A 57,671-nucleotide genomic window follows, 5' to 3' on the forward strand; every position below is an offset into this window, starting at 1 on the left:
GGCGCGGGCACGGGCGCGGGCGCGGACCGCCACAGCTGTTCCGCTTCGGTGCCCACCCTGCGCTCCCCCGCCCGTAAGACTGCCGCCCGTAAGACTGCCGCCGCCGGCCTCTCGACTGCCCTGCGGGGCGGGCCGGTTGCCGTCGCGCCCGGCCTCCCCGCGCTGTGCGTTGGCCGTGATGATCCACGGCGCGCGTCACTCTACGGGGCACGCCGTCCCGGAGGCCATCCGCAGGCGTCCCCGGCATCCCCACTCCTCCACCCACACCCCTACCCAGCGGTAATCCGCTCTGGCAAGCTGCCCGCCATGACGCCCGTCTTCGCGCACGCCACCGGCGCCTTCACCGACCGGGTCCGCTACGACCGGGCCACCGCGCACCTCGACGCGCCGCTGGCCGTGGTCGACCTGCGGGCGTTCGACGCCAACGCGGCGGATCTCGTGCGGCGGGCGCGGGGCAAGCCGGTCCGGGTGGCCACCAAGTCGGTTCGCTGCCGGGCCCTGTTGGAACGGGTACTGGAACACGACGGGTTCGCCGGGGTGATGAGCCACACGCTCGCCGAGTCGCTGTGGCTGGCCCGTTCGGGCGTGGCCGACGTGCTGCTCGCCTACCCGTCCGCGGACCGGGCCGCGTTCGCCGAGCTGACGTCCGACGCCCGGCTCGCCCGCGCGGTCACGGTGACGGTGGACGACCCGGCGCAGCTGGCGCTGATCGACGCGGCCCGGACGGGACGCGAGGAGATACGGGTGTGCCTCGAACTGGACACCTCCCTCCGCCTGTTGGCCGGCCGCCTCCGCGTGGGCGCCCTGCGTTCGCCGCTGCACGACCCGGCCCGGCTGGCCGCGCTGGCCCGCGCCGTCGTCCGCCGCCCCGGCTTCCGGCTGGTGGGCCTGATGGCGTACGAGGCGCAGGTGGCGGGGGTGGGGGACGCGGTGGCGGGCCGGCCGCTGCGCTCCCGGGCGGTCCGGCTGCTCCAGTCGGTCTCCCGGCGAGAGCTGGCGGCACGCCGGGCGGAGGCCGTCCGGGCGGTCCGGGCCGTCGCGGACCTGGAGTTCGTCAACGGCGGCGGGACGGGCAGCGTCCACCACACGGCGGCCGAGGCGGCGGTGACGGAGGTGGCGGCGGGTTCCGGGCTGTACCAACCCCGCCTGTTCGACCACTACACCGGCTTCACGGGCCGCCCGGCCGCCCTCTTCGCGCTGCCGGTGGTCCGCCGGCCGGGCCCCGGCGTCGTCACCGCCCTGGGCGGCGGCCTCCCGGCCTCCGGCCCGTCCGGCCCCGACCGCCTGCCCGTTCCCCACCTCCCGGCGGGCCTGCGCCTGTCCCGCCAGGAGGCCGCAGGCGAGGTCCAGACCCCGCTGCTCGGTCCCCCGGCGGACGACCTGCTGATCGGCGACAAGGTCTGGTTCCGCCACGCCAAGGCCGGCGAACTCTGCGAACGCTTCGCCGCCCTGCACCTGATCGACGGCGACCGGGTGACGGAGACGGTGCCGACGTACCGGGGCGAGGGGAAAACGTTCCTCTGACCCCGGTACGCCGAGGGACCTCAGAGGGAAGCGGCGTCCTTCTGGTCCGGGATCACCGAGCCGTCCGTGCGGCGGACGGGGGCGAGGGTGCCGTCGGGGCGGGTGTAACCGGCGGTGGCGCAGGGGTAGGTGCCGGTCTTGCGCGGCATGGGGTCGATGAACATCGGGTTGGCGACCCAGCGGCCGTCCTCGTTGTCGTACGCCCGGCACATCAGCTCGGCCTTGTTGCGGTTGATGGCCAGGTGGGCGCCGGTGGCGTCGCCGACGAAGGTGACGTCCGTGTCGGCGTCGCCGGCGCCGAGGGCGATGCGGTGGCGGAAGTCCTGCTGCTTCCAGGCCTTGGCGCCCTTGATGCCGAAGATGTGCTCGTTGATCATGCAGCGCTTGCCGTCCATGTACGGCAGGGCTTCGCCCATGCCGTCCTTGACGTCGCCGCAGCCCTTGATGCCAGGCGTGAGGCGGCCGTGCTTGACGATGCTGCGGATGCCGATGGTGTGGGCGCGGTCCAGGCCGACGCCACCGGACCAGGCCTCGGCGATGGGCTCGGAGGAGGCGGAGACGATGTAGACGTCGAAGCCGGCCGCCTTGAGCGTGCGGATCAGGTCCTTCTGCTGGTCGTAGTAGCGGACGTAGCCGGCGATGGTGTGGGTGCCGACGGTCTGCTTGCTGCCCACGGGCGCGGCGAGCTGCTCGGCGCGGGCCTTGCGGGCGAAGGAGGAGAGCGCGGCCGGGGTGTGGCCGGAGAACAGCTGCGGGATCCAGGCGTACGCGGGGACGGTACGGCGGTGGTTCCAGTCGCCTGCGAACGCCGGCTCGCCGGCCATCGTCTTCGACTTCTCGCGGATCTCGAATATCTCGTCCGCGCAGCGGACGTTCTTCGAGGTGGGCAGCGGCTTGCCGGCCGGCACGGAGGTGCCGCAGGCGGCGGTGAGCGCCCGGTCGGCGGCCGGGGTCAGCCACTTGCTGGTGTCCTTCCAGCTCTTCGGCCGGAGGATCTTGTCGTGCTTCAGCGACCAGGCGAGGGTCGCGTCGGTGATGTCGTTCTTGACGACGGTGTTGTCCCAGTCGAACGCGGCGACGGGACGGGCGCCGGTCCGGCCCGAGCAGGTGCCGCGCTCGTCGATCATGCGCTGGAGCTTGGCGCGGTTGGTGCCGAACCACGCGATGTTCTTGTCCAGCTGGGGGCAGTGGGCGGCCGGCCGGGCGCCGTGCGCCGCCGGGGCCGCGCCCGCGGCGGGCGCCGAGGTGGCGAGGGTTGCGGTGACCAGGAAGCCGGCGGCGATGGCGTACTTCGTGCGCATGCGTTCTCTTCGGTGCTCGGTGCTGAAAGGGCAGGACACACGCCCGAGCCGAACGGGAACGTTCGACTCCGGGCGTCTGGTCATGGACCTTACAGGCGGAGCATCCGCTGTTACAGGGGGGTCACATACGCCCCCGAAATGCCCCCGTCCACCAGGAATTCCGCCGCGTTCACGAACGACGCGTCGTCACTGGCGAGGAACGCCACGGCCGCGGCGATCTCCTCCGCCTCCGCGAACCGGCCGACCGGCACGTGCACCAGGCGCCGCGCGGCCCGCTCCGGGTCCTTGGCGAAGAGCTCCTTGAGCAGGGGCGTGTTGACGGGCCCGGGGCACAGCGCGTTCACCCGGATCCCGTCCCGCGCGAACTGCACGCCCAGCTCCCGGGACATGGCGAGAACGCCGCCCTTGGACGCCGTGTAGCTGATCTGCGACGTCGCCGAGCCCAGCACCGCGACGAACGACGCCGTGTTGATGATCGACCCCTTGCCCTGGGCGCGCATGTACGGCAGGGCCGCCTTGCAGCAGAGGTAGACGGAGGTCAGGTTCACCTCCTGGACGCGCTTCCAGGCGTCCAGGCCGGTGGTGAGGATGGAGTCGTCGTCGGGCGGGGAGATGCCGGCGTTGTTGAACGCGATGTCCACTGAGCCGTAGGTGTCGTTCGCGGCTTTGAAGAGGGCTTCCACTTGGGTGGGGTCGGTGACGTCCGTGCGGACGAAGAGGCCGCCTACTTCGTTCGCTGCCGCCTGGCCCGCCTTCTCGTCGATGTCCGCGCAGACGACTCGCGCGCCTTCCGACGCGAGGCGGCGGGCTGTGGCCAGGCCGATGCCGCCGGCTGCGCCGGTGATGACGGCTGTTCGGCCGGGGAGGCGGTGGCAGGTGGGGGTGTTGTCGGTCACGCGATTCCTTTCGGTAGGCGGGTGAGCTGGGAGGTGCCCCGGTCCCGCTCCTTCGCCGATTCCCGGGGCTGCGCCCCAGGCCCCGAAACCGCGCTCCGCGCGCTCGTCCTCAAACGCCGGACGGGCTGTCTCAGCCCGTCCGGCGTTTGAGGACGAGCGGCGAAGCCGCGAAAGGGGGTCTGGGGGCGCAGCCCCCAGGAAACGGCGAAAGGGCGGGACCGGGGCACCTCACTCCACCGCAACAAAAACGTTCTTCACCTCAGCGAACGCCGCAACCGAATCCGGCCCCAACTCCCGCCCCAACCCAGACTGCTTGAACCCCCCGAAGGGCGTCCAATACCGCACGGAACTGTGCGAGTTCACGGACAGATTCCCGGCCGCGACGGCTCGCGACACCCGCAACGCCCGCGAGACGTCCCGCGTCCAGATCGAACCGGACAGTCCGTAATCCGTCGCGTTGGCGATCCGCACCGCCTCCGCCTCGTCCTCGAACGGGATGACGACGGCGACGGGCCCGAACACTTCCTCGCGCGCCACCCGATCCCCGGCAGAGCCCTCCAGCACGGTGGCCGGGTACCAGAACCCCTTCCCGCCCGGGGCCTCCCCCCGGATCGCGGCGGGCGCGGACTCCGGAACGTACGAGCGCACCCGCTCCCGGTGGGCCGCGGAGATCAGCGGGCCCATCCCCGTGGCCGGATCGGCCGGATCGCCGACGACGACGGACCGGACGGCCGGTTCCAGCAGCTCCATGAAGCGGTCGTACACACGCCGCTGGACGAGGATGCGACTCCGCGCGCAACAATCCTGGCCCGTGTTGTCGAGGAACGACCCGGGAGCGGACGCGGCGGCGCGCTCGACGTCCGCGTCGGCGAAGACGATGTTGGCGCTCTTGCCGCCGAGTTCGAGGGTCACCCGCTTCACGCGCTCGGCGCACTTCGCCATGATCCGCTTGCCGACACCCGTGGAACCGGTGAAGACGATCTTGGCGACGCCGGGATGCTCGACCAGCGCGTTCCCCGCCACCGGACCGGTCCCGGGAAGCGCCTGGAGCAGGCCCTCCGGAAGCCCGGCTTCCACTCCCAGCTCCGCCAGCCGCAGGGCCGTGAGCGGCGTCGTCTCGGCCGGTTTGAGGAGGACGGCGTTGCCGGCGGCGAGGGCGGGGGCGAAGCCCCAGGCGGCGACGGGCATGGGGAAGTTCCACGGGACGATGACGCCGACGACGCCGAGCGGCTCGTGGAAGGTGACGTCCAGGCCGCCGGCCACCGGGATCTGCCGGCCGGTGAGCCGTTCGACACCACCGGCCGCGTAGTCGAGCAGATCGCGGACGTTGCCCGCCTCCCAGCGGGCGTTGCCCACCGGGTGCCCGGCCTCGCGGACCTCCAGTTGGGCCAGTTCCTCCAGGTGGGCGTCGACGACGCCGGCGAAGCGGCGGAGCAGCCGGGCGCGGTCACCGGGGGCGAGGGCGGCCCAGCCGCGCTGGGCGTCGGCGGCCCGCCGGACGGCGGCGTCCACGTCCTCGGCGGTGGCGGCGGGGACGGTGGCGACGACCTCCTCGGTCGCCGGATTGAGAATTTCCAGTTCCATCGGAACGGCCCTCACATGCGCTCGAAGGAGCGGTAGCGCTCCCAGTCCGTCACGGCGGAGTCGTACGCCTCCTGCTCGACCCGGGCCATGGTCAGGTAGTGCTCGACCACCTCGTCCCCGAACGCGGCACGGGCCAGGGCGCTGCCCTCCCACAGCTCCGCCGCCTCACGGAGTGTCGCGGGAACGTGCCGGGCGTCACCGGCGTAGGCGTTGCCGGTGCACACCTCGGGGAGCTCCAGCTCGTTCTCCACCCCGTGCAGACCGGCCGCGATCATGCCGGCGACGGCGAGGTAGGGGTTGACGTCACCGCCGGGGAGGCGGTTCTCGAAGCGGTGGGAGCGGCCGTGGCCGACGACGCGGAGGGCGCAGGTGCGGTTGTCCGGTCCCCAGGCGACGGCGGTCGGGGCGAAGGAGCCGGGGCGGAACCGCTTGTACGAGTTGATGTTGGGCGCGTAGAGGAGGGTGAACTCCCGCAGCGCGGCCAGCTGTCCGGCGAGGAAGTGCCGCATGGTGTGCGACATGCCGTACGGGCCGTCGTCGTCGGCGAGCACCGGCCGCCCGGCCTCGTCGCGCAACGAGAGGTGGATGTGGCAGGAGTTGCCCTCGCGCTCGTCGTACTTGGCCATGAAGGTGAGCGCCATGCCCTCCTGGGCGGCTATCTCCTTGGCGCCGGTCTTGTAGACGGCGTGCTGGTCGCAGGTGACGAGGGCCTCGTCGTAGCGGAAAGCGATCTCGTGCTGGCCGAGGTTGCACTCGCCCTTGGCGGACTCGACGGTGAGTCCGGCGGCGCCCATCTCGTTGCGTATGCGACGCAGCAGGGGTTCGACGCGGCCGGTGCCGAGGACGGAGTAGTCGACGTTGTACTGGTTCACGGGGGTGAGACCCCGGTACCCGCCGTTCCACGCCGCCTCGTACGTGTCCTTGAAGACCATGAACTCCAGTTCCGTGCCCACCTGGGCGGTCCAGCCGCGCTCGGCGAGCCGGTCGAGCTGGCGGCGGAGGATCTGCCGGGGTGACGCGAGCACCGGGGAGCCGTCGTGCCAGGCGAGGTCGGCCGTGACGAGGGCGGTGCCCGGGTTCCAGGGGGTGCGGCGCAGGGTGGACAGGTCCGGGCGCATCGCGAAGTCGCCGTAGCCGCGCTCCCAGGAGGCCATGGCGTAGCCGTCGACGGTGTTCATGTCCGCGTCCACGGCCAGCAGGTAGTTGCAGCCCTCGGTGCCGTTCTCCAGCACGTCGTCGAGGAAGAAGCGGGCGGCGAACCGCTTGCCCTGGAGCCGTCCCTGCATGTCGGTGAAGGCGAGGACGACGGTGTCGGTCTCCCCGGCGTCGACGAGCCGGCGGAGCTCGTCGACGCTGAGCGGGGGCGTGCGGTCTGCCACGGGTGAGCCTCCCTGTCGGTGCGGTCCGTGCGGTGCGACCGGAGGTCTTAAGGTATGCCGGTAGACCATTGGTTGGGAAGGGGTCCGATGAACGGGAGCGCGGCCGACCGGCTGTCGGCGGTCCTGCGGCCGGTCCACGCGGGCAACGGCTTCGAGGAGGCCCTGGAGCGGATACTGCGGATCATACGTCTCGGCCTGGTGGCCGACGGCGAACGCCTGCCGTCGGAGCGGGAGTTGGCCGAGCGGCTGCGGATCAGCAGGGTGACGCTCCGCGAGGTGCTGCGGGTGCTGCACGAGCAGGGACTGGTGGAGAGCCGGCGCGGCCGGTACGGCGGTACGTTCGTCCACGCGCGCCCGGCGCCGGCCCCGACGGCGGACGCGGCCGAACTGCGCCGCCGGGTCGCGGACGTGGACGTGGCGGACACCCTGCGGTTCCGCGAGGTCCTGGAGCTCGGCGCGGCCGAACTGGCCGCCGCCCGGCCGCTCCCGCCGGACGCGGCGGACCGGCTGCGCGAGGCCCTGACCGCCACCCGCGACGCCGCCCCGGACGACTACCGCCGCCACGACACGCTCTTCCACCTCACCCTGGCCGAGCTGTCCGGCTCGCCCTCGCTGGCCGCCCACTACTCGGCGGTGCGGGCCACCGTCAACCAACTCCTCGACTGCATCCCACTGCTCGTCCGCAACCTGGAGCACTCGCAGCGCCAGCACGCGGCCCTCACCGAGGCCGTGCTCCGCGGCGACCGGGACGCGGCGCGCGCGGCCATGCGGGAGCACTGCGCGGGAACCGCGGCCCTACTGCGGGGCTTCCTCACGTAGGGCGGCGGGGCGCGGCGGCGGACGGCGCGTCCAAGGGGCGCGCGGCGCGCGGGGGTTGCGTCACACGCCGTCCCCGGGCAAAGGTACGGGAGGCGACCTTTGCGAGCCCCGACGGCGTCGGGCCACCGCCGGCCGCCGGTCTCCCCCACCGGAAAGGACGCGAGGGCACGTGACAAGGACGCGAGGGTACGTGACAAGCCGGCACAACCGACCCGACCCCACCCCTCGGACGCCCCGGACCCATCAGCCGCTGATCGGGGTCACCACCTACTTCACCCGCGCCCGCTGGGGCGTCGCCTGGGACCAGCACGCGGCGCTGCTGCCGAGCACGTACGTGGAGTACGTCCAGCGGGCGGGCGGCCTGGCCGCGATGCTGCCGCCCGACGCCCCGGACGCCGCGCCCGGGCTCGTCGCCCGCCTCGACGGCCTGGTCCTCGCGGGCGGTGAGGACGTGGACCCCGTCCTCTACGGCGAGGAGCCGCACCCGCGCACGGGCCGCCCGGTCCCGGAGCGCGACCTGTGGGAACTGGCGCTGCTGGACGCGGCGTTGCGGCGCGGCATCCCGGTGCTGGGCATCTGCCGGGGCATGCAGCTGATGAACGTCCACGCCGGCGGCACCCTCAACCAACACCTGCCGGAAACCGTGGGCCACAAGGGCCACAACCCTCGCGTCGGCACCTTCGCCGACCACCTCGTCGAGATGGTCTCCGGCACCCTGACGGCCCGCCTGATGCCGCTGCCGGTCGACGTCGCCACCCATCACCACCAGGGCGTCGCCCAGCTCGGCCGCGGCCTCGTCGCCTCGGCCCACGCGGAGGACGGCACCATCGAGGCCCTGGAACTCCCGTCCCCCGACGGCCGCTTCGCCGTCGGCGTGCAGTGGCATCCGGAGGTCCGCGACGACCTCCGCCTGATCCGGGGGCTGGTCGCGGCGGCCGCGGTGCCGTCACCCGACGCCGTCGGGGGCGCCTCCGGCCGTCACCGGGCCCCGTAGGGCCGCCGCTCCCCCGACAGGGACACGGCCTGCACCCACGGCTCGGCCGAAAGCCGCTCCAGGTCCCGGCGGGAGAGGTCGGCGGACACCGTCCGCCGTCCCTCGGGGACGCGGACGACGCCCGCCGCACGCAGCGTGGCGAGCTGCTCCGCCGACGGCGGGGCGGTGAGGCGGATCAGCACGGGGAAGACCCGCGCAGCGTCGTCGTCCGCCGCCGAGGCCAGCCGGACGGCGAGCGGAGCGTCGAGCTTGCCGTAGTCCATGCGCCGCAGCCTCCCACAGTCCGGCTCGCGGGCCGGCTCTCACAGTCCGGCTCACGGCCGGCTCTCACAGCCCGGCTCGTGGGCCGGCTCTCACAGCCCGGCCACGTCGAGCAGGCCGAAGCCCCACTTCTCGTCGAACTCCCCCGCCTCGGCGTGCGGCCGGGCGGAGTGTGCCTTGAGGAGCTCCTTGACGCGCGCGGGGTCGAGGTCGCCGTCCCGTTCGAGCAGCAGCGCGCAGACGCCGGCCAGGAACGGGCAGGCCATGCTGGTGCCCTGCATGGCGACGTGCTCGGTGTCGAGCGTGAGCTCGCGCTCGGGCGCGGAGTCCTGTGAGAGGGCGGAGACGATCATCGCGCCGGGCGCGGTGACGTCGGGTTTCCTGGCGCCGTCCCGCAGCGGTCCCTCGCTGCTGAAGTCGGCGATGTCGTCGAGGCGCAGCCAGGGGGCGGAGAACGTGTCGTGGTCGATGTCCTCCCAGGTCGTCCTGGTGGCGTAGGCGGCGACGGTGATCGCGGAGGAGGCGCAGCCCGGGGAGCCGATCTTCATGTCGTCGGACGTCATCGGCCCGTTGAAGCGGGCGTGGCCGCTCTTGTCCAGGATCCAGACGTCGACGGTGCCGCGGTCGGCCGCGCCGACGCCGCGGACGAGCAGCTGCCAGGTGGGCAGCAGGCCGGGGGCGAGGGAGTGTTCCTCGGGCCTGACCATGATGAAGAAGTTGCGGTCGTCGTTGAGGGTATTGGTCTCCGGGGTGGCGATCTCCACCTTTCCGTCGGGCAGGTCGTAGGTCATGGCGGAGTTCTCGGTGGTCGGGATCGGGCCCTGGAAGTCCGTGCTGTGCCCGGAGGGCGCGGCGACGGCGACCTCGAAGCGGCTGTCGGTCGCGTACCAGCCGTTGAGCATGAAGTCGTGGCGCCGTCCCTTGACGTCGGGGATGCACGGCAGGGACTTCACCGCCGTTCCGTGGACGGGGACGCGGGCGTGGATGTCGTCCGTGCCCTCGTTGCCGGCGGCGCAGCAGACGAGGCGGCCGGGGCCGGTCTCCTCGTCGACCGACAGGGAGAGGGCGTCGCTGCCGTCGTGGGGGTCGTAGTGTCCGCCGAGGCTGAGGTTGACCACGGTCGGCAGGCCCATCTCGCGGCCGAGGCGGAAGACGTACTGGATGCCGGCGGTGATGCCGGAGTCGAGGAAGTTCGTCTTGACGGCCACGATGCGGGCGTCGGGGGCCACGCCCCGGAAGACGGGCTCGGCGCCGGCGGAGATGCCGCTCACATGGCTGCCGTGGCCTTCGGTGTCGCGGGACTGGGTGAGCTGGGACCCCTTGAGCTCCAGGCCGAAGGCGCCTTCCGGGACGCCGTGCCCGTGCAGGGTCTGGTCCCAGATCCGTTCGATGCGGCCGGTGAAGGCGGGGTGGTGCGGATCGATGCCGGTGTCGACGATGCCGACGAGCACGTCCTTGCCGGTCAGGCCGGTGGTGTTCTGGAACGTGTCGACGCCCACGCCGGCGCGGGCGGCGTCGAGGTACGGGCGGAGGAGGTGGGCGGAGACGATCCGCTCGACACCGTCGTGCTCGGCGAGGGTCTCCAGGCCGTCGAAGGGGACGATGGCGGTGCGGATCCGGTTGCCGCCCTGGTTGATCCGCAGGCCCTCGTGCTTGACGTCGTCCAGCGTGGCGTCGGGCGTGCAGATGAGGGAGACGACGGCCCGGGTCGGCTTCGCCGGTTCGTCCACGGAGACCCAGCCCAGGGAGGCGGACTGGCGGCGGAGGGAGGAGACGTCGTCCTGGTGGTACCGCTGGTAGGCGGCGGCGAGTGAGGGTGCGAGCTTGCGATATTCCATGATCGCCCCCGTGGGTTCGCTTGAGGTTTCAGCGCGTGCTTGAAGGTTTCAGCGCGTGAGGTTTTCGGCTCGGTTCTGACGCGAGCGCGACCACTTTCAGGCTAATCCGGGTTGCGGAATGCGGCATTTCGTGGCATAGGCCCCCGCCCTCGCCCCTACGCCTGCGCCTACGCCTACCGCGCCTCCCCCCGCGTCAGCCCCAGCAGATCCCACGCCGGCCCCACCGGCCGCTGCCCCAGCGGCCACACCGCGCGGAGGTCGCGGCGCAGCGAGAGTCCGGCGACGGGGACCTCGACGAGGCGGCGGGCGGCGAGCTCGTCGCCGACGGCCAGTTCGCTGAGGACGGACGGGCCCGCGCCGCTCACCACCGCCGCCTTGACGGCCGTGGTGGAGGCGAGTTCCAGCAGCGGCGGCGCCGGGCCGTCCTCGGCGGCGAGGGCCGCGTCGAGGACCTGGCGGGTGCCGGAGCCGCTCTCGCGCAGGATCAGCGGGGCGGCGGCGAGCTCGGCGCGGGCGAGGGGGGCCCGGCGGCGGGCCCAGGGGTGACCGGGCGCGGCGACCAGGACGAGCCGGTCGTGGCCGATGACGGCGCCGTCGAGGCCGGGCGGCACCTCCAGGCCCTCGACGAAGCCGAGGTCCGCCCGGCCCGCGAGGAGGCGGGCCGCCACGGCCGCCGAGTTGCCGGCGAACAGGGAGACGGCCGTCCCCGGCCGTTGCGTGCGCAGCGCGATCAGCCAGCCGGGCAGCAGGTACTCGGCGATGGTCATGCTCGCCGCGACCCGCAGCCGCGAGTCCCGGCGCGTGCGCAGCGCCTGCGCCCCGGCGTCGAACGCCTCGGCCGCCTCGACGATCCGGCGCGCCCAGTCCGTCACCAGGACGCCGGCCGGGGTGAGCCGGGAGCCGCGCGGCGACCGTTCCACCAGGGCGACGCCCAGCATCCGCTCCATGCCCCGGAGCCGGCCGCTCGCGGCGGGCTGGGTGATGCCCAGCTCGCGGGCCGCGCGACCGAGGCTGCCCAGCCGGGCGACGGCGAGCAGCAGTTCCAGGGCGGCGAGGTCGGGGACGCGCTCGGCGATCGGCCGGTGCGGAACCGTCGGGTCGGTCATAAGTCCAGGTTATGTGGTCATAGGCACGGAGTCCCTGGTGAGGGCGGGCCGGAAAGGTGACCGTGGAGACATGAGCACGGTCGGTTCCCTCACCTCAGCCCCCACCCCCCTCGCGGCCCCCGCCCCCGCCCCCGGCGTCCGCCGGCTGCGCCACCTCGGCCCGAACTGGTACGCCACCGTCATGGGCACCGCCATCGTGGCGAGCGCCGGCGCCGCGCTCCCCGGGCGGGCGCTGCCGCGCCCGGCCCTGGAGGCCGTCTGGGCACTGGCCGCGGCGGCCCTCGCCGTCCTCCTCGCCGCCCGGGCCGCGCACTGGGTGCGCCACCGGGACCAGGCGGCCCGGCACCTCGCCGACCCGGCGGTCGCGCCGTTCTACGGCTGCCTGGCGATGGCCCTGCTGGCGGTCGGCGGCGCGACGCTCTCCGTGGGCGCGGGCGTCGTCGGCGAACGGGCGGCGGTGGCCGCGGACGCGGTGCTGTGGACGGCGGGTACGGTCACCGGACTGGCGGCCGCCGCCGGCATCCCGTACCTGATGGTGACCCGGCACCGCGTCGCGCCCGACGGCGCCTCGCCCGTGTGGCTGCTGCCCGTCGTGGCGCCCATGGTGTCGGCCGCGCTCGGCCCGGCGCTCGTCGCCCACCTGCCGGCCGGGCAGGCGCGGGAGGCCATGCTGCTCGGCTGCTACGCGCTGTTCGGGCTGAGCCTGCTGATGACGCTGGTGATCCTGCCGGTGCTGTTCTCCCGGCTGGTCCACCACGGCCCGCTGCCGCTCGCCCTCACCCCGACGCTGTTCCTCGTCCTGGGGCCGCTGGGGCAGTCCACGACGGCGGTGAACAACCTCGCCGACGCCGCCCCGGCCGCGGTCGGCGGCCCGTACCCGGCGGCGATGACGGCGTTCGCGGTGCTCTACGGCGTGCCGGTCATGGGCTTCGCCCTGCTGTGGCTGGCCTTCGCCACCGCCATGGTGGTCCGGGCGGCCCGCTCGGGCATGGGCTTCGCGATGACCTGGTGGGCGTTCACCTTCCCGGTCGGCACCTGCGTCACCGGCGCCGCCGGGCTGGCGCGCCACACCGGGCTGCACGCCCTGACCTGGCTCGCGGTCGCCATGTACGCGGTGCTGGTGGCGGCCTGGGCGGTCGCGGCCGTACAGACCGCGGCCGGGCTGGTCAGCGGACGGCTGTTCGCAGCGCCCGTCCCAGCACCTCGGGCGCCCGCGTCAACGACGGCCCGTACCACGTGAGATGCCGGCCGCTGACGAGCGCGGCGGGGAGCCCGGGGAACGCCTCGGGCCCGTCGTCGCGCGTGAAGCGGTACGGCTCGTCGGGCAGGACGACGAGGTCCGCGCCGCTCGCCCGCAGCTCCTCCAGCGGGACGCGCGGATAGCGCTCCGCGTGGCCGGCGTACACGTGGCGGACGCCGAGCCGGGCGAGGACGTCCCCGGCGAAGGTGTCCCGGCCGAGCACCATCCACGGCCGGCGCCACACCGGAACCACCGCCTCCAGCACGGGGGCCGCCCCCACATCCCGCCAGGCGTCCCGCGCGTCCGCCAGCCACCCGGGCGACGCCAGCCCGCAGCCGCCGACGAGCAGCCGCTCCAGCCCCCCGAACGCCTGCTCAAGCGTGCGCACTTCGGTCACCAGCACCTCAAGTCCGGCCGCACGCAGGGCGGCGAGGTCGGGGGCGCGGTTCTCCTCCTCGTTGGCGACGACCAGATCCGGGGCGAGGGCGGCGATCCGCGCGACGTCGGGGTTCTTGGTGCCCCCGACCCGGACCACGTCGAGCCCGGGCGGGTGCTCGCACCAGTCCGTGGCGCCGACGAGCAGTTCGGGCGCGGTGGCGGCGACGGCCTCGGTGAGGGACGGGACGAGCGAGACGACGCGGCGTACGGTACGGCGGCTGGTCACCGCCCCACCGTACGCCGGGGGAAGGGTGCCCCGGTCCCTCCCCCAGAGGGGGTACCCCCACCTTCGCCGTTTCCTGGGGCTGCGCCCCAGACCCCCTTGTCGCGGCTCCGCCGCTCGTCCTGAAACGCCGGACGGGCTGATCTAGCCCGTCCGGCGTTTGAGGACAACCGCGCGGAGCGCGGTTTCAGGGGGTCCGGGGGCTCGCCCCCGGGAATCGGCGAAGGGGCGGGGCCGGGGCACAGCCCGCCGCAGGCGCCCCCTCAGGAAGTCTTCACCGGCGCCAACTTGTCCAGCAGCCCAGGACGGGCATCCAGCCAACGCCCGGCCGAAGCCTTCTCCTTCCCCTTGCCGCCCTTCTGGATCTCCGCCTCCAGGGAGGCGAGGTCCTTCTCGGTCATCTTGAAGCCCTTCACCCACTCCGCGATCCGCGGGAAATCGGCGGCGAAGTCCTTCTTCCCGACGACGTGCAGCTCCTCACCCTTACCCCAGGCCCCCTTGGGATCCTTGAGCTTCTTGAGGTCGTAGGTGCCGTACGCCCAGTGCGGCGACCACAGGGTGGTGACGACGGGCTGCTTGTTCTTGATGGCCCGGTCCAGCTCGGCGAGCATCGTGGAGGTGGAGGACGAGACGACCTTGTACTCGCCGTCCAGGCCGTAGTCCTTGAGGACGTTGCCGTTGAGCTTGCCCATCATGCCGGCGCTGGCCTCGATGCCGACGATCTTCCCGCCGAACTTCCCGGCCTTGCCCTTGAGGTCCTCCAGCGAGTCCACGTCCTTGACGTACGACGGAACGGTCAGTTCCAGGGACGTGGGCCCGTACCAGGAACCCAGGTCGCTGAGCTTGTCGCCGTACCGGTCCATGTACTGCTGGTGCGTGGTGGGCAGCCAGGAGTCGAACTGGACGTCCATCTGCCCCTGCGCCAGCGCCGTGTACAGCGGACCGGGGTCGAGCTGCTTGACCTCGGGCTTGTAGCCGCGGGCCTCCAGGACGTTCTGCCAGAGGTAGGTGGTGGCGACGGCCTCGTCCCACGGGAAGTAACCGATCTTCACCTTCTTGCCGCGGCCGATGTCGGCCCCGGCGGCCACGCTCTCCCGCTCGCCGCCGGCCAGGTGCATGCCGCCCGCGACGAGCGCGAGGACGACGACGCCGACGGTGGCGACGGCGGTGCCGGGCCGGTAGTTGAGCACGGCGGAGGGCCGGGCACCGGACGGGGACTTGGCGGCGGCCCGGCGGCCGAGCGGGGAGACCCGCTTGCCGAGCGCGCCGGTCATCCGGTCCAGGTACATGGCGAGGACGACGACCGCGAGGCCGCTCTCCACACCGCCGCCGATGTCGACCTGGGTGACGGCCGCGTACACCGTCTCGCCGAGGCCGCCGGCGCCGGCCATGCCCGCGATGACGACCATGGACAGCGCGAGCATGATCACCTGGTTGACGCCCGCCATGATGGTGGGCAGCGCCAGCGGCAGCTGGACGCGGGTGAGGGTGTGCCGCGGGGTGGTGCCGAACGCCCGGGCGGCCTCGACGAGTTCGCCGTCCACCTGGCGGATGCCCAGCTCGGTCATCCGGACGCCGGGCGGCATCGAGAAGATGATCGTGGCGAACAGGCCCGGGATCGGGCCGATCGAGAAGAACATCACGCCGGGGATCAGGTAGACGAACGCCGGCATCGTCTGCATGAGGTCCAGCACCGGCCGCAGCGCCCGGCTGACGCGTTCGTCGCGGGCGGCCCAGATGCCCAGCGGCACCGCGAGCAGCAGGGTGAGGAAGCTGGCGACGAGGACGAGCGACAGCGTCGCCGTGGCCTCGTCCCAGAGCCCGAAGGAGTCGATCAGGGCGAGGCCGGCGAAGGCGAACACGGCGGCGAGCAGCCCGCGCAGCCACCAGGCGACGACGGCCAGGATGCCCGCCATCAGCAGCGCGTCGGGCGCGCCGAGCACCGCGTGGACCGCGTCGTAGAGGCCGGTCAGGACGGTGCTGATGGCGTCGAAGAGCCAGGAGAGGTGGTTCTGGAGCCAGTCCACGGCGGACTGCGCCCAGGAGCCGAGCTTGATCCTAGGCACCGGCGGTCACCCCCGCCGGCTGCTCGCCGAGCGCGGCCAGCAGCCGGTCCCGGGTGACCACCCCCGCCGGGGCGCCGTCGGCGCCGGTGACGGCGACCGGTCCGGTGCCGAGGGCGAGCGGGGCGAAGAGGTCGGCCAGCGGCGTGTCCGCGGCGACCGTGGTGACGGCGTCCGCGTCGTCGCCCCGCTCTGCGATGGAGCCGGCGGTGAGCACCCGCGAGCGGTCGACGTCCTGGATGAAGGAGGCGACGTAGTCGTTGGCGGGCCGGACGAGGATGTCCTCGGCGGTGCCGTTCTGGACGATGCGGCCGTCGCGCATGACGGCGACGCGGTCGCCGAGGCGCATGGCCTCGTTGAGGTCGTGGGTGATGAACACGATGGTCTTCTTGAGCCGCTTCTGCAGGTCCAGCAGCTGGTCCTGCATGTCACGGCGGATCAGGGGGTCGAGGGCGCTGAAGGACTCGTCCATCAGCAGCAGGTCGGCGTCGGTGGCGAGGGCGCGGGCGAGGCCGACGCGCTGCTGCATGCCACCGGAGAGCTCGTCGGGCCAGGAACGCTCCCAGCCGCCGAGCCCGGCGAGCTCCAGGGCCTCGGCGGCCCGCCGCTCGCGCTCGGCGCGCGGGACGCCGCGCACCTCCAGGCCGTAGCCCGCGTTCTCCAGCACGCTGCGGTGCGGGAAGAGGGCGAAGTGCTGGAAGACCATGCTGATGTTGCGCGAGCGGACCTCGCGCAGCTCGGCGGGGGTGAGGGCGGTCAGGTCGCGCCCGTCGTAGGAGACCCGGCCGGAGGTGGGGTCCAGGAGGCCATTGAGCATCCGGAGCAGGGTGGACTTGCCGGAGCCCGAGAGACCCATCACGACGAAGATCTCGCCGGCCTCGACCTCGAACGAGGCGTCGATCACGGCTGCCGTGGTGCCGTCCGCACGCAGCTCGTCGCGGCTCGCGCCGCCTTCGAGCCGCTTGACGGCGGCTTCGGGTCGTTTGCCGAACACCTTGTACAAGTGCTCGGCCTTCAGCCTGGACACATACACCTCACGGGTCGAACCTGGTGACGCCCGCCTCCCCCCGGCGGGCGGCCGTGGAGCGGGACGGGCATCGGGCCCGCGTCCCGCACGCGCCGCTTCCGGCACAGGCGGGTCCGCTCCGCGGCCGCGCCTGCCCCCGTTTATCGGGAGCAAACGGAAGAGTGATCCAGTTCACATGAGGCCGGAGGTGTGTCAGTGGCGTACGGCATGATCGGAGTGTGACGCGACGCCTGATGCTCCTCGACACCGCCTCCCTCTACTTCCGCGCCTACTTCGGCGTGCCGGAGTCGGTGCGCGCCCCCGACGGCACGCCCGTGAACGCGGTGCGCGGCCTGCTGGACTTCATCGCCCGCCTCGTCCAGGACCACCACCCGGACGACCTCGTGGCCTGCATGGACGAGGACTGGCGCCCACAGTGGCGAGTGGATCTGATCCCGTCCTACAAGGCGCACCGGGTAGCGGAGGAAGTGGCGGAGGGCACGGACGAGGAGGAGGTGCCGGACACCCTCTCCCCGCAGGTGCCGGTGATCGAGCAGGTGCTGGACGCGGTGGGCATCGCGCGCGTCGGCGCGCCGGGGTACGAGGCCGACGACGTGATCGGCACCCTCACCGCGCGGGCCGCGGGACCGGTGGACGTGGTCACCGGCGACCGGGACCTCTACCAGCTGGTCGACGACGCCCGCGGCGTACGCGTGCTGTACCCGGTGAAGGGCGTCGGCACGCTCCAGATGGTGGACGAGGCGGTACTGCGGGAGAAGTACGGGGTGGACGGCTCCGGCTACGCCGACCTGGCGCTGCTGCGCGGCGACCCCAGCGACGGGCTGCCCGGCGTGCCGGGGGTCGGCGAGAAGACGGCGGCGAAGCTGCTGGCCTCGTACGGCGACCTGGCGGGCATCCTCGCGGCCGTCGACGATCCCGCGTCACGGCTGACCCCTGCGCAACGCCGGCGACTGGACGAGGCGCGCCCGTACCTGGCGGTGGCGCCGAAGGTGGTGCGGGTGGCGTCCGACGTGGCGCTGCCGCCGTTCGACGCGGCCCTGCCGGCGGCTCCGCGCGACGCGCGGGCGCTGGAGGTGCTGGCTCGGCGGTGGGGGTTGGGCGGATCCTTGCAGCGGCTGCTCTCGGCCCTTTCGGGGTAGTGTTAGGTTAGGCATTCCTAACTAAGATCAGCAGCCCGCGTGTTCAGGGAGACCGTCCAATGGCAGACCGCCCCGCCCCGAGGAAACGCCCGGTCCACCGGGCGCACGTCGTGCGCACCGAGCGCCTGACGCCGCACATGACGCGGGTGGTCCTGGGCGGTGAGGCCCTGGACGCGTTCGCGGCCGGCGCGTACACGGACCACTACATCAAGATCCTCTTCCCCTACGAGGGCGTCGCCTACCCGGAGCCCTTCGACATGGAGGCCGTCCGCCGGGACCTGCCGCGCGACCAGTGGCCCCGCACCCGCACGTACACGGTCCGCTCCTTCGACCGCCTCGCCCGCGAACTCGTCGTCGACTTCGTGGTCCACGGCGACGAGGGCCTGGCCGGCCCCTGGGCCGCGCGCGTCGAGCCGGGCACCGAGGTGCTGTTCATGGGCCCCGGCGGCGCCTACGCGCCCGACCCGGCGGCCGACTGGCACCTCCTCGCGGGCGACGAGAGTGCCCTGCCCGCCATCGCCGCCGCGCTGGAGCACCTCTCGGCCACCCGGCCCGACGCCACCGTCCGGGCGTTCGTCGAGATCGCCGACGCGGACGAGGAGCAGAAGCTCGACCTCGCCCCCGGCATCGAGGTCGTCTGGCTCCACCGCGGCACCGCCCCCGTCGGCGAGCTCCTGGTGACCGCCGTCCGCTCCCTCGACTTCCCGCCCGGTGACGTCCACGCCTTCGTCCACGGCGAGGCCGGCTTCGTCAAGGAGCTCCGCCGCTACCTCCGCATGGACCGCGAGATCCCCCGCGAGCGCCTCTCCATCTCCGGCTACTGGCGCCGGGGCCACGACGAGGACGGCTGGCAGGCCTCGAAGCGGGAGTGGAACCAGCAGGTGGAGGCGGAGCAGGAGGGCGCACAGCTCAGCCCGTCCGGCGTCTGAGCCCCCCCCCGGCGCCCCCTCCCAGCCCGTCCGGCGCCTGAGGACAACCGGCGCCCCTCCCAGCCCGTCCGGCGTTTGAGGAGAACCGCGGAGCGCGGTTTCGGGGGCCATGGGGCGTCAGCCCCAGGAAACGGCGAAGGGGTGGGACCGGGGCGCACCCACCACGCCCCCTCCACCCACCACCCGGCGGGATAGGCTCAGCGCCATGCGCCCCGCACGGATACCCCTGGCGAGCACGGCCGCCGTGACCCTCGCCCTGCTGGCGTCCGGCCCGGCGGCCGCCGCCCCCGCCGGCCCGGACACGCAGATCACCCACGCGGACCCCGCACCCCCCGGCGGCGACGTCGAGTTCGTCGTATCCCTCGACGACGCCACCGCCGAGCACGTCGACTCCGTGGTCGTCCGCTCCCCCGCCTTCACCTCCAAGATCACCGTGGTGAAGAAGGACTTCGGCCACAACAAGGCCGACGACACCACCCTGTCCGTACGCGGCCGGATCCGCTGCGACGCCCGCCCCGGCGATCACCCGGTGACCGTCCTCCTGAACGGCGAGGGGAAGCCCGCCGCCACCACACGGGTGACCGTGACCGGAGGGCGCACCGGCACCTGCGACGGCACCTCGCCCGCCCCGGCCGGACCCACCGCGCTGCGGCTCCGGCCCGGCGGCCGGGAGCCGCAGCGCGGCGACGAGGCCGTGTTCACCATCACCACCGACCGGGCCACCCTCGACGCGCACGACGCGCTCGTCCTCCGCTCCCCCGCCTTCGTCACCCCCGTCAAGCGCCTGGCGAAGAACTTCAAGGAGGGCAAGGGCGAGGGCTGGTGGACGGACCTCGCGGGCATGGTGCGCTGCGACGTCCAGCCCGGCACCTACGCCGTGGACCTCGTGGCCGGCGGGGGCGACGAGGAGGAGGACTCGCCCCTGGAGTCGGTGAAGTTGACCGTCCCGAAGGCCATGGACCCGGCCAACCGCGACTTCTGCGCCGGCCCCCGCGCGTACAAGGAGATCGTCGACCGGACCAGCGAGACCGCCCCTGACGGAGACGGATCCGACGGAGGCGACCAGGCGGGCGCGAGCGACAGCGACGGCCCGGGCACCGGCACGATCGTCGCCATCTCCTCCGCCGCGGCCCTGCTGGCGGCCTCGGTCACCTACTTCCTGGTCGGCCGCCGACGGCGGGCACGGAAGCGGCCCGACGAGTCCTGGTGAGCCACACGTTCCCGCCCCCACCCGAGAGTCCGTACAACCGGCCCTGGAGCAGCAGGTTCTCGCGGCCGGTGGCCGTCGGGTCGGCGCCGGAGCGCTGGGCGACGACACCGATGGCGCGCCGTACGCGCTCGGGCCGGCGGAGGGCGTCGTGGCCGGCGACGGACGCGGTGCCGGTGTCGGGCCGGGCCAGGGTGGTGAGGATCTTGACGGTGGTGGACTTCCCGGCACCGTTGGGGCCGAGGAGCCCGAAGAAGGTGCCGGCCCGGGCGGTCAGGTCGAGCCCGTCCAGGGCGGTCACCCCGCCGGGGTAGGTCTTGGTCAGCCCGCGATGTATCGCGTTTCGCCGGACGGCGGGAACGCGAGGACGTGGGAACGCGAGGACGTGGGAACGCGGGTCCGCAAGGACGCGGCAACGCGAAAGAGCCCGTCCCGGAAGACTTCCGGGACGGGCTCTCCGGCGGGAACCGGCGGCGCGGCTGTCACCCCACCGACGAGTAGGCCACCACCCCGCGCAGCAGCCCGTCGACCGCCTTGCGCGCGTTCCGCGCGACCGGGCTGCCGTGCGGCGCCGCGGCCGCGATCTGCCCGAGGACGTCGATCAGCTGCTTGGACCAGCGGACGAAGTCGCCGGCGGGCATCTCGATCTCCCGCAGCACCTCGTCCAGCCCGTGCCCGGACGCCCAGCGGTAGGCGGCCCAGGCGAACCCGAGGTCGGGCTCGCGCTGGCCCACGCCCTCCGCCTGGTTGATCCGGTGCGCCTCCTCCAGCGCGTCCAGCCGGCCCCAGATGCGGACCATCTCGCCCAGCGCCGCCTTCGCCGCGCCGGAGGGCAGCTTGGGCGCCACCGCGTCGTCGCTCATCCGCGCCTCGTAGACCAGCGCGGACGCGCAGGCCGCCAGCTCGGCCGGGGCCAGGCCGTCCCAGACACCCTCGCGCAGGCACTCGGAGGCGAGCAGGTCCAGCTCACCGTAGAGCCGGGCCAGCCGCCGGCCGTGCTCGGTCACCTCTCCGTTCCGGAGGTAATCGAGCTCGGTCAGGAGTGCGCAGATCCGGTCGAAGGTCCGGGCGATGGTGTTCGTCCGGCCCTCGATCCGCCGCTCCAGCTGCCGGGTGTCCCGCAGCAGCCGGTGGTAGCGCTCGGCCCACCGGGCGTGGTCCTCGCGCTCGTCGCAGCCGTGGCACGGATGCGCCCGGAGCGCCGTCCGCAGCCGGGAGATCTCGGCGTCGTCGACCGCCGCCGACCGGCCCTTGCGGTGCCGCTCGGGCACGATGTGCCCGGCCTTGGTGCGCAGCGCCGACGCGAGGTCGCGCCGGGACTGCGGGCTCCGCGGGTTGAACGTGCGCGGGATGCGCATCCGCTCCAGCGGCTCGACGGGCACCGGGAAGTCGAGCGGCGCGAGCCGCTTGACCTGCCGTTCGGCGGTGAGCACCAGCGGGCGCGGCCCGTCGTACGCGTCCCAGCCCCGGTGCCGGTCGGTACGGCCGGGCAGCCCGGGGTCCAGGACCAGGGCGAGCCCGGCGAACTTGCCGGTCGGGACGTGGATGACGTCGCCCGGCTTGAGCTTCTCCAGGGCGGCGGCAGCGGCGGCCCGGCGCTGGGCGGCGCCCTGCTTGGCCAGCTCGGTCTCCCGCTCCTTGAGTTCACGGCGCAGCCGCGCGTACTCCTCGAAGTCGCCGAGGTGGCAGGTGACCGCCTCGCGGTAGCCCGCGAGCCCCTCCTCGTTCTTCTGCACCTGACGCGAGATGCCGACGACCGAACGGTCCGCCTGGAACTGGGCGAACGAGGTCTCCAGCAGCTCCCGCGACCGGTGCCGGCCGAACTGGGAGACGAGGTTGACCGCCATGTTGTACGACGGCTTGAAGCTCGACCGGAGCGGGTACGTGCGAGTACCGGCCAGGCCGGCGAGGGCGCCCGGGTCCATGCCTCGCTGCCAGAGCACGACCGCGTGCCCCTCGACGTCGATGCCCCGCCGGCCGGCCCGGCCGGTCAGCTGGGTGAACTCACCGGGGGTGATGTCCGCGTGCTGCTCGCCGTTCCACTTGACGAGCTTCTCCAGCACCACGGACCGGGCGGGCATGTTGATGCCCAGGGCCAGCGTCTCGGTGGCGAAGACCGCCTTGACCAGACCCTTGACGAAGAGCTCCTCCACGACCTCCTTGAAGGTCGGCAGCATGCCGGCGTGGTGCGCGGCGATGCCCCGCTCCAGCCCCTCCAGCCACTCGAAGTAGCCCAGGACGTGCAGGTCCTCGTCGGGGATCGCGGCCGTGCGCTCCTCGACGATCTCGCGCACCCGGCGCCGGGCGTCGTCGTCGTTCAGCCGCAGCCCGGCGTAGAGGCACTGCTGGACGGCGGACTCGCAGCCCGCGCGGCTGAAGATGAAGGTGATGGCGGGCAACAGGCCCTCGGCGTCCAGCCGCTCGATGACCTCGACCCGGCTGGGGGTCCAGATCCGGCTGCGCTGACGCCGCTCCCGCTCGCGGTCGGCCTCGCGCAGCATCTTGCCGCGGCGGCGGTCGCGGCCGAGCGGCCGGCTGTTCTCCATCCGGGCCAGCCGGACGAGGTCCGGGTTGACCTCCCGGCGCCCGGTGACGGGCGTGCCGTCCGGACCCGTCTTCTCTTCGAACAGGTCGTACATCCGCCGCCCGGCCAGCACGTGCTGCCACAACGGCACCGGCCGGTGCTCCGAGACGATCACCTCGGTGTCGCCGCGGACGGTGTCCAGCCAGTCGCCGAACTCCTCGGCGTTGGAGACGGTCGCCGACAGGGACACCAGCGTCACCGACTCCGGGAGGTGGATGATCACCTCTTCCCAGACGGCGCCGCGGAAGCGGTCGGAGAGGTAGTGCACCTCGTCCATGACCACGTGGCCCAGCCCGTTCAGGGCCTGCGAGCCGGCGTACAGCATGTTCCGCAGCACCTCGGTGGTCATCACGAGCACCGGGGCGTCGGAGTTGACGCTGTTGTCACCGGTCAGCAGTCCGACCTTGGCGGCGCCGTAGCGCTTCACCAGGTCGTTGTACTTCTGGTTGGACAGCGCCTTGATGGGGGTGGTGTAGAAGCACTTGCGGCCCTCGCGGAGGGCCAAGTGGACGGCGAACTCGCCCACGATGGTCTTGCCGGAGCCGGTCGGCGCCGCGACCAGCACCCCCTTTCCGGCCTCCAGGGCCTTGCAGGCGTCGATCTGGAACGCGTCCAGCTCGAAGTCGTACATTTCGCGGAAGGAGGCCAGCGCGGTGGCCTGCTCCGCGGCGCGCCGCTTCGCCAGGGCATAGCGCTCAGCAGGGGACATGTCGTCGGTCATCTTGTCTACGAGCCTACCGGGCGGGTCGGACAGGCACGCGATCTTTACTGGCTCAGGCACCACCCAGCCCGTCCGGCGTTTGTGGACAACCGCGCGGAGCGCGGTTTCGGGGTCTGGGGCGCAGCCCCAGGAATCGGCGAAGTGGGGGTGCCCCCTCTGGGGGAGGGGCTGGGGCTACCCCCGAACCCCCAACACCCGCACCGCACCCCGCACCGTCTGCGCCACCACCGGCAGCGCCCCCACCCGCTCCCCATCCGCATACGCCGTCACATCAGCCGCCGCCAGCGAAACCCGCGCCGCCCGAAACACCCGCACCCGAGGATGCGAAAGATGCGTCCCCCGATAAACACGGGGGAACACCCGCAAAAGCTCCCCCCGCCCACAAGCCCCCACCACCGTCACATCGAACAGCCCGTCGTCCATCCGCGCGTCCCCGCAGATCCGCATGCCGCCCCCGTACGACCCGCCGTTCCCCACGGCGACGAGCGTCGCCTCCACAAGCCGCTCCGGCCCGTCGTCGAGCCGCATCCGATACGGGATCGGGCGCAGCGCGGCCAGTTCGGCGAGCAGGGCGAGGTCGTAGCGGAACCGCCCGGAGGGGAACCGCATCCGGTTGCCGCGGTCGTTGACGCGCGAGTCGAAGCCGGAGGCGAGCACGGTCCCGAAGTACGGACCGCCGACGATCCGGCCCAGGTCACGCGGGACGCCGCCGTCCCCCTTCAGCGACCCGGCGATGAGCCGCGCCGCCGCCTCCGGGGCCCGGACGGGCAGCCCGTTGGCGCGGGCGTAGTCGTCGCCCGTCCCGACGGCGACGACGCCGAGCGGGGTCGGCGTGCCGGCGACGGCCTGCAGCGCGAGCGACACCATCCCGTCCCCGCCCACGGCGATCAGCGCGCCGGTGCCACCGGCGACCGCCTCCCGGGCCCGCCGCAGCGCGTCGGCCGCGTCCGCGCCCACGACGGTACGGACGGAGTGCCCGGCCGCGCGCAGCACCCGGGCCGCGGGCTGCGCGGCGCGGGCGCCACGGCCACGGCCGGCCGCCGGATTGACGAAGAGCGTGATGTCGCTGGTCACGCGCGGACCCTACGCGAAGGGGCGGCAGCCGTATACCGGCTGCCGCCCCGAAGAACGCGGATCAGGATCAGGTGAAGTCGTCGAACCCGTTCCGTCGCACGGGCTGCCCGTTGTGCCCGTCACGACCCGACCGGTCCGCGGCGGCCAGCGGCTCCACGTCGCCGACCGACTGCGGGGTGAGGTCCAGGGGCGCCGCCTCGTCGTCGTCGAGGAGACGGTCCGGGTTGGCCCGGCCCCTGCGCTTGTCGTTGAGCAGGGCGATGCCGACGGCGATGAAGTACAGCGCGACGATCGGCCCGGCCAGCATGAACATCGAGTACGGGTCGACGGTCGGCGTCGCCACAGCCGCGAAGACCGTGACGCCCATGATCATGCCGCGCCACCAGCCCAGCATCCGGCGACCGGTGAGAACCCCGCCGAAGTTGAGCAGCATGAGCAGCAGCGGCAGCTCGAAGGAGAGGCCGAAGACGATGATCAGCCGCATGATCAGGTCGAGGAGGTCGTCCAGCGGCACGAGGTTGGTGACCCCGTCCGGTGTGAACTCGATCAGGACCTCGGCGGCCGTGGGCATGATCGTGTACGCGAACCAGGCACCCGCGGCGAAGAGCGGCACACCCGCCGAAACGAAGCTGAGCGCGTACTTCTTCTCGTGGCGGTGCAGACCCGGTGCCAGGAAGGCCCAGAGCTGGTAGAGCCACACCGGGCTGGACAGCACCAGACCGGAGACCATGGCCACCTTCATCGACAGGGCGAAGGGCCCGGTCAGCCCCGACATCGTGAGGGTGCCGCACTTGGTCTTGGTGCCGGACTTGGCCTCCAGGAGCTCCCTGACGGGGACCTTGCAGCCGATGGACTGCTGGATCGGGTGCTGGAACACCTCGATGATCTCGCGGTAGTAAATGAACGAGACGATCGAGACGATCACGATCGCGATGACCGACTTCGCCAACCGGTTGCGCAGCTCACGAAGGTGCTCCGCGAGCGGCATCCGCCCCTCGGGATCCTTCTCCTTCTTGCGGGCAGGCTTGAGCAACCCACGTCCCTATCTCGTGCGGCGGACGGTCGCCTACCCGGCGGCCGCCCCAGTCGTCCTCGGTCGTCAGCGCTGCGTCGTGCGGTCGGCCGGCTCCTGCACCGGTCGCGAGGTCACGTCGCCGGGAGCCGCCTTGATCGTACGCGGGGCCGCCGCCTGCTGGTCCGCGGGCTCGGCGGGCGCCGCGGCGTCCTTGCCCTCGGACTTCATCGCCTTGGCCTCGCTCTTGAGGATGCGGGCGGACTTGCCGAGGGCACGCGCCATGTCGGGGAGCTTCTTGGCACCGAACAGGAGCACGACGACGACGAGAATGAGGATGATCTCCGGGGCGCCGATCCGTCCGAACAACATAAGCGTTTACCTTCTCACCGAAGCGGTTTAGGGGTGTGGAGCTGTGGACCGATAAGACGTTTTGCCCAGCAGTCGTACGGCAGCGATCGTAACGCGCAAGGATGAACGCCGGGCAATCCCCGCGCGTACTTCCCCGCCGTTCCCCCCGCTGTTCCCGCGTGCGACCCTCCGCTTCGTCGGCAGGGCCACCCGCACCAGCGTACCGCCAGCGCTTCCGGCACAGGAGACGGCCGTCGGCCCCTTCCGGCCGGGCCGTCCGCGCCGGGCGTCACGCCCGGCGCACGCCAGGCCGCACGCCGAGCTCACTCCGGGCGTACGCCGTGCGCCACCCGCGCCGCCTCCGAGGCGAGCGGGACGGCGGCCCGCTCCAGGTCCTCGGTCGCCCGGGCGATCCGGCGGGAGCTCTCCTCCACCTGCCGGGCCAGCCGGCGCACCTGCGCGAGGACGAGCGCGGCGAGCACGCCGAGCACGGCGATGCCGCAGAAGGAGAGGGCGACGGCCAGCATGGGGAAGAGCATGGGGACGAACCTACCGAAGGCGGGACGGCGGACCGGCACGGGCCCGGGCCCAAGACGAGGGGGACGCCCGCGTCAGACGCGCGAGTGCAGCCGCAGCGCCCGCACCCCGCCGCCCGTCAGCAGCTGCACGATCCGCTCCCCCGCCGGCTTGCGGACCGACGCGCCGCAGTCCGGGCAGGTGAAGGAGTAGAACGTGGTGCGCCGGCTCCCGCCGATCGCCAGCCGGATCGCGCCGGCCGCCAGCTCGATGCTCCGCCGGCAGTCGGGGCAGGCGGCCTTGAAGACCGCGCCCGAGAGGTCCCGCACGGGCCCGCTCACCGTCCTCACCCGCCGTACGCCGCGAGCGCCTCGCGCGCCGCGTTCCGCGCGCTCGCGGCCAGCTCCGGGGGCGAGACGATCCGGCCGTCCCGGCCGAGCCGCAGCGCCAGCCGGCGCAGCGAGGCCGGGTCGGGGGTGCGCAGGGTGATCCGCAGGCCGCCCCCGGGCAGTTCCTCGGCGCTGTCGTGCGGGTAGTACTCGGCCACCCAGCGCCCGCCGGGGCCGACCTCGACGACGACCTCGGGGTCCTCGGCCGCGGGCTGCACCAGCCCGGCCGACAGGTCGCGGGGCTCGACCGGCGGCGGGTCGGAGACCTCGTCCAGCAGCCGGATCTCGGCCACCCGGTCCAGCCGGAAGGTGCGCCGGGCCTCGGAGAGCCGGCACCACGCCTCCATATAGGTGTGGCCGACGGCGAACAGCCGGATCGGGTCGACCTCGCGCTCGGTCAGCTCGTCGCGGGCCGGCGAGTAGTAGCGCACCCAGAGCCGGCGGCGTTCGGAGATGGCCCGGTCGACGTCGGCGAAGACGCCGCCCTCGGACTCGAAGGTCACCGACAGCCGGGAGCTGGCGCCCGCCGTCTCCCCGGCCGCGGCCTCGATCTTAGCGGTGGCGCGCACGAGCGCCTGCCGGTCGCTCTCGCGCAGCCCGGGCAGCGTGGCCACCGCGCGGGCGGCCACCAGCAGCGCGGTGGCCTCGTCCGCCGCGAGCCGCAGCGGCTCGCCGGTGCTGGTGCCCGAGGCGTCGGGGTTGTGCCACCAGATGCGGTCGCCGTCGGTGTCGATGTCCAGCAGGTCGCCGCCGCGGAAGCTGGTGCCGCACATCGGCAGCACGTCGAGGTCGCCGATCAGCTCGTCCTCGGTGATGCCGAAGGCCCGGGCGACGTCGGCGACGCGGGCGCCGGGGCGCTCGCGCAGGTAGGTGACCAGCGACAGCATCCGCCGGGTCTGGTCGATGGCGTTTCCGGCCATGGGGGGTCGGTCCGTGCCCTTCTGCTCGAAACTGCTCGAAGTCCGCTGATCGCTCGACGTCCGCCGGTCACTCGACGTCCGCCGGTCACTCGACGTCCGGTGGGTCCGCCGCGGCCGCTCGTGAGGAACGCCGCGGCGGCCCGTCAGCCCTCCGCCACGGCCCGCAGCCGGTCGAGGACGTCGACCCGGAGGTCGTCCGGTTTCAGCACCACGACGTCCGGGCCGAACTCCACCAGCCAGGCGTCCAGCCCGTGCCCGTACGGGATCTCCAGTTCGTCCCAGCCGTCGCCCAGGTCACGGTGGGCGAGGGCCTTGGCGCGCAGCGGATAGCCGTGCCCCGCCCGGACCTTGATCAGCGCGGTGCCGGTGGCCGTCTCGCCGGCCCAGGTCTCCACGGTCTCCCGGACGGTGACGTGGTCCGGGACCGGCGCGGTGAAGGGCAGGGCGCGCGAGCGGACGCGGCCGGTGATGCGGGAGAGGCGGAAGACGCGCTCCGCCTCGCGGTCGCGGTCCCAGCCCGCCAGGTACCAGTGCCCGCGCCAGCACTCCAGCGTCCACGGCTCGACGTGCCGCGGCTCGGGGCGGGCGGCGTTGGCCTTGCGGTAGTCGAAGACGACGGTCCTGCGGTCGCGCGCCGCCAGCATCAGCGGCTCGAACGCCGCCTCGTGCACGGGGATCCGCGTCTCCAGGGCACCGCCCTCGTACCCGTCCTCCGCCAGCGGCATCCCGGCCGCGCGCAGCTTCTGCAGCGCGCCGCTGGCGGCCGACGCCAGCCGCGCCTGCTGCCAGACCTTGGCGGCGAGGCCGAGCGCCGCGGACTCCTCGACGTCGAGGGTGATCGGGGGGAGGCGGTTGCTGTCCCGGCGGGCGAGGTAGCCGGTCTCGCCGTCGACGCCCTCGACCGTCTCGATGATCAGGCCGAGCTCGCGGAGGTCCTCCTTGTCCCGCTCGAACATGCGGTTGAAGGCGTCGTCGCTGCCGGTGCCGGCACCGCGGGGGGACGCGCCGGACGCCGAGGCCGTACCACCGTCCGGCGCGACGTCCGCCCCGGACGCCACGTCGTTCCCCGGGCCGAAGGCTTCCAGGTACGCCTCGATCGAGCCCCGCAGCTCCCGCTTGCTGAGCGGACGACGCGTCCCCAGCAGGCACAGCGCCAGATTCATCAGCCGCTCGGCCTTGGCAATCGCCATCGACGCCCTCTCGCCCTCTTCTCAAGTTCTTTCAACCGATGACCGTACCGCTCACCGCGCACCCGGCAAAAGCCGAGGGCCCGCGCACAAGGCACGGGCCCTCGGTCGGAGCCGTTCGGCGTCCGGTCAGACGGCGATCAGGTCGCAGACGAAGATCAGCGCCTCGCCCGGGGCGATCACACCGCCGCCCGCGCCGCGCTCGCCGTAGGCGAGGTGGGCGGGGATGGTCAGCCGGCGGCGGCCGCCGACCTTCATGCCCTGGATGCCCTTGTCCCAGCCCTGGATGACCTGGCCGGCGCCCAGCTGGAACTCCAGCGGCTTGCCCCGGTTCCAGCTCGCGTCGAACTCCTCGCCGGTGGAGTAGGCGACGCCCACGTAGTGGACCTTGACGAAGTCGCCGATCTTGGCCACCGCGCCGTCGCCCTCCCAGATCTCGACGATCTCCAGGTCGGACGGGACCGGACCCTCGGGGAAGTCGATCTCCGGCTTGTCGATGTTCACGTAAGTGCTCCTACGAACGGATTCTTCGGACAACCGTGCAAGTTTCGCAGATGAGCGGTCCGAACTCGTCCTCGATGGGCCGGTCAGACCTTGCCCACGATGTCCACGACGAAGACCAGCGGCGCGTCGGCGGGGATGCCGCTGCCCGGCGGCGGGCTGCTGCCGTACGCCTGCTCGGCCGGGAGCACCAGCAGCACCCTGTCCCCCACGTGCTTGCCGACCAGGCCCTTGTCCCAGCCGGAGACGACCGAGGCGGTGCCGATCTGGAAGGCGGTGGCGCCGCCGTGGTCCCAGGACGAGTCGAACTTCTTGCCGCCGTCCCACAGCACACCGGTGTACTGGGCGACCAGGCCGTCACCGGCCTTGACCTCCGGGCCGTCACCCTTGATCAGCACCTGCTCCTTGAGCTCCTTGGGCGCCTTCTCCCCCTTGGGGATCGTGATCTCGGCGGCCTTCCCGGACTCGGCCTTCACCTCGGGCAGGCCCGGCTCGGACTTCGCCTGGTCGCCCTTGGCCTCCGCCTTGGCGTCCACCGTGCCGGTGCCCACGACGTCGAGGACCCAGACCAGCGTCTGGTCCGCGTTCTGCTGGACCTTGTCGCCGTACATCGACTTCAGCGTGCCCTCGGCCCACACCCGGGTGCCGACCTTGCGGCCCACCAGCGCGTCGGCGACGGCGTCGGGCACCTGGCCGCCGCCCTCGCCGCCGCCCACCCGCTGCACCAGCTCGCGGCGCGGACCCTTGGTGTCCTGCCCCGGCTCGGGGTACCAGGTGCCCTTCGGGGTGGTGCCCTCCTGGGTCGACTGCACCGCGTACGCGAGGCGGGCGAACGCGCCCTTCTCCACCGTGGCGCCCTTGCCCTCGGTGATCGTGGTGATCCGCACCTTGTCGGGGCCCTTGGCGTCCTTCGGCGCGGTGATCTTCGGCTGCTCGCCGAAGGCGCCCGCCACCTTGATGTTCGAGCCGCCCTGGGCGGACCCGGAACTCTCCGCGGACTTGGAGCTGTCGGCGGACTTCTTGCCGCCGTCGTCGTCCGAGCCGCAGCCCGCGGCGGTCAGCAGCAGGACGGGCACGGCCAGCGCGGCGGCCAGACGGCGGGACGGGCGGGTGCCGCTCGCGGTCCTGGCGAGGCGACGGGAATGCGGGGTTCGTCCCGCGGTGAATCGCAGCATCGGTCCAACTCGGGCTAGGGGGTGGCTGAACAGTGCCCGCCACTCTACGTCCTGAGTCCCGCCCGATACCCCCGTCCGACACGGCGGTGCGCCGGGCCGAGGGGCCCGGCGCACCGATGTCGCATTCCCATACCCGAATGCGTGCTTTTCAGCCGTGCGGATCAGCCGTGCGAACCGCAGGCCGCGCGTCCGCTCACATTCCGGCAATCAGCTTTTCCACCCGGTCGTCCACCGACCGGAAAGGGTCCTTGCACAACACGGTGCGCTGTGCCTGGTCGTTGAGCTTGAGATGGACCCAGTCGACGGTGAAGTCCCGGCGCTGTTCCTGCGCGCGGCGGATGAAATCGCCGCGGAGCCGGGCGCGAGTGGTCTGCGGTGGTACCGACTTGCCCTCGAAGATCTTGAGGTCGTTGCACACCCGGGCGGCCTGGCCGCGCCGCTCCAGCAGGTAGTACAGCCCCCGGCGGCGGTGGATGTCGTGGTAGGCGAGGTCTATCTGGGCCACCCTCGGGTGGGACATGCTGATGTTGTTCTTCGCCCGGTACCGCTCGATGAGCTGGTACTTCATCACCCAGTCGATCTCGGTGGAGATGCGGTCCAGGTCCTCGTCCCGGACGGCCTCCAGGGCCCGGCCCCAAAGCTCCAGCACCCGCTCGACGGTGCCCGTGCGGATGCCGCGCCGCTCGCAGAAGTCCACGGCCTTCTCGTAGTACTCCTGCTGGACCTCCAGCGCGGACGCCTCGCGGCCGCTGGCCAGCCGCACCTTGCGGCGGCCCGTGATGTCGTGGCTGACCTCGCGGATGGCCCGGATGGGGTTCTCCAGGGTGAGGTCGCGCATCACCGTGCCGGCCTCGATCATGCGGAGCACAAGGTCGGTGGCCCCGACCTTGAGGAGCATCGTGGTCTCCGACATGTTGGAGTCGCCGACGATGACGTGCAGCCTGCGGTAGCGCTCGGCGTCGGCGTGCGGCTCGTCCCGGGTGTTGATGATCGGGCGGGAGCGGGTGGTGGCGGAGCTGACGCCCTCCCAGATGTGCTCCGCGCGCTGGCTGACGCAGTAGACCGCGCCGCGCGGCGTCTGGAGGACCTTCCCGGCCCCGCAGATCAGCTGACGGGTCACCAGGAAGGGGATGAGGATGTCCGCCAGGCGGGAGAACTCCCCGTGTCTGGCCACGAGGTAGTTCTCGTGGCAGCCGTAGGAGTTCCCCGCCGAGTCGGTGTTGTTCTTGAAGAGGTAGACGTCGCCCGCGATGCCCTCCTCGTGCAGGCGGCGTTCGGCGTCGACGAGCAGGCCCTCGAGAATGCGCTCGCCCGCCTTGTCGTGGGTGACCAGTTCGATCACGTTGTCGCACTCCGGTGTCGCGTATTCCGGGTGCGAGCCCACATCTAGGTAGAGACGGGCGCCGTTGCGCAGGAAGACGTTGCTGCTGCGGCCCCAGGAAACGACACGGCGGAAGAGGTACCGCGCCACTTCGTCAGGCGACAGTCGGCGCTGTCCCCTGAACGTGCACGTGACGCCGTACTCGTTCTCCAGCCCGAAAATGCGGCGGTCCATGCCTGAACACTACGCCTGATGCCCTGCGCTGAAACCGGGTTCGACGGCACCGTTCCGATCTGTTTCCGAACGCGCGACGACGGGCGACGCCTTCTCGGGAGCGGTCAGCGCCTTGCGCGCCGCCAGCAGGACGAGCGCGGCGGCGATCCCGCCGCCCGCCGCGACCGCGAACCCGGCCCGGGCTCCGCCCGACTGCACGGCCGGGCCGACGATCGCGGTGCCGATGGAGGCACCGACGCCGAACGAGGTGACCAGCCAGGAGAACGCCTCGGTGGCCGTACCGGCCGGCGCGTGCCGGTCGACGACGACGAAGGCGCAGGCGAGCGCGGGCGCCAGGAAGACACCGGCGATGCCCGACAGCACGATCATCGGGACCAGGCCGGGGACGAGCAGCAGCGGCACGTAGCAGACGGCGAGCGCGGCGATGATCACCCGCAGCCGCCCCTCCGGCGCGCCGGCCCACTGCCGGCCGCCGTAGACGACACCGCCGACCAGGGCGCCGGCGCTGAGCGCGGACAACAGGTAGCTGGAGATCATCTCGTTGCCGTGCGCGTCGGCGTAGGCGACGGAGGCGACGGCGATGGAGCCCAGCGCCGAGCCGACGAAGAAGAAGGTGCCCAGGACGACCAGCAGGCCGCGGGAGCGCAGGGCGCCGAGCCAGTGGGCCTCGCGCGGCTCGCTGCGCCACTTCCGCGAGGGCGGCGAGCTGACCACGGCGAGCGCGCCGAGCACGCCCAGGGCATTGATCACCAGCAGCGCGGCGGCCTCGGACCACTCGCGGACGAACAGCATCACGATCAGCGGGCCGACCGCGTACATGACCTCCTGGGCCACGGCGTCCAGGGCGTAGGCCGCGTGGATGCGGTCCTCGCGCTCCAGGACGGACGGCCACAGCGCCCGCAGGCCGCCCTCCAGGGGCGGGGTGAAGAAGCCGGCGACGACCATGGCCGCGTAGGCGACGGGCAGCGGCTCCAGGCCGACGACGGCGAAGAGGACCATGCCCAGCGCGGACAGCAGGGCCGCGGGCAGCATCACGCGCGGCTGGCCGTAGAGGTCGACGGCGCGGCCGAGCAGCGGCTGGCCGATCGCGTTGGCCACGCCGTAGGCGGCGGAGAGGGCGCCGGCGAGGATGTAGCTGCCGCCCTCGGCGCGGGCGAAGAGGACGACCGCCAGCGCGGCGGTGGCGGTGGGCAGCCGGCCCACCAGGGTGCCGACCAGCAACCGTGCGGCGTACCGCGTCCTGAGCATCTCGCCGTAGCCCGCCGCCATCATCTGCCTCTCTCGACCGACCCAGGGTCGGTTTTACGTATAACGTTGACGCGTTATACGTACCATGTCGGCAGCTCACGGGTCCACCCGTGGAGAGTCGGCGGAGAGGGGCGTCACCGGTGGTGACGGACGGCGAACAGAGCGGCGAACGGAACAGGGGCGCGGTACGCGGCGGGGGCCGCTGGCCGACGGTCCGGGGGACGCACGCGGCGCCCGCCCGGGCGACGAGCCGGGACGTGGCCCGCGCGGCCGGCGTCTCCCAGGCGACGGTCTCCCTCGTCATGGGCGACAAATGGCGCGGCCGGGTCTCCGAGGCGCGCGCCGAGGCGGTCCGCTCGGCCGCCCGCGAACTCGGCTACCGGCGCAACCTCGCCGCCCGCGACCTGCGGCTCGGCCGGACGCGGACCGTCCTCCTCGTCGTCCCCGCGCTCACCAACGAGTTCTTCGCCCGCGTCTACGCCGGGGCCGCGCGCGTGGCGGGCGAGCAGGGCGTCGGCGTCCTCCTCTACCCCTCCCCCGAGGGCATCGGCCCCGCCCGGGACCCCTTCGCGTCCGCCCGCGCCGCCCTCGACGGCGTGATCGCCTCCTCGATGGCGGTCGACTCACTCGCCGCCCTCCGGGCCGGCGGCCTGCCCGTCGTCATGCTGGACAGCGACCCCCGCAGCGCGGAGGCCGCCGCCACCGTCAACCCCGACATCGCCGACGGCATGCGGCAGGTCGCCGCCCACCTGCTGTCCCTCGGCCACCGGCGCTTCGCCCACCTGGCCGCCGACGTCGACTCCTGGACCTTCCGGGTCCGGGCCCGGGCGCTCGCCGAGGCGCTGCGCGACGTCCCCGACGCTCGGGTCGTGCGGACCGAACCGGCCGCGCTGCACGTCGACGCGGGGCGGGCGGCGGCGGAGCGGGTCCTGTCCGCGCCCGGGGCGCGGCCGACCGCGCTCGTCTGCGACGACGACATGCTGGCCGCCGGCGCTTGCAAGGCCGCGCGGCGGCTGGGGTTGCGGGTTCCCGATGACGTCTCGGTCACCGGCTTTGCCGACCTGTCCCTGGCGACGGCTGTCGATCCGGAGCTGACGACGGTCCGGCTGCCCGCGGAGGCGGTGGGCGAGGCCGGCATGCGGGCTTTGGCCGCCGTTCTCGACGGGCGGCCCGACGGGGCGGCGGAGCTGCCGGTGTCCCTCGTCGCCCGCGACTCCAGTGGGCCGGCTGCGCGCGGCGCCTGACGGCGGAGGGTGCCCCGGTCCCGCCCTTTCACCGTTTCTTGCAGGGGCGGTGCCCCCGCACCCCCGAAGCGCCCTGCGGGCGCTGTCCTCAAACGCCGGACGGGCTGAAATCAGCCCGTCCGGCGTTTGAGGACAACCGCGCGGAGCGCGGTTTCGGGGTCTGGGGCGTTAGCCCCAGGAAACGGAGAAAGGGCGGGACCGGGGCACCCCACCCCTCAGGACTCGCCCGCGGACTCCTCGCCTGAGGCGGGGGCCTCGCCCCCGTCGAGCAACCGCGTCAGCTGGCTGCCAAGCAACCGCTTGAACTTCCGCTGCTGCGGCCGAGTCCGATCGAGCACCGCGACCTCAAGCTGCTCGGCGGTAAGCGTCCGCTCCCCACCGTTCGTATCCCGGGCGAGCGACTCGACGGCAAGCTTGAGCGCCTCCGCGAGGCTCATCCCGTCCCGGTGCCGCTGCCCGAGATAGCTGCTGATCTGGTCCGCGTTGCCGCCGACCGCGACCGAGCCGTGCTCGTCGACGATCGAGCCGTCGTGCGGGAGCCGGTAGATCTGGTCGTCCTCGGGGCCGGCACCGACCTCGGCGACGATCAGTTCGACCTCGTACGGCTTCTCGCCCGCGCTGGAGAAGATGGTGCCGAGGGTCTGGGCGTAGACGTTGGCGAGGCCGCGGGCGGTGACGTCCTCGCGGTCGTAGGTGTAGCCGCGCAGGTCGGCGTAGCGGACGCCGCCGATGCGCAGGGTCTCGAACTCGTTGTACTTCCCGACGGCCGCGAACGCGATGCGGTCGTAGATCTCGCTGACCTTGTGGAGCGCGCGGGACGGGTTCTCGGCAACGAAGATCACGCCATCGTTGTACTGGAGGACCACGACGCTGCGGCCGCGCGCGATGCCCTTGCGGGCGTACTCGGCGCGGTCGGCCATGGCCTGCTGGGGAGAGACGTAGAACGGCGTCGACACCGGTTATCCGTCCCTTTCTGGTCTGTGGGGAGTGCGTACGGAGGACTCTGGACCGGGCGGTGCCTCAGAGCAGCGAGGCCCGGGGGCCGTCGGGCTCCTGGAGCCGCCGCTCGTGGATGGCCCGGACGGTCTCGGCCAGGTCGGCGTCGGTGAGCCTCCGGTACCCCTCGTCGGAGATGACGGTGACGATCGGGTAGATGCGGCGGGCGAGGTCGGGACCGCCGGTCGCCGAGTCGTCGTCGGCCGCGTCGTACAGGGCCTGTACCACCAGGGTGGCGGCCTGCTCGGCGGTGAGGTCTTCCCGGTACAGCTTCTTGAGCGCTCCCCGGGCGAAGAGCGAGCCGGAGCCCGTGGCCGCGTAGCCGTACTCCTCGGAGCGGCCGCCGGTCACGTCGTAGGAGAAGATGCGGCCCTTACCGCGGTCCACGTCCCAGCCGGCGAAGAGCGGCACCACGGCGAGGCCCTGCATGGCCATGCCGAGGTTGCTCCGGATCATGGTGGAGAGGCGGTTGGCCTTGCCCTCCAGGGAGAGCTGGGCACCCTCGACCTTCTCGAAGTGCTCCAGCTCCAGCTGGAACAGCTTGACCATCTCCACCGCGAGCCCGGCCGTGCCCGCGATGCCCACCGCGGAGTACTCGTCGGCCGGGAAGACCTTCTCGATGTCGCGCTGCGCGATGACGTTGCCCATGGTGGCCCGCCGGTCGCCGGCCAGCACCACCCCGCCGGGGAAGGTCGCCGCGACGATGGTCGTGCCGTGCGGCGCCTCCACCACGCCCTGCGCGGGCAGCTGACGGTTTCCGGGCAGCAGGTCCGGCTGGTGCGCCGCGAGGAAGTCCGTGAAGGACGAGGAGCCCGGCGTCAGGAAGGCAGCAGGTAGACGCCCGGTGCTACGAGGGTTGGCTTCCACACGTTTCCTTCCACGTATTCGGCGGCACGCCTCGCGACGTCCGGCCGATCCTTGAATCACTCCGGCGCCGCATGGCGACCGGAGCACAGCACGCCACGGACCCTATCGGTCGCGTGACAAAGATCCATAGGTGTGGGCCGGGCCGGCGGGCGGCCGGAGCCCGCGGCGAACGCCGCGCGCGGACCGTCCTCCCCGCACCGCGCGCGACGCTGTCGTTCCCCCGTCCGCCGCACGCCCCCGCCCCTTCGATTCGAAGGTCGAACCGACCTACTGGCCGCCCTTCTGAACGAAGGACCTCACGAAATCCTCAGCGTTCTCTTCCAAGACGTCGTCGATCTCGTCCAGGACGGAGTCCACGTCGTCCGACAGCTTCTCGTGCCGCTCCTTGAGGTCCTCGGACGCCTGCGCTTCCTGCGCCTGCTCCTCGGTCTCCTCAGTGGCACGCGTGGCCTTCTGCTGCCCGCCGCCGGTGTCCTTGGTCGCCATACCCCTCACCCCGCTCGGTTTCGACGTACACGTACTCAAGTCCTACAGATCAGACCCTACAAGCACGGTCCGACATCGGCCCCGCACTCCCGGGAACGTCCGGGAACCACCGTGATGATTCCCGTTCCACCGCCTCCCAGACCCCCGCTCAGCCCCCGGACAGCACCCGTACCAGGTCCTCCGCCGTGCGGCAGCGGTCCAGCAGCTCCTTGACGTGGTTGCGGGTGCCGCGCAGCGGTTCCAGGGTGGGGACGCGCTGGAGCGAGTCCCGGCCGGGGAGGTCGAAGATCACCGAGTCCCAGGAGGCGGCCGCCACGTCGTCCGCGTACTGGTCGAGGCAGCGGCCCCGGAAGTAGGCCCGGGTGTCCTCCGGCGGGGCCGTGCGGGCCCGTTCGACCTCGGTCTCGTCCAGCAGCCGCTTGATGCGGCCGCGGGCCGCCAGCCGGTTGTACAGGCCCTTGTCGGGCCGGACGTCCGCGTACTGGAGGTCCACCAGGTGCAGCCGCGCCGCGTCCCAGTCCAGGCCGTCGCGCCGGCGGTAGCCCTCCAGGAGCTCCCGCTTGGCCACCCAGTCCAGCTCGCCGGCCAGGCTCATCGGGTCGCTCTCCAGCCGGCCCAGCACGTCCTCCCAGCGGGCCAGGACGTCCTTGGTCTGCTCGTCCGCGTCGTGCCCGTACCGGTCCTCGACGTGCTTGCGGGCCAGCTCGCAGTACTCCATCTGGAGCTGGACGGCGGTGAGGGTGCGGCCGCTGCGCAGTGTGATCAGCCGGCGCAGCGAGGGGTCGTGGCTGACCCGGTGCAGGGTGCGGACGGGCTGGTCAACGGCGAGGTCGCCGGAGATGAAGCCGTCCTCGATCATGGACAGCACCAGCGAGGTGGTGCCCAGTTTGAGGTAGGTGGAGATCTCCGAGAGGTTGGCGTCGCCGATGATCACGTGCAGCCGGCGGTACTTCTCGGCGTCCGCGTGCGGCTCGTCCCGGGTGTTGATGATCGGCCGTTTGAGGGTGGTCTCCAGACCGACCTCGACCTCGAAGTAGTCGGCGCGCTGACTGATCTGGAAGCCGTGTTCGCGCCCGTCCTGGCCGATGCCGACCCGGCCGGCGCCGGTGACGACCTGGCGGGAGACGAAGAAGGGGGTCAGGTGCCGCACGATGTCCGAGAACGGGGTCTCCCGCTTCATCAGGTAGTTCTCGTGGGTGCCGTAGGACGCGCCCTTGTTGTCGGTGTTGTTCTTGTAGAGGTGGATCGGCTGCGCGCCGGGCAGCCGGCCGGCCCGCTCGGCGGCCTCGGCCATGATCCGTTCGCCGGCCTTGTCCCAGAGGACGGCGTCCCGCGGATTGGTGATCTCCGGGGAGCTGTACTCGGGGTGGGCGTGGTCGACGTACAGCCGGGCGCCGTTGGTGAGGATGACGTTGGCGAGCCCGATGTCCTCGTCGGTGAGCTGGCTGGCGTCGGCGGCCTCCCGGGCGAGGTCGAAGCCCCGGGCGTCCCGCAGCGGATTCTCCTCCTCGAAGTCCCAGCGGGCACGGCGTGCCCGTTGCATCGCCGCCGCGTAGGCGTTGACGACCTGGGACGAGGTGAGCATGGCATTGGCGTTCGGGTGACCGGGGACGGAGATCCCGTACTCCGTCTCGATGCCCATTACTCGCCGTACGGTCATGCGGCCCTCCTTGCCCGGCGGCGCCCCCTGGTGGGGTCGCCGCTCAAGTACCGCTGCGCATCCGGTCCGTGTGCGTCCCCCACGCGCGTCGCGGTGGTACCGCAGAGCCTAGAACGGCTTTGCGGCCCTGGGGAGATCATTCCAGTCATTGCTCGGGTTCGTGCCGTACCGGACCCGCCGTGCCGCGGCGCCCCCGCCGTGCCGCGGACGTCCCCCCGGGGTCCGTGAACGCGTCCGGCCGCGGACGGACCGTTCCGGTCCGGTCCCGCGCCGGGAGGGCGGGAGCCGGGGAACGGCCAGCCGCGGCCGGACGGCGGTGCTACAGGTACTGACCGGTGTTGGCCACCGTGTCGATGGAGCGGCCGGTGTCGGCGCCCTGCTTGCCGGTGACGAGGGTGCGGATGAAGACGATCCGCTCACCCTTCTTGCCGGAGATGCGGGCCCAGTCGTCCGGGTTGGTGGTGTTGGGCAGGTCCTCGTTCTCCTTGAACTCGTCCACGCAGGCGGCGAGCAGGTGGGAGACGCGGAGACCCTTCTGGTTGTGGTCCAGGAACGCCTTGATCGCCATCTTCTTGGCGCGGTCCACGATGTTCTGGATCATCGCTCCGGAGTTGAAGTCCTTGAAGTACAGGACCTCCTTGTCACCGTTGGCGTAGGTGACCTCCAGGAAGCGGTTCTCCTCGGATTCGGCGTACATCTGCTCCACGACCGACTGGATCATGCCGTCGACCGTCGCCCGGGCGTCTCCCCCGTGCTCGGCGAGGTCGTCCGCGTGCAGCGGCAGGGACTGCGTCAGGTACTTGGAGAAGATGTCCTTGGCGGCCTCGGCGTCCGGCCGCTCGATCTTGATCTTCACGTCGAGCCGGCCGGGGCGCAGGATCGCGGGGTCGATCATGTCCTCGCGGTTGGAGGCGCCGATGACGATGACGTTCTCCAAGCCCTCCACGCCGTCGATCTCGGAGAGCAGCTGCGGGACGATGGTGTTCTCCACGTCCGAGCTGACGCCGGAGCCGCGGGTGCGGAACAGCGAGTCCATCTCGTCGAAGAAGACGATGACGGGCGTGCCCTCGCTGGCCTTCTCGCGGGCCCGCTGGAAGATCAGCCGGATGTGCCGCTCGGTCTCGCCGACGTACTTGTTGAGCAGCTCGGGGCCCTTGATGTTGAGGAAGAAGCTCTTCCCCGCGGGCTTCCCGGTGACCTCCGCGACCTTCTTGGCAAGGGAGTTGGCCACCGCCTTGGCGATGAGCGTCTTGCCGCAGCCGGGCGGGCCGTAGAGCAGGACGCCCTTGGGCGGCCGGAGTTCGTGTTCCTTGAAGAGGTCGGGGTAGAGATAGGGGAGCTCGACCGCGTCGCGGATCAGCTCGATCTGGTTCCCCAGGCCGCCGATCTTCGTGTAGTCGATGTCGGGGACCTCTTCGAGGACGAGCTCCTCGACCTCGCTCTTGGGGATGACCTCGTAGACGTAGCCGGAGCGGGATTCGAGCAACAGGGCGTCGCCGGGGCGGATGGTGACGTCCAGCAGCGGCTCGGCGAGCCGCACCACCCGCTCCTCGTCGGTGTGCCCGATGACCAGGGCCCGTTCGCCGTCCTCCAGGATTTCCTTGAGGGTGACGATGTCCCCGGCGCGCTCGAACGCCATGGCCTCTACCACGTTGAGCGCCTCGTTGAGCATGACCTCCTGGCCGGGCCGGATCTCCTCAGGGTCGACGCCCGGGCTGACGTTGACCCGGAGCTTGCGGCCGCCGGTGAAGATGTCCACCGTGCCGTCGTCGTTCGCCTGCAGGAAGACGCCGAAGCCGGCCGGCGGCTGCGCGAGCCGGTCGACCTCCTCCTTGAGGGCCACGATCTGGTCGCGGGCCTCACGGAGGGTGTTGGCGAGCCGCTCGTTCTGGGCGGACACCCCGGCCAGGTTGGTCTGGAGCTCGACGATCCGCTCTTCGAGAATCCTCGTGTGACGCGGAGAGTCGGCGAGCTTGCGGCGCAGGACGGCGATCTCCTGCTCAAGGTAGGCAACCTGACCGGCGGGGTCGTCTGAGCCCCGTCCCGGCCGGATGCCGCGGTTCATGTCGTCGTCGTGGGCTGCCACGGTCCTCACCTCCTCCAAGGGGAGCTGGACGCTTCCAGACCCTACCTGGGCCGGTGCAGGTTGAAACCCCTAGATCACAAACCCGGTCGGAGTGTGTCCGATCTTCACCCTTGCGCACGTCCTCACGACTGGGGAATACCCACCCATCAACATCGGAAAGCGAGCGGTTGTATCGTCGAGTCGGTCAACACCCGTCAGTGCTGGCTCCAATTGATTCACGTAAGCAGGAAACGGCAGGCGAGATGACCGTCCGGAACGAAGACCGCGCGACCGTCACCGAGGACCCGGCGGCCGGGGGCCCCGGCGACGCCCTGGAGGTCTGGATCGACCAGGACCTGTGCACGGGGGACGGCATCTGCGTCCAGTACGCCCCCGAGGTCTTCGAGCTCGACATCGACGGCCTGGCGTACGTCAAGAGCGCCGACGACGAGCTGCTCCAGGAGCCCGGCGCCACCACGCCCGTCCCGCTGCCGCTGCTGACCGACGTCCGGGACTCGGCCAAGGAGTGCCCGGGCGACTGCATCCATGTGCGGCGCATCTCGGACAAGGTCGAGGTCTACGGACCGGACGCCGAGTGACGGATCAGGCGCGCCCGGTGACGGGTCGTGTCGACGTCTCGAACTGGCCGTCGCGCCACCGCCATTCGACCGGCCGGCGCAGGTCCGGGCAGCAGCGCGGCACGGTCCGCGCCGAGTAGCCGAGCAGAGTGGCCGAAACAGTGTCCCCCGTCACCCTGAACCGGCCGACGTTCAGGTGCCGGGCGGGGTCGACGAGGGTGGCCACCACACGCGGCGGCGCGCCCGTCCCCTTGCCGGCCGCCAGCACGTAGACGCCGTCGGGCGGGGTGCCCGCGCCGGCCCGGCAGTGGACCACGGCCACCGTCTCGGGCCGCTCGTCCCCGTCCAGGTCGGCGACGGCCCGGTCGGCCACCTCGGTGCCCACCGGGCCGCAGTCGAGCGGGTAGCGGACGGCGGTCGGGTCGGGCGCGACGGCGAACGGCGGCGAGGGCGCGTCCTCGGCGGTGGCGTCGCCCGGGCCGAGGAGCGCCGCGCCGGTCAGCACGGCGGCCAGGCCCAGGGCCGTCAGCAGCCAGTGGACGGGCCTCGGGTGGGTGTGCGGGAGTCCGGCCGGGGGCTGCACGTGCGCCGCTCCTGCTGCTGGGCGGCGGGGGTCAGCGGCATCGTCGCACACCGGGCCAACGCGCGGAAGCCGCCCCCGAGTTCGACCGGGGGCGGCTTCCGCGCGTCAGGTGAGGCTCAGGCTTCGGCGGTCTGGCCGCCGGGCCCGGTGTAGTCCTCGCCGTAGGCACCCTTGGCCGGACGGCGGCGGCGCATCGGCGGCTCCACGCCGTCCGCGAGGCGGCGGGCGGTGAGCAGGAAGCCGGTGTGCCCGATCATGCGGTGGTCGGGGCGGACGGCCAGGCCCTCGACGTGCCAGGTGCGGACCATGGTCTCCCAGGCCGACGGCTCGGCGAAGCAGCCGATCTCGCGGATGGACTCGACGGTCCGGGCGAGCTGGGTGGTGGTCGCCACGTAGCAGCAGAGGATGCCGCCGGGGACGAGCGCCTTGCGGACCGCCTCCAGGCACTCCCAGGGGGCGAGCATGTCCAGGATGACGCGGTCGACGTCGGTGTCGGACAGGTTGTCCTGGAGGTCGCCGACGGTCAGCTGCCAGGCCGGGTGCGGACCGCCGAAGTAGCGCTCCACGTTCTTCGTGGCGATCTCGGCGAAGTCGGCGCGGCGCTCGTAGGAGTGCAGCATGCCCTGGTCGCCGATGGCGCGCAGCAGGAAGCTGCTCAGCGAGCCGGAGCCGACGCCGGCCTCCACGACGCGGGCGCCGGGGAAGATGTCGGCCATCGCCAGGATCTGCCCCGCGTCCTTGGGGTAGACCACGGCGGCTCCGCGCGGCATGGACAGGACGTAGTCGGGGAGCAGGGGGCGCAGCGCGAGGTAGGCGACGTTTCCCGTGGTACGGACAACACTGCCCTCGGGAGCACCGATCAGCTCGTCGTGCGGGAAGGCACCCTTGTGGGTGTGGAACTGCTTCCCGGCTTCGAGCGTGAAGGTGTAGTGGCGTCCCTTGGGGTCGGTGAGCTGGACCTGGTCCCCGACCTGGAAGGGCCCGCGACGGCGGGCGGCACCGGTCGGTTCGGACATGTGACCAGCCTACCGGGCGCCGGGCGGGACCGGGACCACGGGCCCGTGGACCCCGTACGGCCGGCGCCTCAGGGCGCGGGGGTGCGGGCCATGGCGGCGACGAACGCCCGCTCGACGTCGGTGGTGGAGAGCACGCCGTAGACCTCGCCGGTCTCCTCGACCACCAGGTACTCGGTGGCGGGGGTCAGCCGCAGCACCTCCAGGAGGTCCTCGCCGGAGAGCTCGGCGGAGACCCGCATGCCGTCCTTGAGCTCCTGGGCGAGGGTGCCCACCTCGACCCAGGGCCGGCGGTGGACGGGGATGCCGACGATGGCGGACTCGCGGACCAGGGCGGTGGGCACGCCGGCCGCGTCGACGACGACCAGGGCGCGGGCGCCCTCCTCGTTGGCCCGGCGCAGGGCCTCCGAGAGCGGGGTCGTGGGGGCGACGGGGACGGCCCGCCGGGTCAGGGTGCGGGCGCGCAGGCCGGGGAGGCGTTCGCGGAGGCGGGCCATGCGGAGGCTGTTCCCGGCGCCCGTCCAGATGATCGCGGCGAGGATCGCGGCGAGCAGTGCGTCGGTGAGGGAGTCGACGCTGCCGAAGCTGTCGGCGCGGTACGCCTGGGTGAGCAGCGGGAGGCCGACGAGGACGCTGACGGCGAGGGCGCGGCCGACCCAGGCGGCGGCGACGGTCCCGGCCATGGGCCGACCGGTGATCTTCCAGACGACGGCGCGGAGCATCCGCCCGCCGTCGAGCGGGAGGCCGGGCAGCAGGTTGAAGGCGGCCACCAGGAGGTTGGACACCATCAGGCCGGCGAGCAGCACGCCGGGGACGGTGTCGGGTTCGACGGCCTGCATGCCGAGCCAGAAGACGCCGGCCAGGACCAGGGAGAGCAGCGGTCCGACGAAGGCGAGGACGAACTCCCGGCCGGGGGTCTCGCTCTCCTTCTCGATCTCGGAGACGCCGCCGAAGAACTGGAGCTGGATGCGGCGCACCGGGAGCCGGAAGCGGAGGGCGGCCACCGTGTGGGCCAGTTCGTGGACCAGGACGGAGGCGTAGAAGGCGACGGCGAAGAAGAGGGAGACCAGGTAGCGGGCCCGGCCCAGCTCGGGCAGGACGCGGTCGAGCTGGCCGCCGAAGACCCAGGTGATCAGGGCGGCGACCAGGAACCAGCTGGGGGCGACGTAGACCGGGACGCCGAACGGGCGGCCCATGAGGATCCCGCCGCCGCTCTCGCGCGGGCGCCGCGGCCCGCGGTCGGGTGTCCCGGGCTCCTTGGGGTCTCCGGGCTGTCCGGCCTGGTGGTCGGCGCCCCCGCTGCCGGATCCGCCCTGCCCGCTGTTCTCCACGGTGTCCCCTCGTCGGTGCTGCTCCCGCACCCGCCCGGTGCGCGCGCCCTGCCACGATCATGCACGTGCGGGAGCTCTGCCGTCGATGGTATGCCGCGGAATGTCCGTGCGGGGCCGTAGGGTCTCTGCCATGGACACCGCTCTCGACGACACCGCGCGGGGCCCGGCCGCGGAGGCCGCCGGCCCGGCGGTTCCGCCGCCCGCACCCGCGCAGCAGCAGGTTTCCGGCACCCCTGAGGTGCCGGGGGCCCGGGCCGGGGAGGCCGGTCCGGCCGCCGGCCGGCCGGCCTCGCTGTCGCCCTCGCGCGCGGCCGATTTCATGCGGTGCCCGCTGCTCTACCGGTTCCGGGTGATCGACCGGCTGCCGGAGAAGCCCAGCCCCGCGGCGACCCGGGGCACGGTGGTGCACTCCGTGCTGGAGCGGCTCTTCGACGTGCCCGCGGCGGAGCGCACCCCGGACCGGGCCCGCGCGCTGCTGCCGGGCGAGTGGGAGAAGCTGCTGGCGGCACGGCCGGAGCTGGCGGAGCTGTTCACCGGCGAGGACGGCATCCACGAGCCGGAGCGGCTGGCCGGCTGGCTGGCGGAGGCCGAGCGGCTGGTCGAGCGGTGGTTCTCGCTGGAGGACCCGACGCGTCTGGAGCCGGCCGAGCGCGAGCTGTTCGTGGAGACGACGCTGGACTCGGGGCTGGTGCTGCGCGGCATCGTCGACCGGGTGGACGTGGCGCCGACGGGCGAGGTGCGGATCGTCGACTACAAGACCGGGAAGGCGCCGGCCCCGCGGTACCGGGACGAGGCCCTGTTCCAGATGACGTTCTACGCGCTGGTGATCCGCCGGCTGCGCGGGGTGGTGCCGCGCCGCCTCCAGCTCGTCTACCTGGGCAGCGGGGACGTGCTGACGTACGACCCGACGGAGGCGGAGCTCCAGGCCGTGGAGCGGAAGCTGCGCGCGCTGTGGGAGGCCATCGCGCTGGCCACCGAGACGGGCGACTGGCGGCCCAGGCCGACGAAGCTGTGCGGCTGGTGCGATCACCAGGCGCTCTGCCCGGAGTTCGGGGGCACTCCCCCGCCGTACCCGCTGCCCGTGCTGCCGGTGCCGCGCGTACCGGAGGCGGGGGCCGGGCCTGCCGGGTCCTGACGGCTCGCTCAGGGGCCTGACGGCCCGCTCCGGACGGACTCAGGGCAGAATGGACCCGGTCTAACGAAGGAGTTCCTGTGGCGATCCGTGTCCTGCTCGTCGACGACCAGCCCCTGCTGCGCACGGGCTTCCGCATGATCCTGGAGGCCGAGCAGGACATCGCGGTGGTCGGGGAGGCCGGTGACGGCCTGCAGGCGCTGGACCAGGTCCGGGCGCTCCAGCCGGACGTGGTGCTGATGGACATCCGGATGCCCCGGATGGACGGGGTGGAGGCGACCCGGCAGATCACCGGCCCGGACCGGAACGGCCCGGCGAAGGTGCTGGTGCTCACCACGTTCGACCTGGACGAGTACGTGGTGGAGGCGCTGCGGGCGGGGGCCAGCGGGTTCCTGCTGAAGGACGCCCCGGCCCACGAGCTGGTGAAGGCGATCCGGGTGGTGGCGGGCGGCGAGGCGATGCTCGCGCCGAGCATCACGCGCCGGCTGCTGGACAAGTACGCCGGGCACCTGCCGTCGGGCGAGGAGCCGCTGCCGGACACGCTGAGCACGCTGACCGAGCGCGAGGTGGAGGTGCTCAAGCTGGTGGCCCGCGGGCTGTCGAACGCGGAGATCGCGGCGGACCTGTTCGTCAGCGAGACCACGGTCAAGACGCACGTGGGCCACGTCCTCACCAAGCTGGGGCTGCGCGACCGGGTGCAGGCGGCGGTGTACGCCTACGAGAGCGGACTGGTGCGGCCGGGCGCGCAGTAGGCGCGCGAGCACGCGGAAGGGCCCGCCGGTCTCCCGGCGGGCCCTTCCGCGTCTCACGGGGTGTCAGCCCTTGTCGGCCTTGCCGATCTCCCAGAAGCGGAAGACGGTGGAGGCGTCCAGCGTCCACTGGAGGCCGGTGATCCGCTCGTTGGCGACGGCGTACTGCTTGCCCTGCCAGAGCGGCAGCACCGGGACGTCCTGGGCGACGGTCGACTGGAGCTTGGCGAAGTCGCCGACGGTCGCGGTCCGGCTGCCCTGGGCGGCGGTGGCCGGGAGGATGCGGTCGGCTATCTCCTTGGACTCGTAGTGGTTGGCGAGTTCGTTGTCCTCGCCGAAGAAAGGCGCGGTGAAGTTGTCCGGGTCCGGGTAGTCGGGCACCCAGCCCTTCACGTAGACCCCGTACTTGCCGGCCTCGATGCCCTGCTGGTACTCGGGGAACGCGGCGGTGCGCACGTCCGCGTCGAAGAGACCGCTGGCGTTGAGCTGCTTGGCGATGGCGTTGAGCTCCGGCACGGTGCCGGGGCCGTAGCGGATCGGCGTGCCCCAGAGGGTCAGCTTGACCTTGCCCTTGAGGCCGGCGGAGGTCAGCGCCTCCTTGGCCTTGTCGGGCTGCGGGCGGTCGCCGTAGACGTCGAAGAACGGCGTCCGGTGGCCGGTGATGCCGCTCGGGACGACGGAGTACAGCGGCTCGGCGGTGCGCTTGTAGACGTCGCGGACGAGCGCGCTGCGGTCGACGAGGTAGGCGACGGCGCGGCGGACGGCGAGCTTGCCGGCCACCGGGTCCTTGGTGTTGAACACCAGGTGCTGGACCTCGGCGCTGCTGCCCTGGACGACCTTGAGGCCCTTGCTGCCGGAGCCCGCGGCCTCCAGCGAGGAGATGTCCTCGGTGGCCAGGCCACGGTAGGCGAGGTCGACGTCGCCCTTCTGCAGGGCGGCCTTCAGGGCCTCCTGCTCGCCGTGGAACAGCTTGAGGGTCATGCCCTTGTTCTGGACGGTCGCGGGGCCCTTGTAGCCGCCGTTGACCTTGAAGACCGCCTTGTCCTTGTCGTAGGAGTCCAGCGTGTAGACGCCCGAGCCGACGGCCTTGCCGTCGGTCCGGACCTTGTCCGCCGGGTACTCCTGGCGGTCCACGATGGAACCGGCACCCGAGGCGATCTTCAGCGGGAAGGTGGCGTCCGGCCGCTTCAGCTTGAAGACGACGGTCTTCTTGTCCGGCGTCTTGATGTCCTTGATCGTGGACAGCATGGCCGACGCGGGACCGGACTTGTCGTTGATCTTCAGCGTGCGCCGGAAGGAGAAGGCGACGTCCTCGGAGGTGAGGTCGTGCCCGTTGCTGAACTTCAGGCCGCTGTTGAGCGTGCACTCGTAGACGGTGCTCGCCTGGTCCTTGAAGCCGCACTTGCGGGCGGCGTCGGGCTGCGGCACGTTGCTGCCCTTGGGGAAGCTCAGCAGCGACTGGAAGACGTTGTTGAACAGGATCCAGGAACCGGGGTCGTAACCCGCGGCCGGGTCCACGGAGACGACCTCGTCGGACATCCCCATGACCACCGACTCACCGGTGCCCGCCGCCTTGCCGTCCTCCGAACCGCACCCGCTGAGCAGGGCGGCGGCGAGCCCCGCGCCGAGCGGGGCGGCAAGCCACTGGTCACGTTTCCTCACGTGCACGTTCCTCACAGTTTCCAAGTGAAGGGGGCGGGACTGGCCCGCCCCTCAAGGTCGTTCTGTGGAGCTTGTTGTACAGGTGGAGCGTTGTGTTGCAAAAGGGGTGTTCTCATCACGACCGGATGTCATGGCCGTGTCGTGCGTCACTTGCCGCGCGCGAGTTCCCAGGGCTGGAGCTCGGAGGCGGCGTTGAGCGCCCACTCGCCGCCGGTGAGGCCGTCGCGGACCGCCAGGTACTGCTTGCCCTGCCAGAGCGGCAGCACCGGCACCTCGTCCGCGACGATGTCCTGGGCCTGCTGGAAGAGCTTGGCGGCGGAGTCGCGCTGGGCGGTCTGCCGGGTGCGCGGGATCAGGTCGTTGATCTTGGCGTTCTGGTAGCGGGACCGGAGGAAGTTGTCCTTGCCGAAGAACGGGGCGATGAAGTTGTCGGGGTCCGGGAAGTCGGGGAACCAGCCCATGCCGTAGACCGCGTACTGGCCCTTGGCCGCGTTGGGGCGGAACTCCGACCACTTGACGTCCTGGAGCTTGACGTCGAACAGACCGCTGCCGTTGAGCTGCTTCCGGAACGTCTTGAACGCCCGCGCGGTGGCCTCGCCGTAGTGGTCGGAGGAGTACGCGAGGGTGAAGCGGACGGGGGTGCTGATGTTGGCGCTCTTCAGCAGGGCGCGGGCCTTGTCGACGCTGGGACCGCCGTACTCGTTGGAGAACGAGTTCTGGTGGCCCGGGATGCCGCTGGGCACCAGCGAGTACAGGGCGTCGCTGGTCCGGTCGTAGCCCTCGCGGGCCAGCGCCTGACGGTCCACCAGCTGCGCCATGGCCTGCCGGACGGCCTTGGGCTTCACGGCCGGGTCGTCGGTGTTGAAGGCCAGGTAGCCGATCTCCGAGCCGGCCGACTCCAGCAGCCGGACGTCCTGGCCGGTGGCGTTGCGCAGCCGGCCGATCTGGTCGGGCGACAGGGTGCGGTTGGCCAGGTCGACGTCGCCGCCCTTGAGGGCGTTCTCCATCGTCTTGGCGTCGTCGTAGAAGCGCATCTCGACCTTGTCGTTCTGCACCTTGACCGAACCCTGGTAGTCCGGGTTCTTGGTGAGCACGACCTTGACCGCGCGGCCGTCCTTCTCCTCGGTGTCCAGGCTGTAAGGACCCGAGCCGACGACCTTGAACCCGTCGGCCATGAGCTTGTTCTTGGGGTACGCCTGGCTGTCGACGATGGCCGCGGCCGGGGTGGCGAGCTTCTGCGGGAACGTCGCGTCGGGCGTCTTCAGCTGGAAGACGATCTCGCGGTCGTTCGGGGTCTCCACCCGGTCGATGTTGCTCAGCAGCGAGACCGGGCCGTTCTCGAAGTTGATCGTGCGGGCGCGCTCGATGGAGAACTTGACGTCCTTGACGGTCATCTCGTGACCGTTGGTGAACTTCAGCCCGTCGCGCAGGGTGCACCGGTACTGCTCGTTGCGGCGGTCGCTGAACGCGCACTTGGAGGCGGCGTCCGGCACCGGTTCCGAGCCGGAGCGGGGCAGCCGCAGCAGCGTCTGGAAGGCGCTGTGCAGCACGTTCCAGGCGCCGATGTCGTACGCGGCGGCGGGGTCGAAGGGAGCCGGGGCGTCGTTGGTCCGCTCGAACCGGTCGGTGGTGCCGACGACGATGGCGCCGTTGCCCTTGCCCGCTCCGTCGCCCCCACAGGCGACGAGCACGGGGGCCAGCAGGCCCACCACGGTCGGCAGCACCAACGTCTTGCGGTTCATTGTCCGGTGTTCTCCCTGTGGTGCGAACGGCGCCCGGGACTCCGTACGGATGCGTTGCTGCACGGGCCCCACGGGGTGCCGTGAAGTACTCGCCAAGAGATTAGTGGCGGCACCGGAGGGACCGGAACGCGGTCTCCCTGATGCGATATCACGCCGCGATAACGGCGGTGGGTTGACCGATATCCGGACGGTGGAACGATTCGCGCACCAGTGAACCAATCGGGACACAAGGGTGTGCTTACATCATCGACAAAGCGTCAGAACGGGGCACGGGTGGCGCGGTGATAGCCCCGGGCCGGTGACGAAGGTCACTCGAAAAACGACCTTGCAGGTCTTGGCTTTTGCCGTCGCATTGATCACGGAAAACGACGGGACCGGCGCTCAGAGTTTCTTGAGCATTCCACCGTCAACGCTCGGTGTACGCGCCAAGCACTTTTGGTGACCGGCGGTTTCAGGCCTTGACCAGGCTCCGCAGAAATCGGAGATCGACTTCTTCGAGGGAACGGACCACCGTCCGGCCGGCCGCGGGCGGGATCGCGCCGACGGAGGGCACCGCCACCACCCGGCAGCCGGCCGCCTCGGCCGCCGTCACCCCCGTCATGGTGTCCTCCACCACCGCGCAGCGCTCCGGGGCGACCCCGAGTCTCGCGGCGGCCAGCAGGTACGGGTCGGGGTGCGGCTTGGTGCGCTCCATCTCGTCGCCCGCGACGGTGAGCGTGAAGTGCTCCGGGCCGAGGGTGCGCAGCACCCGGTCGATGATGTGCCGGTGCGACGCGGAGACCAGCGCGGTCGGCACGTCGTGCGCCGCGAGCTCGGTCAGCAGGCGCTTGGCGCCCGGCATCAGGGGGACGCCGGAGCCGATCATCTCGGCGAAGCGGGTGTTCAGCAGGGCGGTCAGCTCGGCGAGGGCGATCTTGGCGCCCGTCGCCTTGATCAGGAACGCGGCGCTGCGGGTCATGGGGCCGCCGACCACGATCTCGCGGTACTCCTCCAGGAGCTGGTGGCCCAGCTCGGCGAAGACCGCGACTTCCACGTCCCACCAGAAGCCCTCCGTGTCCACGAGGGTGCCGTCCATGTCGAGCAGGACGGCTTCCAGGGCGTCGCCGCCGCCTGCGGCCGGCCTGGTCGCGACCGTGGGAATGCCGCTGGTCATTCGCACACCTCCTGGGGGACGAGAAGGCCGGTCCGCCATGCCCTCGCGGGCGGCGGACCGGCCTTCTTCTACCGGACGACAAGTCTACGGCGGGGAGCGCGGGAGCGCTCCTTCGTTTTTGGCTCCCCTGTCCCCGGGCGGGCTCATACAGCCCGTCCGGCGTTTGAGGACCTCGCGGCGCAGCCGCGATGCGGGGGTCTGGGGGCGTGCCCCCAGGAAACGGCGAAGGGGTGGGACCGGGGCGCCCCGCCGAACCCCCGCGCTACCGCGCGTTGAAGTACTTCGCCTCCGGGTGGTGGATCACGATCGCGTCCGTGGACTGTTCGGGGTGCAGCTGGAACTCCTCGGAGAGCAGCACCCCGATCCGCTCCGGCTCCAGCAACTCCGCGATCTTCGCCCGGTCCTCCAGATCGGGGCAGGCCCCGTACCCGAGGGAGAACCGAGCGCCGCGGTACTTCAGGGCGAACATGTCCTCCACATCGGAGGGGTCCTCACCGCCGAAGCCGAGCTCGGAGCGCACCCGCGCGTGCCAGTACTCGGCCAGGGCCTCCGCGAGCTGCACGGACAGCCCGTGCAGCTCCAGGTAGTCGCGGTAGGCGTCGGAGGCGAAGAGTTCGGCCGTGGCCTCGCCGATGCGGGAGCCGACGGTGACGACCTGGAGGCCGACGACGTCGCGTTCCCCGGACTCCTCGGGGCGGAAGAAGTCGGCGAGGCAGAGGCGGCGGCCGCGGCGCTGGCGCGGGAAGGTGAAGCGGGTGCGCTCGGTGCCGTCCTCGTGGAGGAGGATGAGGTCGTCACCCTTGGAGTAGCAGGGGAAGTAGCCGTAGACGACGGCGGCTTCCAGCAGGTTCTCGGTGTGCAGCTTGTCGAGCCAGCCGCGCAGCCGCGGCCGGCCCTCGGTCTCGACGAGCTCCTCGTAGGTGGGGCCGCCGGCGCGGGCCTGCTTCAGGCCCCACTGGCCCTTGAAGAGGGCGCCCTCGTCCAGCCAGGACGCGTAGTCCTTCAACGGGATGCCCTTGACGACGCGGGTGCCCCAGAAGGGCGGCGCGGGCACGGGGTTGTCGGTGGCGACGTCCGAGCGGACGGAGCCCTTGGGCTCCTCGTCGACGACCACCGGGGTGTCCCGCTTCGGCACCCGCCGCTGCTTCAGCTCGGGCAGCGTCGCGCCGGGGACGCCGCGTTTGACGGCGATCAGGGCGTCCATCAGCCGCAGCCCCTCGAAGGCGTCGCGGGCGTAGCGGACCTCGCCCTCGTAGATCTCGTGCAGGTCCTGTTCGACGTAGGCGCGGGTGAGCGCGGCGCCGCCGAGGATCACCGGGTAGGAGGCGGCCAGCTTGCGCTGGTTCAGCTCCTCCAGGTTCTCCTTCATGATCACGGTGGACTTCACCAGGAGGCCCGACATGCCGATGACGTCCGCCCGGTGCTCCTCGGCCGCCTCCAGGATGGCCGAGACCGGCTGCTTGATGCCCAGGTTGACGACGTTGTAGCCGTTGTTGGAGAGGATGATGTCGACGAGGTTCTTGCCGATGTCGTGGACGTCGCCGCGCACGGTGGCCAGCACGATGGTGCCCTTGCCCTCCGCGTCGCTCTTCTCCATGTGCGGTTCGAGGTGGGCGACCGCGGTCTTCATCACCTCGGCGGACTGGAGGACGAACGGCAGCTGCATCTGACCGGAGCCGAACAGCTCGCCGACGACCTTCATGCCCTCCAGCAGCGTGTCGTTGACGATGTCGAGGGCCGGGCGCTCGGTCAACGCCTCGTCGAGGTCGGCCTCCAGGCCGTTCTTCTCGCCGTCGATGATGCGGCGCCGCAGCCGCTCCTCCAGCGGCAGGGCGAGCAGTTCCTCGGCCTTGCCCGCCTTCAGCGACTTCGCCGTCGCGCCCTCGAAGAGCTGCATGAGCTTCTGGAGCGGGTCGTAGCCCTCGGAGCGGCGGTCGTAGATGAGGTCGAGGGCGGTGGTGACCTCCTCGTCGTCGAAGCGCGCGATGGGGAGGATCTTGGAGGCGTGCACGATGGCCGAGTCCAGGCCGGCCTTGACGCACTCGTCGAGGAAGACGGAGTTGAGCAGGATGCGCGCGGCCGGGTTGAGGCCGAAGGAGATGTTGGACAGGCCGAGCGTGGTCTGGACGTCCGGGTGGCGCCGCTTGAGTTCCCGGATGGCCTCGATGGTGGCGATGCCGTCCTTGCGGGACTCCTCCTGGCCGGTGCAGATGGTGAAGGTGAGGGTGTCGACGAGGATGTCCTCCTCGCGGATGCCCCAGTTGCCGGTCAGGTCGGCGATCAGCCGCTCGGCGATCTCGACCTTCTTCTCCGGGGTGCGGGCCTGGCCCTCCTCGTCGATGGTCAGCGCGATCAGCGCCGCGCCGTGCTCCTGAGCGAGGCGGGTGACCTGGGCGAACCGCGACTCGGGCCCGTCGCCGTCCTCGTAGTTGACGGAGTTGATGACGGCCCGGCCGCCGAGCTTCTCCAGGCCGGCCCGGATGACGGCCACCTCGGTGGAGTCGAGGACGATCGGCAGGGTGGAGGCGGTGGCGAAGCGGCCGGCGAGCTCCTCCATGTCCGCGACGCCGTCCCGGCCTACGTAGTCGACGCAGAGGTCGAGCATGTGGGCGCCCTCGCGGATCTGCTCGCGGGCCATCTCCACGCAGTCGTCCCAGCGGCCGTCCAGCATGGCCGTGCGGAACTTCTTCGAGCCGTTGGCGTTCGTCCGCTCGCCGATGGCCAGGTACGAGGTGTCCTGACGGAACGGGACGGTCTGGTAGAGGGAGGCGGCACCCGGCTCCGGGCGCGGCGTGCGCTCGGTCGGCGTGAGGCCGCGGACGCGCTCCACGACCTGCCGCAGGTGCTCGGGGGTGGTGCCGCAGCAGCCGCCGACCAGGGAGAGGCCGTACTCGCGGACGAACGTCTCCTGCGCGTCCGCCAGCTCGGCCGGGGAGAGCGGGTAGTGGGCGCCGTCCTTGCCCAGGACCGGCAGGCCGGCGTTGGGCATGCAGGAGAGGGCGACGCGGGAGTGCCGGGCGAGGTAGCGCAGGTGCTCGCTCATCTCGGCGGGGCCGGTGGCGCAGTTGAGGCCGATCATGTCGATGCCCAGCGGCTCCAGCGCGGTGAGGGCCGCGCCGATCTCCGAGCCGAGGAGCATGGTGCCGGTGGTCTCGACGGTCACCGAGACGATCAGCGGCAGGTCGGTGCCGGTGGCCTCCAGGGCGCGGCGGGCACCGAGGACCGACGCCTTGGTCTGGAGCAGGTCCTGGGTGGTCTCGACGAGCAGCGCGTCGGCGCCGCCGGAGATCAGCCCCTCGGCGTTGGCCTGGTAGGCGTCGCGGAGGACGGTGTAGGGGGCGTGGCCCAGGGTGGGGAGCTTGGTGCCGGGGCCGATGGAGCCGAGCACCCAGCGGGGGCGGCCGTCGGCGGCGAAGGCGTCGGCGGTCTCGCGGGCGACGCGGGCGCCGGCCTCGGACAGCTCGAAGACGCGGTCGGGGATGTCGTACTCGCCGAGGGCCGCGTGGTTGGCGCCGAAGGTGTTGGTCTCGACGCAGTCGACGCCGACGGCGAAGTACGCCTCGTGGACGGTGCGGACGATGTCGGGCCGGGTGACGTTGAGGATCTCGTTGCAGCCCTCCAGCTGCTGGAAGTCCTCCATGCTGGGGTCCTGCGCCTGGAGCATGGTTCCCATGGCCCCGTCGGCGACCACTACTCGGGTGGCGAGTGCCTCCCGGAGCAGGTCGGATCGGGATGAACGGACGGTCGATGGCTTCAGGGCCATGGATGTGCTCCCGTGGTTGCGACGGCTGTCGGCTTTGCGCCCTCCTGGAGAGGGCGCACGCCGCAAGCGTAGCCGCAGTGCCCGCGGAAAGCAGGGGGCGTCCCACGGCGCGGACAGCCGGTACGGGGGCCGGCTACGGCGTTCCGCGGACCGTGCGGTACGCGGCAGGGCGGACTCTCAGCGATCATGATCACGCCACGTCGGCTATCCCGTGGTCGGCATCGGCCGATACTGTTCAGCAATGCCGAACGGCATTTTGGAGGAGGTTGCTCGATGGCACGGACCATCCAGTCGCTCGAACGGGCGGCGGCGATGCTGCGGCTGCTCGCGGGCGGCGAGCGGAGGCTCGGGCTGTCCGACGTCGCCTCCGCGCTGGGGCTCGCCAAGGGCACCGCGCACGGCATCCTGCGCACGCTCCAGCAGGAGGGCTTCGTGGAGCAGGACCCGGCCTCCGGGCGCTACCAGCTCGGTGCCGAGCTCCTCCGGCTGGGCAACAGCTACCTGGACGTCCACGAGCTGCGCGCCCGTGCCCTGGTCTGGGCCGACGACCTGGCCCGCGCCAGCGGCGAGAGCGTCTACCTGGGCGTCCTCCACCAGCAGGGCGTCCTGATCGTCCACCACGTCTTCCGGCCGGACGACAGCCGCCAGGTGCTGGAGGTCGGCGCGATGCACCCGCTGCACAGCACCGCCCTGGGCAAGGTGCTGTGCGCGTACGACCCGGTGGCCCACAGCCAGCTGACGGAGACCGGCCCCGAGGCGTTCACCGACCGGACCGTGACCGACCTGGACGGCCTGGAGGGGATGCTCGACCTCACCCGCGCCCGGGGCTGGGCCGCGGACGTCGAGGAGACCTGGGCGGGCGTCGCGTCCGTCGCCGCCCCGATCCACGACCGGCGCCGGATGCCGGTCGGCGCGGTGGGCGTCACGGGCGCCGTCGAGCGCGTCTGCGAGGGCGGCGAGCTGCGGCCGCAGCTGGTCGCGGCCGTCCGGGACTGCGCCCGCGCGGTCTCCCGCGACCTCGGCGCCGGCCGGTTCTGACACCCCGGCGCCTCACCCCTCCCATGGGCCGCGACGAGCCCATGAAGATCCACTTCCCGCCTGTTCCGGGCCCTGCGAGACCCCTTCGTTACCGGCCGGTATCCAAACGTACATTTCAGGCCAGTTGGCCTGGAGTTTCCGGTCACAGAACCCTTGACGCGCCCCTTACGGTGCAGAAAACTGCCGTGCATCGGTCGGCATTGTCGAACACCTGACGACAATATTCGCTATGGTGTGCAGTGCGTGCAGTGCTGCAGAGGCTGCAATGCCACGGGGCCGATCACCGCCCTCTCGGAGGGCGCGGACCTCCGGAGGTACCCGGGGTTCGCCTTCCCCTGGACGAAGGACAAAGGAGTCGCGGGTGTCCAGCTCCGACATCTTCATCGGCGAGACCATCGGTACCGCCGTCTTGATTCTGCTCGGCGGCGGCGTGTGCGCCGCCGTCACCCTGAAGCGCTCGAAGGCGCTGAACGCGGGCTGGCTCGCCATCACCTTCGGGTGGGGCTTCGCCGTACTGACGGGCGCGTACATCGCGAAGCCCTCCGGTGCCCACCTGAACCCGGCCGTCACCCTCGGCCTGGCCATAGACGGCGGCACCGAGTGGAGTGACGTTCCGCTCTACATCGGCTCCCAGATGCTCGGCGCGATGATCGGCGCGGCACTGGTCTGGGTCACCTACTACGGACAGTTCCAGGCCCACCTGACCGACCCCGAGCTGGTGGCCACGCTGAACCCCAAGGAGGGGATGGTCGACCAGACCGCCACTCCGCAGGCCGGCCCGGTGCTCGGCATCTTCTCCACCGGTCCGGAGATCCGGAACGTCGTGCAGAACCTCGCGACGGAGATCATCGGCACCGCCGTGCTCGTCCTCGCCATCCTCACCCAGGGCCTGACGGAGGGTCTGGCCGTCAGCGGCACCGGCGTCCTGATGACCGCGTTCGTGGTCGTCGGCATCGGCCTCTCGCTGGGCGGTCCCACCGGTTACGCGATCAACCCCGCGCGTGACCTCGGCCCGCGTATCGTGCATGCGCTGCTTCCGCTGCCCAACAAGGGCGGATCCGACTGGTCCTACGCCTGGATCCCGGTGGTCGGCCCGCTGGCCGGCGCCGCCCTGGCGGCAGGCATCCACAAGCTCGCGTTCTGACGCACGACAGCCGAGACCCTCAGACTTCAGGAGCAAGAGACCACATGACCAGCACCCACGGCACCCACGGTCACGGGCCGTTCATCGCGGCGATCGACCAGGGCACGACCTCCTCCCGCTGCATCGTCTTCGACCGCGACGGCCGCATCGTCTCCGTCGACCAGAAGGAGCACGAGCAGATCTTCCCGAAGCCGGGCTGGGTCGAGCACGACGCCAAGGAGATCTGGGAGAACGTCCAGCAGGTCGTCGCCGGCGCCGTCGAGAAGGCCGGCATCACGGCCGCCGACGTCAAGGCGATCGGCATCACCAACCAGCGCGAGACCACGCTGCTGTGGGACAAGAACACCGGTGAGCCCGTCCACAACGCCATCGTCTGGCAGGACACCCGCACCGACGCCCTCTGCCGCGAGCTCGGCCGCAACGTCGGCCAGGACCGCTTCCGCCGCGAGACCGGCCTCCCCCTGGCCTCCTACTTCTCCGGCCCGAAGGTCCGCTGGCTGCTGGACAACGTCGAGGGGCTGCGCGAGCGCGCCGAGCGCGGCGACATCCTCTTCGGCACCATGGACTCCTGGGTCATCTGGAACCTCACCGGTGGCGTGGACGGCGGTGTGCACGTCACGGACGTCACCAACGCCTCCCGCACCATGCTGATGAACCTCCGCAAGCTGGAGTGGGACGAGCGCATCCTCTCCTCCATGGAGATCCCGGCCGCCGTGCTGCCGGAGATCCGCTCCTCCGCCGAGGTCTACGGCACCGCCAAGGGCGGCGCCCTGGAGGGCGTCCCGGTCGCCTCCGCCCTCGGCGACCAGCAGGCGGCCCTCTTCGGCCAGACCTGCTTCGACAAGGGCGAGGCCAAGTCCACCTACGGCACCGGAACGTTCATGCTGATGAACACCGGCGACGAGCCCGTCCAGTCGTACAACGGCCTGCTGACCACCGTCGGTTACCGCATCGGCGACCAGAAGCCCGTCTACGCCCTGGAAGGCTCCATCGCCGTCACCGGTTCGCTGGTGCAGTGGATGCGCGACCAGATGGGCCTCATCAAGAGCGCGGCCGAGATCGAGACGCTGGCCAGCTCCGTCGAGGACAACGGCGGCGCCTACTTCGTCCCGGCCTTCTCCGGCCTGTTCGCCCCCTACTGGCGCTCCGACGCGCGCGGTGTCATCGCGGGCCTGACCCGCTACGTCACCAAGGCGCACATCGCCCGCGCCGTGCTCGAGGCCACCGCCTGGCAGACCCGCGAGATCACCGACGCCATGACCAA

The 57,671-nt window shown here is 72.0% G+C and carries 48 protein-coding genes and 1 pseudogene (1 of these 49 running past the window's edge); 14 read left to right on the plus strand and 35 right to left on the minus strand.

The annotated features are described in order from the left end of the window. The first annotated feature begins 306 nt into the window (after window positions 1–306). Window positions 307–1,524, plus strand: coding sequence for an alanine racemase (locus tag JNW98_RS12575; protein WP_223768255.1), 1,218 nt, complete (start codon window positions 307–309; stop codon window positions 1,522–1,524). Window positions 1,525–1,544: 20 nt separating this feature from the next. Here JNW98_RS12575 and JNW98_RS12580 read toward each other — a convergent pair whose 3' ends face one another. From JNW98_RS12580 to JNW98_RS12595, 4 genes are all read right to left on the minus strand, one after another. Then, complete coding sequence (locus JNW98_RS12580; RefSeq protein WP_223768256.1) at window positions 1,545–2,825, minus strand: HAD family hydrolase; 1,281 nt, start codon at window positions 2,823–2,825, stop codon at window positions 1,545–1,547. Window positions 2,826–2,935: 110 nt separating this feature from the next. Further along, the gene (locus JNW98_RS12585; protein ID WP_223768257.1) at window positions 2,936–3,721 is read right to left on the minus strand and encodes a 3-oxoacyl-ACP reductase; all 786 of its coding nucleotides are present in this window, start codon (window positions 3,719–3,721) and stop codon (window positions 2,936–2,938) included. Between the two features lie 228 nt (window positions 3,722–3,949). Beyond that, window positions 3,950–5,305: an aldehyde dehydrogenase family protein gene (locus JNW98_RS12590; RefSeq protein WP_223768258.1), complete on the minus strand. Its 1,356-nt coding sequence runs from the start codon at window positions 5,303–5,305 to the stop codon at window positions 3,950–3,952. 11 nt (window positions 5,306–5,316) lie between these two features. Continuing rightward, the gene (locus tag JNW98_RS12595; RefSeq protein ID WP_223768259.1) at window positions 5,317–6,684 is read right to left on the minus strand and encodes a glutamine synthetase family protein; all 1,368 of its coding nucleotides are present in this window, start codon (window positions 6,682–6,684) and stop codon (window positions 5,317–5,319) included. 87 nt (window positions 6,685–6,771) lie between these two features. Here JNW98_RS12595 and JNW98_RS12600 point away from each other — a divergent pair, with 87 nt between their 5' ends. After that, window positions 6,772–7,503 carry a FadR/GntR family transcriptional regulator gene (locus JNW98_RS12600; protein ID WP_223768260.1) on the plus strand — a complete coding sequence of 244 codons (732 nt, stop codon included), beginning with the start codon at window positions 6,772–6,774 and terminating at the stop codon, window positions 7,501–7,503. A 190-nt stretch (window positions 7,504–7,693) separates the two neighbouring features. Further along, entirely contained in the window at window positions 7,694–8,497 is an 804-nt protein-coding gene (locus JNW98_RS12605) for a gamma-glutamyl-gamma-aminobutyrate hydrolase family protein (RefSeq protein WP_223768261.1), read from the plus strand. On the opposite strand, the gene JNW98_RS12610 is transcribed toward JNW98_RS12605, so the two are convergent. The 3 genes from JNW98_RS12610 to JNW98_RS12620 all read right to left on the minus strand — a co-directional run bounded on the left by JNW98_RS12610 (window position 8,482) and on the right by JNW98_RS12620 (window position 11,702). Next, window positions 8,482–8,760 (minus strand): hypothetical protein, encoded by a 279-nt coding sequence (locus tag JNW98_RS12610; RefSeq protein ID WP_223768262.1) that lies wholly within the window; start codon window positions 8,758–8,760, stop codon window positions 8,482–8,484. The two genes, JNW98_RS12605 and JNW98_RS12610, sit on opposite strands and share 16 nt — an antisense overlap. Window positions 8,761–8,850: 90 nt before the next feature. Then, the gene (locus tag JNW98_RS12615) at window positions 8,851–10,596 is read right to left on the minus strand and encodes a S8 family serine peptidase (protein ID WP_223768263.1); all 1,746 of its coding nucleotides are present in this window, start codon (window positions 10,594–10,596) and stop codon (window positions 8,851–8,853) included. Window positions 10,597–10,769: 173 nt separating this feature from the next. Beyond that, window positions 10,770–11,702, minus strand: a complete 933-nt coding sequence (locus JNW98_RS12620) for a LysR family transcriptional regulator (RefSeq protein WP_223768264.1) — start codon at window positions 11,700–11,702, stop codon at window positions 10,770–10,772. A gap of 70 nt (window positions 11,703–11,772) precedes the next feature. Here JNW98_RS12620 and JNW98_RS12625 point away from each other — a divergent pair, with 70 nt between their 5' ends. Continuing rightward, window positions 11,773–12,942 (plus strand): TDT family transporter, encoded by a 1,170-nt coding sequence (locus JNW98_RS12625; RefSeq protein ID WP_223768265.1) that lies wholly within the window; start codon window positions 11,773–11,775, stop codon window positions 12,940–12,942. Here JNW98_RS12625 and JNW98_RS12630 read toward each other — a convergent pair. The 3 genes from JNW98_RS12630 to JNW98_RS12640 form a co-directional block, all read right to left on the minus strand. After that, window positions 12,869–13,606, minus strand: a complete 738-nt coding sequence (locus tag JNW98_RS12630; RefSeq protein WP_223768266.1) for a helical backbone metal receptor — start codon at window positions 13,604–13,606, stop codon at window positions 12,869–12,871. The two genes, JNW98_RS12625 and JNW98_RS12630, sit on opposite strands and share 74 nt — an antisense overlap. A gap of 260 nt (window positions 13,607–13,866) precedes the next feature. Then, window positions 13,867–15,669, minus strand: a complete 1,803-nt coding sequence (locus JNW98_RS12635) for an ABC transporter permease/substrate binding protein (protein ID WP_223768267.1) — start codon at window positions 15,667–15,669, stop codon at window positions 13,867–13,869. Beyond that, complete coding sequence (locus JNW98_RS12640) at window positions 15,662–16,693, minus strand: quaternary amine ABC transporter ATP-binding protein (protein ID WP_223768268.1); 1,032 nt, start codon at window positions 16,691–16,693, stop codon at window positions 15,662–15,664. The genes JNW98_RS12635 and JNW98_RS12640 overlap by 8 nt, the downstream gene beginning before the upstream one ends. Before the next feature lie 218 nt (window positions 16,694–16,911). On the opposite strand from JNW98_RS12640, the gene JNW98_RS12645 reads away from it, so the two are divergent. The 3 genes from JNW98_RS12645 to JNW98_RS12655 all read left to right on the plus strand — a co-directional run bounded on the left by JNW98_RS12645 (window position 16,912) and on the right by JNW98_RS12655 (window position 19,971). Continuing rightward, complete coding sequence (locus JNW98_RS12645) at window positions 16,912–17,832, plus strand: 5'-3' exonuclease (protein WP_223768269.1); 921 nt, start codon at window positions 16,912–16,914, stop codon at window positions 17,830–17,832. Between the two features lie 59 nt (window positions 17,833–17,891). Continuing rightward, window positions 17,892–18,761 (plus strand): siderophore-interacting protein, encoded by an 870-nt coding sequence (locus JNW98_RS12650; RefSeq protein ID WP_223768270.1) that lies wholly within the window; start codon window positions 17,892–17,894, stop codon window positions 18,759–18,761. 205 nt (window positions 18,762–18,966) lie between these two features. Further along, window positions 18,967–19,971 (plus strand): hypothetical protein, encoded by a 1,005-nt coding sequence (locus tag JNW98_RS12655; protein ID WP_223768271.1) that lies wholly within the window; start codon window positions 18,967–18,969, stop codon window positions 19,969–19,971. A gap of 19 nt (window positions 19,972–19,990) precedes the next feature. Here the strand turns inward: JNW98_RS12655 and JNW98_RS12660 are convergent. From JNW98_RS12660 to JNW98_RS12720, 13 genes and pseudogenes are all read right to left on the minus strand, one after another. Beyond that, a pseudogene (locus tag JNW98_RS12660) lies at window positions 19,991–20,305 on the minus strand (ATP-binding cassette domain-containing protein); the annotation flags it as partial. A gap of 145 nt (window positions 20,306–20,450) precedes the next feature. Beyond that, window positions 20,451–23,273 (minus strand): DEAD/DEAH box helicase, encoded by a 2,823-nt coding sequence (locus JNW98_RS12665; RefSeq protein WP_223768272.1) that lies wholly within the window; start codon window positions 23,271–23,273, stop codon window positions 20,451–20,453. Window positions 23,274–23,447: 174 nt separating this feature from the next. Further along, window positions 23,448–24,347 (minus strand): diacylglycerol kinase family protein, encoded by a 900-nt coding sequence (locus tag JNW98_RS12670; RefSeq protein ID WP_223768273.1) that lies wholly within the window; start codon window positions 24,345–24,347, stop codon window positions 23,448–23,450. Window positions 24,348–24,414: 67 nt separating this feature from the next. Continuing rightward, window positions 24,415–25,380: a twin-arginine translocase subunit TatC gene (gene tatC, locus JNW98_RS12675; protein WP_223768274.1), complete on the minus strand. Its 966-nt coding sequence runs from the start codon at window positions 25,378–25,380 to the stop codon at window positions 24,415–24,417. Between the two features lie 66 nt (window positions 25,381–25,446). Continuing rightward, a complete protein-coding gene (tatA, locus tag JNW98_RS12680; RefSeq protein WP_040889645.1) occupies window positions 25,447–25,728 on the minus strand; it encodes a Sec-independent protein translocase subunit TatA in 282 nt (93 codons plus the stop codon). Between the two features lie 305 nt (window positions 25,729–26,033). Next, the gene (locus JNW98_RS12685) at window positions 26,034–26,249 is read right to left on the minus strand and encodes a hypothetical protein (protein WP_223768275.1); all 216 of its coding nucleotides are present in this window, start codon (window positions 26,247–26,249) and stop codon (window positions 26,034–26,036) included. A 72-nt stretch (window positions 26,250–26,321) separates the two neighbouring features. Beyond that, entirely contained in the window at window positions 26,322–26,576 is a 255-nt protein-coding gene (locus JNW98_RS12690) for a hypothetical protein (RefSeq protein WP_223768276.1), read from the minus strand. Further along, a complete protein-coding gene (locus JNW98_RS12695; RefSeq protein ID WP_223768277.1) occupies window positions 26,573–27,535 on the minus strand; it encodes a helix-turn-helix transcriptional regulator in 963 nt (320 codons plus the stop codon). Before JNW98_RS12695 ends, JNW98_RS12690 begins: the two co-directional genes overlap by 4 nt. Before the next feature lie 143 nt (window positions 27,536–27,678). After that, entirely contained in the window at window positions 27,679–28,725 is a 1,047-nt protein-coding gene (locus tag JNW98_RS12700; protein WP_223768278.1) for a helix-turn-helix transcriptional regulator, read from the minus strand. A gap of 126 nt (window positions 28,726–28,851) precedes the next feature. Then, complete coding sequence (locus JNW98_RS12705) at window positions 28,852–29,226, minus strand: FKBP-type peptidyl-prolyl cis-trans isomerase (RefSeq protein ID WP_223768279.1); 375 nt, start codon at window positions 29,224–29,226, stop codon at window positions 28,852–28,854. Window positions 29,227–29,309: 83 nt separating this feature from the next. Next, on the minus strand, window positions 29,310–30,398 hold the full coding sequence (locus JNW98_RS12710; RefSeq protein ID WP_223768280.1) for an FKBP-type peptidyl-prolyl cis-trans isomerase: 1,089 nt from the start codon (window positions 30,396–30,398) through the stop codon (window positions 29,310–29,312). 193 nt (window positions 30,399–30,591) lie between these two features. Beyond that, entirely contained in the window at window positions 30,592–31,953 is a 1,362-nt protein-coding gene (gene pafA / locus JNW98_RS12715) for a Pup--protein ligase (RefSeq protein ID WP_223768281.1), read from the minus strand. Between the two features lie 9 nt (window positions 31,954–31,962). Further along, window positions 31,963–33,222 carry an MFS transporter gene (locus JNW98_RS12720; protein WP_223768316.1) on the minus strand — a complete coding sequence of 420 codons (1,260 nt, stop codon included), beginning with the start codon at window positions 33,220–33,222 and terminating at the stop codon, window positions 31,963–31,965. 236 nt (window positions 33,223–33,458) lie between these two features. On the opposite strand from JNW98_RS12720, the gene JNW98_RS12725 reads away from it, so the two are divergent. Then, complete coding sequence (locus JNW98_RS12725) at window positions 33,459–34,445, plus strand: LacI family DNA-binding transcriptional regulator (RefSeq protein ID WP_223768317.1); 987 nt, start codon at window positions 33,459–33,461, stop codon at window positions 34,443–34,445. 215 nt (window positions 34,446–34,660) lie between these two features. Here JNW98_RS12725 and prcA read toward each other — a convergent pair whose 3' ends face one another. The 5 genes from prcA to arc form a co-directional block, all read right to left on the minus strand. After that, complete coding sequence (gene prcA, locus JNW98_RS12730; RefSeq protein WP_223768282.1) at window positions 34,661–35,401, minus strand: proteasome subunit alpha; 741 nt, start codon at window positions 35,399–35,401, stop codon at window positions 34,661–34,663. A 64-nt stretch (window positions 35,402–35,465) separates the two neighbouring features. Continuing rightward, window positions 35,466–36,308 (minus strand): proteasome subunit beta, encoded by an 843-nt coding sequence (prcB, locus tag JNW98_RS12735; protein WP_223768283.1) that lies wholly within the window; start codon window positions 36,306–36,308, stop codon window positions 35,466–35,468. A gap of 267 nt (window positions 36,309–36,575) precedes the next feature. Next, the gene (locus JNW98_RS12745; protein WP_171167968.1) at window positions 36,576–36,794 is read right to left on the minus strand and encodes a ubiquitin-like protein Pup; all 219 of its coding nucleotides are present in this window, start codon (window positions 36,792–36,794) and stop codon (window positions 36,576–36,578) included. A gap of 148 nt (window positions 36,795–36,942) precedes the next feature. Continuing rightward, window positions 36,943–38,454, minus strand: coding sequence for a depupylase/deamidase Dop (dop, locus tag JNW98_RS12750; RefSeq protein WP_372459228.1), 1,512 nt, complete (start codon window positions 38,452–38,454; stop codon window positions 36,943–36,945). A gap of 319 nt (window positions 38,455–38,773) precedes the next feature. Continuing rightward, a complete protein-coding gene (gene arc / locus JNW98_RS12755) occupies window positions 38,774–40,540 on the minus strand; it encodes a proteasome ATPase (RefSeq protein WP_223768284.1) in 1,767 nt (588 codons plus the stop codon). Window positions 40,541–40,782: 242 nt separating this feature from the next. Between arc and JNW98_RS12760 the strand changes: the two genes are divergently transcribed. Then, window positions 40,783–41,118 carry a ferredoxin gene (locus tag JNW98_RS12760; protein WP_223768285.1) on the plus strand — a complete coding sequence of 112 codons (336 nt, stop codon included), beginning with the start codon at window positions 40,783–40,785 and terminating at the stop codon, window positions 41,116–41,118. A gap of 4 nt (window positions 41,119–41,122) precedes the next feature. Here the strand turns inward: JNW98_RS12760 and JNW98_RS12765 are convergent, their stop codons facing one another. The 3 genes from JNW98_RS12765 to JNW98_RS12775 form a co-directional block, all read right to left on the minus strand. Then, window positions 41,123–41,680, minus strand: coding sequence for a hypothetical protein (locus JNW98_RS12765; RefSeq protein WP_223768286.1), 558 nt, complete (start codon window positions 41,678–41,680; stop codon window positions 41,123–41,125). Between the two features lie 116 nt (window positions 41,681–41,796). Continuing rightward, entirely contained in the window at window positions 41,797–42,696 is a 900-nt protein-coding gene (locus tag JNW98_RS12770; RefSeq protein WP_185944680.1) for a tRNA (adenine-N1)-methyltransferase, read from the minus strand. A 68-nt stretch (window positions 42,697–42,764) separates the two neighbouring features. Further along, window positions 42,765–44,024, minus strand: coding sequence for a site-2 protease family protein (locus JNW98_RS12775; protein ID WP_223768287.1), 1,260 nt, complete (start codon window positions 44,022–44,024; stop codon window positions 42,765–42,767). 130 nt (window positions 44,025–44,154) lie between these two features. Here JNW98_RS12775 and JNW98_RS12780 point away from each other — a divergent pair, with 130 nt between their 5' ends. Continuing rightward, the gene (locus tag JNW98_RS12780; protein WP_223768288.1) at window positions 44,155–45,159 is read left to right on the plus strand and encodes a RecB family exonuclease; all 1,005 of its coding nucleotides are present in this window, start codon (window positions 44,155–44,157) and stop codon (window positions 45,157–45,159) included. 77 nt (window positions 45,160–45,236) lie between these two features. Continuing rightward, window positions 45,237–45,908 carry a response regulator gene (locus JNW98_RS12785; RefSeq protein ID WP_223768289.1) on the plus strand — a complete coding sequence of 224 codons (672 nt, stop codon included), beginning with the start codon at window positions 45,237–45,239 and terminating at the stop codon, window positions 45,906–45,908. A gap of 63 nt (window positions 45,909–45,971) precedes the next feature. Here the strand turns inward: JNW98_RS12785 and JNW98_RS12790 are convergent, their stop codons facing one another. The 4 genes from JNW98_RS12790 to metH all read right to left on the minus strand — a co-directional run bounded on the left by JNW98_RS12790 (window position 45,972) and on the right by metH (window position 54,225). Then, entirely contained in the window at window positions 45,972–47,567 is a 1,596-nt protein-coding gene (locus tag JNW98_RS12790) for an ABC transporter substrate-binding protein (protein ID WP_223768290.1), read from the minus strand. 146 nt (window positions 47,568–47,713) lie between these two features. After that, window positions 47,714–49,309, minus strand: a complete 1,596-nt coding sequence (locus tag JNW98_RS12795) for an ABC transporter substrate-binding protein (protein WP_223768291.1) — start codon at window positions 49,307–49,309, stop codon at window positions 47,714–47,716. A 451-nt stretch (window positions 49,310–49,760) separates the two neighbouring features. Then, complete coding sequence (locus JNW98_RS12800; RefSeq protein ID WP_223768292.1) at window positions 49,761–50,462, minus strand: HAD family hydrolase; 702 nt, start codon at window positions 50,460–50,462, stop codon at window positions 49,761–49,763. 262 nt (window positions 50,463–50,724) lie between these two features. Beyond that, on the minus strand, window positions 50,725–54,225 hold the full coding sequence (gene metH, locus JNW98_RS12805; protein WP_223768293.1) for a methionine synthase: 3,501 nt from the start codon (window positions 54,223–54,225) through the stop codon (window positions 50,725–50,727). Between the two features lie 273 nt (window positions 54,226–54,498). Between metH and JNW98_RS12810 the strand changes: the two genes are divergently transcribed. The 3 genes from JNW98_RS12810 to glpK all read left to right on the plus strand — a co-directional run. Beyond that, window positions 54,499–55,263, plus strand: coding sequence for an IclR family transcriptional regulator (locus JNW98_RS12810; RefSeq protein ID WP_223768294.1), 765 nt, complete (start codon window positions 54,499–54,501; stop codon window positions 55,261–55,263). 361 nt (window positions 55,264–55,624) lie between these two features. Continuing rightward, window positions 55,625–56,407: an MIP/aquaporin family protein gene (locus JNW98_RS12815; protein WP_223768295.1), complete on the plus strand. Its 783-nt coding sequence runs from the start codon at window positions 55,625–55,627 to the stop codon at window positions 56,405–56,407. A gap of 44 nt (window positions 56,408–56,451) precedes the next feature. Beyond that, a protein-coding gene (glpK, locus tag JNW98_RS12820) for a glycerol kinase GlpK (RefSeq protein ID WP_223768296.1) crosses the window boundary here: on the plus strand, window positions 56,452–57,671 show its 5' portion. 316 nt of this gene lie beyond the right edge of the window; the window shows 1,220 of its 1,536 coding nt (coding positions 1–1,220); its start codon is at window positions 56,452–56,454; its stop codon lies off the right edge, out of view.

The sequence above is a fragment of the Streptomyces huiliensis genome (genome assembly GCF_020037025.1).
GTDB lineage: Bacteria > Actinomycetota > Actinomycetes > Streptomycetales > Streptomycetaceae > Streptomyces > Streptomyces huiliensis.

Bases quoted from the DNA above. Each gene is read 5' to 3' on its own strand.
- JNW98_RS12625 (WP_223768265.1), top strand. From the start codon at position 11,773: ATGAGCACGGTCGGTTCCCTCACCTCAGCCCCCACCCCCCTCGCGGCC.
- JNW98_RS12575 (WP_223768255.1), top strand. From the start codon at position 307: ATGACGCCCGTCTTCGCGCACGCCACCGGCGCCTTCACCGACCGGGTC.
- JNW98_RS12760 (WP_223768285.1), top strand. From the start codon at position 40,783: ATGACCGTCCGGAACGAAGACCGCGCGACCGTCACCGAGGACCCGGCG.
- JNW98_RS12700 (WP_223768278.1), bottom strand. From the start codon at position 28,725: ATGGCGATTGCCAAGGCCGAGCGGCTGATGAATCTGGCGCTGTGCCTG.
- JNW98_RS12600 (WP_223768260.1), top strand. From the start codon at position 6,772: ATGAACGGGAGCGCGGCCGACCGGCTGTCGGCGGTCCTGCGGCCGGTC.
- JNW98_RS12615 (WP_223768263.1), bottom strand. From the start codon at position 10,596: ATGGAATATCGCAAGCTCGCACCCTCACTCGCCGCCGCCTACCAGCGG.
- JNW98_RS12655 (WP_223768271.1), top strand. From the start codon at position 18,967: ATGCGCCCCGCACGGATACCCCTGGCGAGCACGGCCGCCGTGACCCTC.
- JNW98_RS12770 (WP_185944680.1), bottom strand. From the start codon at position 42,696: ATGTCCGAACCGACCGGTGCCGCCCGCCGTCGCGGGCCCTTCCAGGTC.
- dop (WP_372459228.1), bottom strand. From the start codon at position 38,454: ATGACCGTACGGCGAGTAATGGGCATCGAGACGGAGTACGGGATCTCC.
- pafA (WP_223768281.1), bottom strand. From the start codon at position 31,953: ATGGACCGCCGCATTTTCGGGCTGGAGAACGAGTACGGCGTCACGTGC.
- JNW98_RS12620 (WP_223768264.1), bottom strand. From the start codon at position 11,702: ATGACCGACCCGACGGTTCCGCACCGGCCGATCGCCGAGCGCGTCCCC.
- JNW98_RS12695 (WP_223768277.1), bottom strand. From the start codon at position 27,535: ATGGCCGGAAACGCCATCGACCAGACCCGGCGGATGCTGTCGCTGGTC.
- JNW98_RS12710 (WP_223768280.1), bottom strand. From the start codon at position 30,398: ATGCTGCGATTCACCGCGGGACGAACCCCGCATTCCCGTCGCCTCGCC.
- metH (WP_223768293.1), bottom strand. From the start codon at position 54,225: ATGGCCCTGAAGCCATCGACCGTCCGTTCATCCCGATCCGACCTGCTC.
- JNW98_RS12590 (WP_223768258.1), bottom strand. From the start codon at position 5,305: ATGGAACTGGAAATTCTCAATCCGGCGACCGAGGAGGTCGTCGCCACC.
- JNW98_RS12720 (WP_223768316.1), bottom strand. From the start codon at position 33,222: ATGGCGGCGGGCTACGGCGAGATGCTCAGGACGCGGTACGCCGCACGG.
- JNW98_RS12800 (WP_223768292.1), bottom strand. From the start codon at position 50,462: ATGACCAGCGGCATTCCCACGGTCGCGACCAGGCCGGCCGCAGGCGGC.
- JNW98_RS12685 (WP_223768275.1), bottom strand. From the start codon at position 26,249: ATGCTCTTCCCCATGCTGGCCGTCGCCCTCTCCTTCTGCGGCATCGCC.
- JNW98_RS12810 (WP_223768294.1), top strand. From the start codon at position 54,499: ATGGCACGGACCATCCAGTCGCTCGAACGGGCGGCGGCGATGCTGCGG.
- JNW98_RS12745 (WP_171167968.1), bottom strand. From the start codon at position 36,794: ATGGCGACCAAGGACACCGGCGGCGGGCAGCAGAAGGCCACGCGTGCC.
- JNW98_RS12610 (WP_223768262.1), bottom strand. From the start codon at position 8,760: ATGGACTACGGCAAGCTCGACGCTCCGCTCGCCGTCCGGCTGGCCTCG.
- JNW98_RS12650 (WP_223768270.1), top strand. From the start codon at position 17,892: ATGGCAGACCGCCCCGCCCCGAGGAAACGCCCGGTCCACCGGGCGCAC.
- JNW98_RS12665 (WP_223768272.1), bottom strand. From the start codon at position 23,273: ATGACCGACGACATGTCCCCTGCTGAGCGCTATGCCCTGGCGAAGCGG.
- JNW98_RS12580 (WP_223768256.1), bottom strand. From the start codon at position 2,825: ATGCGCACGAAGTACGCCATCGCCGCCGGCTTCCTGGTCACCGCAACC.
- JNW98_RS12780 (WP_223768288.1), top strand. From the start codon at position 44,155: ATGGACACCGCTCTCGACGACACCGCGCGGGGCCCGGCCGCGGAGGCC.
- JNW98_RS12795 (WP_223768291.1), bottom strand. From the start codon at position 49,309: ATGAACCGCAAGACGTTGGTGCTGCCGACCGTGGTGGGCCTGCTGGCC.